The 57,671-nt window shown below is 54.8% G+C and carries 46 protein-coding genes and 3 pseudogenes (1 of these 49 cut by a window edge); 30 read left to right on the top strand and 19 right to left on the bottom strand.

Translation table 11 applies throughout. The annotated features are described in order from the left end of the window. Positions 1–206 precede the first annotated feature (206 nt). A pseudogene (locus tag B145_RS29275) lies at positions 207–902 on the bottom strand (helix-turn-helix domain-containing protein); the annotation flags it as partial. Between the two features lie 466 nt (positions 903–1,368). Between B145_RS29275 and B145_RS29465 the strand changes: the two are divergent. The 4 genes and pseudogenes from B145_RS29465 to B145_RS24745 all read left to right on the top strand — a co-directional run bounded on the left by B145_RS29465 (position 1,369) and on the right by B145_RS24745 (position 3,072). Further along, positions 1,369–1,607 (top strand): annotated as a pseudogene (locus tag B145_RS29465) (Arm DNA-binding domain-containing protein). Then, positions 1,591–1,773 carry a hypothetical protein gene (locus B145_RS29260; RefSeq protein WP_026258921.1) on the top strand — a complete coding sequence of 61 codons (183 nt, stop codon included), beginning with the start codon at positions 1,591–1,593 and terminating at the stop codon, positions 1,771–1,773. The pseudogene B145_RS29465 and the gene B145_RS29260 overlap by 17 nt, the downstream one beginning before the upstream one ends. A 12-nt stretch (positions 1,774–1,785) precedes the next feature. Continuing rightward, a complete protein-coding gene (locus tag B145_RS29610) occupies positions 1,786–2,091 on the top strand; it encodes a phage integrase central domain-containing protein (RefSeq protein WP_425425562.1) in 306 nt (101 codons plus the stop codon). 153 nt (positions 2,092–2,244) lie between these two features. Then, the gene (locus tag B145_RS24745) at positions 2,245–3,072 is read left to right on the top strand and encodes a DeoR/GlpR family DNA-binding transcription regulator (protein ID WP_018606293.1); all 828 of its coding nucleotides are present in this window, start codon (positions 2,245–2,247) and stop codon (positions 3,070–3,072) included. An 82-nt stretch (positions 3,073–3,154) separates the two neighbouring features. Here the strand turns inward: B145_RS24745 and B145_RS0107295 are convergent, their stop codons facing one another. Then, positions 3,155–4,570 (bottom strand): sodium:solute symporter family protein, encoded by a 1,416-nt coding sequence (locus tag B145_RS0107295; protein WP_018606292.1) that lies wholly within the window; start codon positions 4,568–4,570, stop codon positions 3,155–3,157. Positions 4,571–4,929: 359 nt separating this feature from the next. On the opposite strand from B145_RS0107295, the gene B145_RS0107290 reads away from it, so the two are divergent. Genes B145_RS0107290 through B145_RS0107265 form a run of 6 tightly spaced genes read left to right on the top strand, consistent with a single transcriptional unit; the run spans position 4,930 to position 11,266 of the window. Beyond that, the gene (locus tag B145_RS0107290) at positions 4,930–5,772 is read left to right on the top strand and encodes a DeoR/GlpR family DNA-binding transcription regulator (protein ID WP_018606291.1); all 843 of its coding nucleotides are present in this window, start codon (positions 4,930–4,932) and stop codon (positions 5,770–5,772) included. Then, the gene (locus B145_RS0107285; RefSeq protein ID WP_018606290.1) at positions 5,769–6,914 is read left to right on the top strand and encodes a four-carbon acid sugar kinase family protein; all 1,146 of its coding nucleotides are present in this window, start codon (positions 5,769–5,771) and stop codon (positions 6,912–6,914) included. The genes B145_RS0107290 and B145_RS0107285 overlap by 4 nt, the downstream gene beginning before the upstream one ends. 3 nt (positions 6,915–6,917) lie before the next feature. Continuing rightward, entirely contained in the window at positions 6,918–7,943 is a 1,026-nt protein-coding gene (gene pdxA / locus B145_RS0107280; protein ID WP_018606289.1) for a 4-hydroxythreonine-4-phosphate dehydrogenase PdxA, read from the top strand. Positions 7,944–7,983: 40 nt separating this feature from the next. Then, a complete protein-coding gene (locus tag B145_RS0107275) occupies positions 7,984–9,156 on the top strand; it encodes a sialidase family protein (protein ID WP_018606288.1) in 1,173 nt (390 codons plus the stop codon). 27 nt (positions 9,157–9,183) lie between these two features. Continuing rightward, positions 9,184–10,341 carry an iron-containing alcohol dehydrogenase gene (locus B145_RS0107270; protein ID WP_018606287.1) on the top strand — a complete coding sequence of 386 codons (1,158 nt, stop codon included), beginning with the start codon at positions 9,184–9,186 and terminating at the stop codon, positions 10,339–10,341. 28 nt (positions 10,342–10,369) lie between these two features. Further along, positions 10,370–11,266, top strand: coding sequence for a dihydrodipicolinate synthase family protein (locus tag B145_RS0107265; protein WP_018606286.1), 897 nt, complete (start codon positions 10,370–10,372; stop codon positions 11,264–11,266). Between the two features lie 326 nt (positions 11,267–11,592). Here the strand turns inward: B145_RS0107265 and B145_RS29605 are convergent, their stop codons facing one another. From B145_RS29605 to B145_RS28565, 3 genes and pseudogenes are all read right to left on the bottom strand, one after another. After that, the gene (locus B145_RS29605; protein ID WP_425425561.1) at positions 11,593–11,847 is read right to left on the bottom strand and encodes a DUF1109 domain-containing protein; all 255 of its coding nucleotides are present in this window, start codon (positions 11,845–11,847) and stop codon (positions 11,593–11,595) included. A gap of 3 nt (positions 11,848–11,850) precedes the next feature. Beyond that, positions 11,851–11,985: a hypothetical protein gene (locus tag B145_RS29460; protein ID WP_018606284.1), complete on the bottom strand. Its 135-nt coding sequence runs from the start codon at positions 11,983–11,985 to the stop codon at positions 11,851–11,853. 67 nt (positions 11,986–12,052) lie between these two features. Next, a pseudogene (locus B145_RS28565) lies at positions 12,053–12,157 on the bottom strand (IS5/IS1182 family transposase); the annotation flags it as partial. 575 nt (positions 12,158–12,732) lie between these two features. On the opposite strand from B145_RS28565, the gene pelN reads away from it, so the two are divergent. From pelN to B145_RS0107240, 4 genes are read left to right on the top strand one after another with little or no spacing between them, the layout of a single operon-like run. Further along, positions 12,733–14,046 (top strand): pectate lyase PelN, encoded by a 1,314-nt coding sequence (gene pelN, locus B145_RS0107255; protein WP_026258919.1) that lies wholly within the window; start codon positions 12,733–12,735, stop codon positions 14,044–14,046. A gap of 9 nt (positions 14,047–14,055) precedes the next feature. Continuing rightward, positions 14,056–14,847 carry a DUF6250 domain-containing protein gene (locus tag B145_RS24735; RefSeq protein WP_157288310.1) on the top strand — a complete coding sequence of 264 codons (792 nt, stop codon included), beginning with the start codon at positions 14,056–14,058 and terminating at the stop codon, positions 14,845–14,847. Positions 14,848–14,879: 32 nt separating this feature from the next. Then, positions 14,880–17,360 (top strand): TonB-dependent receptor, encoded by a 2,481-nt coding sequence (locus tag B145_RS24730; protein WP_157288309.1) that lies wholly within the window; start codon positions 14,880–14,882, stop codon positions 17,358–17,360. 4 nt (positions 17,361–17,364) lie between these two features. Further along, positions 17,365–20,067 (top strand): exo-rhamnogalacturonan lyase family protein, encoded by a 2,703-nt coding sequence (locus tag B145_RS0107240; protein ID WP_026258918.1) that lies wholly within the window; start codon positions 17,365–17,367, stop codon positions 20,065–20,067. Positions 20,068–20,308: 241 nt separating this feature from the next. Here B145_RS0107240 and B145_RS0107235 read toward each other — a convergent pair whose 3' ends face one another. The 4 genes from B145_RS0107235 to dapA form a co-directional block, all read right to left on the bottom strand. After that, positions 20,309–21,610: an ABC transporter ATP-binding protein gene (locus B145_RS0107235; RefSeq protein WP_018606275.1), complete on the bottom strand. Its 1,302-nt coding sequence runs from the start codon at positions 21,608–21,610 to the stop codon at positions 20,309–20,311. A gap of 9 nt (positions 21,611–21,619) precedes the next feature. Continuing rightward, complete coding sequence (locus B145_RS0107230; protein ID WP_018606273.1) at positions 21,620–23,350, bottom strand: ABC transporter permease; 1,731 nt, start codon at positions 23,348–23,350, stop codon at positions 21,620–21,622. 225 nt (positions 23,351–23,575) lie between these two features. Next, complete coding sequence (gene cimA / locus B145_RS0107225; protein ID WP_018606271.1) at positions 23,576–25,147, bottom strand: citramalate synthase; 1,572 nt, start codon at positions 25,145–25,147, stop codon at positions 23,576–23,578. Positions 25,148–25,223: 76 nt separating this feature from the next. Beyond that, positions 25,224–26,099, bottom strand: a complete 876-nt coding sequence (dapA, locus tag B145_RS0107220) for a 4-hydroxy-tetrahydrodipicolinate synthase (RefSeq protein ID WP_018606269.1) — start codon at positions 26,097–26,099, stop codon at positions 25,224–25,226. A gap of 480 nt (positions 26,100–26,579) precedes the next feature. On the opposite strand from dapA, the gene B145_RS0107215 reads away from it, so the two are divergent. Beyond that, the gene (locus tag B145_RS0107215) at positions 26,580–27,185 is read left to right on the top strand and encodes an energy transducer TonB (RefSeq protein ID WP_157288308.1); all 606 of its coding nucleotides are present in this window, start codon (positions 26,580–26,582) and stop codon (positions 27,183–27,185) included. On the opposite strand, the gene B145_RS0107210 is transcribed toward B145_RS0107215, so the two are convergent. Together B145_RS0107210 and B145_RS0107205 are read right to left on the bottom strand one after the other, a co-directional pair. Then, a complete protein-coding gene (locus tag B145_RS0107210; RefSeq protein WP_018606265.1) occupies positions 27,182–28,417 on the bottom strand; it encodes a hypothetical protein in 1,236 nt (411 codons plus the stop codon). The genes B145_RS0107215 and B145_RS0107210 overlap by 4 nt on opposite strands. After that, the gene (locus tag B145_RS0107205; RefSeq protein WP_018606263.1) at positions 28,414–28,989 is read right to left on the bottom strand and encodes a sigma-70 family RNA polymerase sigma factor; all 576 of its coding nucleotides are present in this window, start codon (positions 28,987–28,989) and stop codon (positions 28,414–28,416) included. The genes B145_RS0107210 and B145_RS0107205 overlap by 4 nt, the downstream gene beginning before the upstream one ends. 290 nt (positions 28,990–29,279) lie before the next feature. On the opposite strand from B145_RS0107205, the gene B145_RS24725 reads away from it, so the two are divergent. Beyond that, the gene (locus B145_RS24725) at positions 29,280–30,590 is read left to right on the top strand and encodes a GH39 family glycosyl hydrolase (protein ID WP_018606260.1); all 1,311 of its coding nucleotides are present in this window, start codon (positions 29,280–29,282) and stop codon (positions 30,588–30,590) included. Between the two features lie 117 nt (positions 30,591–30,707). Beyond that, complete coding sequence (locus tag B145_RS0107195) at positions 30,708–30,998, top strand: hypothetical protein (RefSeq protein ID WP_026258917.1); 291 nt, start codon at positions 30,708–30,710, stop codon at positions 30,996–30,998. 28 nt (positions 30,999–31,026) lie between these two features. Here the strand turns inward: B145_RS0107195 and B145_RS0107190 are convergent, their stop codons facing one another. Both B145_RS0107190 and B145_RS0107185 read right to left on the bottom strand, forming a co-directional pair. After that, on the bottom strand, positions 31,027–31,533 hold the full coding sequence (locus B145_RS0107190) for a DUF5680 domain-containing protein (protein ID WP_018606257.1): 507 nt from the start codon (positions 31,531–31,533) through the stop codon (positions 31,027–31,029). 52 nt (positions 31,534–31,585) lie between these two features. Continuing rightward, positions 31,586–32,191, bottom strand: coding sequence for an arylesterase (locus tag B145_RS0107185; RefSeq protein ID WP_018606255.1), 606 nt, complete (start codon positions 32,189–32,191; stop codon positions 31,586–31,588). A 10-nt stretch (positions 32,192–32,201) separates the two neighbouring features. On the opposite strand from B145_RS0107185, the gene B145_RS0107180 reads away from it, so the two are divergent. The 3 genes from B145_RS0107180 to B145_RS0107170 all read left to right on the top strand — a co-directional run bounded on the left by B145_RS0107180 (position 32,202) and on the right by B145_RS0107170 (position 39,106). Continuing rightward, a complete protein-coding gene (locus B145_RS0107180; RefSeq protein ID WP_245541835.1) occupies positions 32,202–32,873 on the top strand; it encodes an ABC transporter ATP-binding protein in 672 nt (223 codons plus the stop codon). Positions 32,874–32,982: 109 nt separating this feature from the next. Then, positions 32,983–36,573, top strand: a complete 3,591-nt coding sequence (locus tag B145_RS0107175) for a DUF748 domain-containing protein (RefSeq protein WP_018606252.1) — start codon at positions 32,983–32,985, stop codon at positions 36,571–36,573. Positions 36,574–36,844: 271 nt separating this feature from the next. Next, the gene (locus B145_RS0107170) at positions 36,845–39,106 is read left to right on the top strand and encodes a putative bifunctional diguanylate cyclase/phosphodiesterase (protein ID WP_157288306.1); all 2,262 of its coding nucleotides are present in this window, start codon (positions 36,845–36,847) and stop codon (positions 39,104–39,106) included. Here B145_RS0107170 and B145_RS24720 read toward each other — a convergent pair whose 3' ends face one another. Continuing rightward, on the bottom strand, positions 39,107–39,325 hold the full coding sequence (locus tag B145_RS24720) for a hypothetical protein (protein ID WP_018606247.1): 219 nt from the start codon (positions 39,323–39,325) through the stop codon (positions 39,107–39,109). 526 nt (positions 39,326–39,851) lie between these two features. Here B145_RS24720 and B145_RS0107160 point away from each other — a divergent pair. The 8 genes from B145_RS0107160 (at position 39,852) to B145_RS0107120 (ending at position 47,392) form a co-directional block, all read left to right on the top strand. Further along, positions 39,852–41,051, top strand: coding sequence for an ABC transporter substrate-binding protein (locus tag B145_RS0107160; protein ID WP_018606245.1), 1,200 nt, complete (start codon positions 39,852–39,854; stop codon positions 41,049–41,051). Positions 41,052–41,776: 725 nt separating this feature from the next. Continuing rightward, a complete protein-coding gene (locus tag B145_RS0107150; RefSeq protein ID WP_018606242.1) occupies positions 41,777–42,790 on the top strand; it encodes a methionine ABC transporter ATP-binding protein in 1,014 nt (337 codons plus the stop codon). Then, positions 42,787–43,452 carry a methionine ABC transporter permease gene (locus B145_RS0107145; RefSeq protein WP_018606241.1) on the top strand — a complete coding sequence of 222 codons (666 nt, stop codon included), beginning with the start codon at positions 42,787–42,789 and terminating at the stop codon, positions 43,450–43,452. Before B145_RS0107150 ends, B145_RS0107145 begins: the two co-directional genes overlap by 4 nt. A gap of 58 nt (positions 43,453–43,510) precedes the next feature. Further along, positions 43,511–44,284 (top strand): MetQ/NlpA family ABC transporter substrate-binding protein, encoded by a 774-nt coding sequence (locus B145_RS0107140; protein WP_018606240.1) that lies wholly within the window; start codon positions 43,511–43,513, stop codon positions 44,282–44,284. Between the two features lie 292 nt (positions 44,285–44,576). Next, complete coding sequence (locus B145_RS0107135; RefSeq protein ID WP_018606239.1) at positions 44,577–45,392, top strand: ABC transporter substrate-binding protein; 816 nt, start codon at positions 44,577–44,579, stop codon at positions 45,390–45,392. Between the two features lie 82 nt (positions 45,393–45,474). Beyond that, complete coding sequence (locus B145_RS0107130) at positions 45,475–46,218, top strand: amino acid ABC transporter permease (protein ID WP_018606238.1); 744 nt, start codon at positions 45,475–45,477, stop codon at positions 46,216–46,218. A gap of 1 nt (position 46,219) precedes the next feature. Continuing rightward, the gene (locus tag B145_RS24715) at positions 46,220–46,906 is read left to right on the top strand and encodes an amino acid ABC transporter permease (RefSeq protein ID WP_018606237.1); all 687 of its coding nucleotides are present in this window, start codon (positions 46,220–46,222) and stop codon (positions 46,904–46,906) included. Between the two features lie 114 nt (positions 46,907–47,020). Continuing rightward, on the top strand, positions 47,021–47,392 hold the full coding sequence (locus B145_RS0107120) for a hypothetical protein (RefSeq protein WP_018606236.1): 372 nt from the start codon (positions 47,021–47,023) through the stop codon (positions 47,390–47,392). Between the two features lie 66 nt (positions 47,393–47,458). Here B145_RS0107120 and B145_RS24710 read toward each other — a convergent pair whose 3' ends face one another. Beyond that, positions 47,459–49,543, bottom strand: coding sequence for a DEAD/DEAH box helicase (locus B145_RS24710; protein WP_018606235.1), 2,085 nt, complete (start codon positions 49,541–49,543; stop codon positions 47,459–47,461). Positions 49,544–49,589: 46 nt separating this feature from the next. Next, positions 49,590–51,764 carry a YccS family putative transporter gene (gene yccS, locus B145_RS24705; protein ID WP_018606234.1) on the bottom strand — a complete coding sequence of 725 codons (2,175 nt, stop codon included), beginning with the start codon at positions 51,762–51,764 and terminating at the stop codon, positions 49,590–49,592. A gap of 301 nt (positions 51,765–52,065) precedes the next feature. On the opposite strand from yccS, the gene B145_RS0107105 reads away from it, so the two are divergent. Continuing rightward, positions 52,066–53,364 carry a GGDEF domain-containing protein gene (locus tag B145_RS0107105; RefSeq protein WP_018606233.1) on the top strand — a complete coding sequence of 433 codons (1,299 nt, stop codon included), beginning with the start codon at positions 52,066–52,068 and terminating at the stop codon, positions 53,362–53,364. Here the strand turns inward: B145_RS0107105 and B145_RS24700 are convergent. Further along, positions 53,346–54,227 (bottom strand): LysR substrate-binding domain-containing protein, encoded by an 882-nt coding sequence (locus B145_RS24700; protein ID WP_018606232.1) that lies wholly within the window; start codon positions 54,225–54,227, stop codon positions 53,346–53,348. The genes B145_RS0107105 and B145_RS24700 overlap by 19 nt on opposite strands. A gap of 94 nt (positions 54,228–54,321) precedes the next feature. Here B145_RS24700 and B145_RS0107095 point away from each other — a divergent pair, with 94 nt between their 5' ends. Then, a complete protein-coding gene (locus tag B145_RS0107095) occupies positions 54,322–55,326 on the top strand; it encodes a YeiH family protein (RefSeq protein WP_157288305.1) in 1,005 nt (334 codons plus the stop codon). Positions 55,327–55,411: 85 nt separating this feature from the next. On the opposite strand, the gene B145_RS0107090 is transcribed toward B145_RS0107095, so the two are convergent. Together B145_RS0107090 and B145_RS0107085 are read right to left on the bottom strand one after the other, a co-directional pair. Continuing rightward, entirely contained in the window at positions 55,412–57,205 is a 1,794-nt protein-coding gene (locus B145_RS0107090; RefSeq protein WP_018606230.1) for a glutamine--tRNA ligase/YqeY domain fusion protein, read from the bottom strand. A gap of 91 nt (positions 57,206–57,296) precedes the next feature. Beyond that, positions 57,297–57,671: the 3' portion of an LrgB family protein gene (locus tag B145_RS0107085; protein WP_018606229.1), read on the bottom strand. Its footprint extends 324 nt past the window's final position; 375 of the gene's 699 nt are visible here — the last part of the coding sequence; its start codon lies beyond the right edge, outside the window; it ends in the stop codon at positions 57,297–57,299.

The raw sequence follows: 57,671 nt of genomic DNA, 5'->3' as shown, positions 1-57,671 counted from the left end.
CGCATTGGCAAGCCAATACTGAATCACAAACGCGCTTACAGGAAACAGGTCATCAGATACAGCCTACCCACACCTGGCGACCGTGTACAGATGGACGTTTGCAAGATCGCGCCTGGATTTACCAGTACACGGCCATTGATGACTGCACACGCTACAATGTGCTACACCTCTACCACCATAGAACGGCATGGCGTTCAGGTTTGCCAATACTCTGTGCCACGGTCGGTCAGCATATGGATTATGCCCATGCCGTGCTCCTTACGTGCCCCTCAAAGAATGGCAAGACGCGGTCATTGAGTAAATCGGCCGCAGTGATCGGCGTCTTGGTCATATAGAGCTTGGCTATGGCGACCTTGCTGTAGAGGTATAGACGAAGGTCTGCTGATAGATCCGGCCAACGCCTTTGAGGGTGTCGTCATAAAAGGTGTCCTGTGACTCGAGATCGCCTGGATGGACGGTTTCGATCTCACCATGAGCCACGTCATCGTTCTGCTTGCGCTCCAGCGCTGCCACCTGAGCATCGGTCAGCAGGATGGCTTGCTCAGCCACCTGCTTTTCTAAAGCAGCCGGGCGCTGCTTGTGAAGGAGGCCAGATCATTGCGTAGCCAGATGGAGCGAACACCAGATGGCGAAACGAGAATGCCCCGCTGACGCGGTTCATTGCTGGTGCGCACTTGCCCGTGAGCGGGTTGCTTGATGGCGTAGGCGAGAACCGCCGTTTCTGTGGCTTCCTCCACCCGATTCTTTGGGTTCGGCTTACGCCGGTTGCTATCGAACAGAGCCTCGACGCTGCCTTCGGCAACTGAATTCTGGTAGCGAGAGAAGGTGTCCAGGGACAAGCCCATCAAATTGCACGCCTTTGATACGTTGCTACGCGCAAAGCGGGTTCCCAGAAGGCGCATAGCATGCGATAATAATCGACTATGCGCCCATGGTGAAATAGGTAGACACAAGGGACTTAAAACAATTTGAGCACCAGGAGGCGAAAGTGCCTGTGTGAATGGCGTCAAATTCAGCGAACCCCCTGCCGTTAGGCGAGGCAACGCTGAGCGAAGCCCAGCAATGGGAACGTGCAGAGACTTGACGGCGCCGGCCTGTAGCCCCCTTGGGGCCATGGCCAAGACAAAGTCCAGACCACGAACATGCCTTGGCATGGCGGCAAAAGCCGAAGTGGTAAGAAAATCCCTCGACCTTTGGTCATGCCGGTTCGATTCCGGCTGGGCGCATTAAGAACACTTCCAAAGCAGTCCAGAGAAGGCCGTAACACCTATATAAATCAAGGGTTGCGGCTTTTTTACGCCCAGAGTGTTCCGAGTAAAACCGTTGCAATCCGACAGTAAGTCGTCCACTGTCACAGGAGTTACTGTCATGGCACTTACTGACACGGCTATTCGTAACGCAAAGCCTACCGATAAGCCGCAAAGGCTGTTGGATGAGAAAGGGCTTTATCTCTTGTTGAACCCCAATGGGTCGAAATGGTGGTGGCTAGATTATCGGTTTACGGTACGTGCAAAACGCTCTCCCTTGGAGTTTATCCAGAGGTGGGGCTGAAAAATGCCCGAGAGCGGCGCGATCAGGCCCGCAAGTTAATTGCACAAGGGGGGTGATCCGGGCGAGCAACGCAAAGCCCAAAAGCGGGCCATAGAAGGGCGTGCAGCCAATTCTTTTGAAGTCATCTGCCTGGAGTGGCTGGAGCACAAAGGAAGTACCGTAGTGGAAGGCCAATACCTCAAGGCTTTTGCCCGGATGAATAAGGACGCGATCCCTTGGTAGAGACCTCGCCCGATGACTGAAATCACGGCGCCAGAGATTTTTGAGGTTTTGCGGCGTGTTGATGGGCGAGGGGCGCGATATACAGCCCATATCTTGCGTAGCGAAATCAGCCAGTGCCCCCGATACGCAATTGCCACGGGCCGCGTTGAGCGCGATCTTTGCCCTGATCAATGCCAGACGCCTGAGTTGCCTCATCCCATTCGTTCCGGCCGCATCCAGACATCGAACTGTTCCGCACTGACTAGGGCCTGTTCACAGTTGCTAATTTGTGTTTTCATCCTGGAATTTGGATGTTGCGCATGGACAGACGATTGTTGAGTGATGAACAGGGGAGACTGTATGTCGCATGTTCTGCAAAGCCAATTTTCCGGCATCTAGTCGCCTTGCCCAGGTACAGGCTCAATGCTTCTGGGCATTCCGGATGCACGGGATAGGCGGTATTCTTCGTCTTTTACATCCCGTACAGTTGGTATGTCCCTCGAATCTGGTGAGCAGCAGGTCCCTTTGGGCGCGGTACTCCTGCCTGCGCAACGGCGGCAGCGCATTGTCGAGCTGCTGCATCGTTATGGCGCCGTGACTCTGCAACAACTCGAACAGGTCTTGCAGGTCTCAATCTCCACGCTGCGTCGTGACCTAGATGGTTTGGCCGATGAAGGCATGATTGACCGTACCCATGGCGGTGCCCTGTTGCGCCAGCAGCAGTACTCCACATTCGAGCCGGATATTGTGGCGGCTTCTGAACTCTCCCACGCAGAAAAACGGCTGGTTGGCACGTGTGCAGCTGAGGCGTTGCAAGCGGGGCAAAGTGTGATTTTTGATAGCGGCAGTACCGTGATGGAAGCTGCCAAGGTTGTTGCGGCCCGAAACATTGAGCTGTTTGCGGTGACGAACGATCTGGCGATTGCCCAGATATTGGGGACGAGCAAACAGATCCAGATTTATGTGCTGGGCGGTCATTTGCGTCCAGGGAGCAACACTTTGCTTGGCCCCAGCGTGTTGAGCGCCTTGCAAAGCATCAAGGCTGATGTGTTGCTGCTGGGCGCCCATGCCGTCACCGCCGGGGTGATCTCGGAAACCTCGCCAGAGGTGGCAGCCGTCAAACGTGCTTTGCTCAATGCTGCCAGTTCCCGGCGCCTGCTGGTGGATTCCTCGAAATTCCGGCCTCGTGTCTTCATGTCCGTCTGTGAGGCAGCGGATGTAGATGAGCTGATCACCGATCAGGCTGCGCCTGAAGACGAGCTGGCGTGGTTCAACCGAGCGGGCAAGACGGTATGCATCGCACCGGGCAACGGTTTTTGAGCTTCGCCTACAAGTAAAAAACAGGCCCGTTAAGGGCCTGTGGAGTCATGCAAACGCATGGAGGGAGGTATTCGGATCGTCTTTATGCGGCAGGGGCGTTCTGTTTCTGCTCAGCTTTCCCCAGGCCCAGTACATTGCGCACCAGCGTTTCCACCACCATCACCACCATGGGTACGGCCAGCGCAACGTACATGTTGTCGATGCCGTACGGGTCACCCCAGTAGTACCACAGGCTGGTCAGCACGGTGGATCCCAGCAGGCTGATGATGGCGCCCGCATTGCTGCGGAAGAAGGGCAGGTAGAAGCCGATCAGGGCAACAATGGAGATCGATAGGCGGATTGCACGGGTAAAGAACGAGAGCTTCAAGATTTCCGGTAGGAACAGGCAGAACACCAGCGGAGACAAGCCAATGACGACCGACAGGATGTGGGTCATGCGCATTTGGCGTTCCGGCGTCGGCTTGGCGTAAGGCACGTAGAAGTCCTTGATCAGCAAGGAGGCCATGGCCAGCGCAACCGTAGCAACCGAAACGAACACGGACGCGACCAGCGAGGTGGCCACCAGTGAGGCCCAGCCCACGTTCATGTATTGCAGGAAGACCGGCAGCGCGTAGATGCTCTTCATATCCGGGAAGAGGAACTTGGCACACACGCCGATGATGCCCAGACCCAGACCGACAGGAATGCACAGGCCAGCGGCGAACAGGCAGGACTTGCGCGCATCATCGGCCGACTTGTTGGAGGAGATGGCTTGAATCACGAACTGGGTGGAGAAAATTGCACCCACTGTACCGATGATCCATGCGATGACGGTAGATGCGCTCACTTTACCGGTGGCGGTAAAGTATTCTGCTGGCATTTTCTCGATCATCGGGGCGAAACCGCCCGTCATATTCAGCGCAACCCATGCCAAGACGCCAATCCCGACCAGCTTGATGGCACTGTGCAGCAAGGTAACGTAGGCAACCCCTTTCAAGCCACCCAGCGTGAAGTAAAAGGTGCTGATCACCCCGATGATGATCATGGCCACGGGGATATTGATTTTCAGGATGGTCGATAGTGCGGCGGCCCCGGAAATGTAGTTCCCCACATTGACGAGAAATAGCGCATAAACCATGACCAGCGAAACAACTGTCATAGTGGCGCGGCCATATTTCTGCGCCATCACCCCTGAAATGGTGAATTCACCCGAGCCATAAATTTTGCGCACGAAGAACAGGCCGAAGAGCAAATAACCAATCCCGGCCGCCAGTACCGACCAGGAGGCGGCGATCCCTTGCCCGAAGGCGGCTTGGGCCGTACCCACCGTGGATTTGGCGCCAATGAACTCCGACATCAGCAAGACACCGACCACTGCAACCGGCATGGCGCGGGAAGCCACCATGAACTGATCATTGGTTTTGGAACGTAGCTTCAGGGTGAGCCATCCTGTACCCAGGATATAAGCAATGATGACACCGATGATGATCAAGGTGTCCGCCGAACTGAACTCTTTCATGTGTGTCTCCTCCGCATACGGGTCTTGGTGCAAGACCTGTGATTGCCTGGTATTGGTTTGTTGGGACTCGCCCAGTCATACCGGTATCGATTGAATCTGTTTATTTCAAAATCGATCACGCTAATTCATATTGAACAATGATTCACAAAACGTCAATACCAATCAAACAGCGTCACAAAAAATGGAAGGTTAAGAAAGTATAAATGGCCGTAAATCGCTTGAGGCTGCTAGATTTCGCGCTTTTATAGTGGTTTACGCCTAGCTGTTTGCGGTGTGGAAAAGTTTGCAATCCCTCAATCTGCGTGCCAGAATCTTTCATAACAAATCAAATTCTTTCAAATGTACAAAGGTCGTTTGTAATGGGAACCCCCGCTGAAGCCCTTGTCGATCATCCTGCGGTCATCGTTCCACCTGCGCAGGCATTGCTGCCCGTACAGCGGCGTCAGCATATTCTGGAGTTCCTGCAGCGGCACGGTGCGGCAACCTTGCAACAACTGGCGTATGCATTAGGTGTATCCGTGTCGACCTTGCGTCGTGATCTGGATGCCTTGGCAGAAGAACGGGTACTGGATCGCACCCACGGTGGCGCCATTCTGCGTCACCCCCAATACAGCACGTTTGAGCCTGATGCCCATGCGGCAGCGGAATTATCGATGCGTGAGAAACGAGCCATTGCCCATGCCGCAGCGGCCATGATCAAGCCCAATCAAAGTGTGATCTTTGATAGTGGCAGCACCACGCTTGAAGCCGCACGTGCCGTGCTTGCCCGCAACATACCGCTGGTGTGCGTGACCAATGATGTTGAGATTGCCAAAGTGCTGGGCAGCAGCTCGCTTATGCAAGTGCATGTGTTGGGTGGACGCATGCGCTGCAATACCAATACCCTGTTGGGCGACGCCGTGATTCAGGCCTCGCGCGCCCTGCGTGCCGATGTGCTGCTGATGGGGGTGCATGCGGTGACTGAAGATGTTTTGTCCGAAACCTCCCCTGAATTGGCCAGCGTGAAACAAGCGTTGATTCAGGCCGCCAACCGCCGTTGCCTGCTGGTGGATTCCTCCAAATTCCGCCCGCGTGCATTTGCCAGTGTGTGCACCTTGGCAGATATTGACGAAGTTTTTACTGATGATGGAATTTCCCACGAGGATCTGGAGCGTTTGCGTGCAGCCTCACCCAGACTCACCCTGGCGGAGCATCTGGCATGAAACCCATTCACCTTCTGGCCGATGATTTGACTGGCGCACTGGATAGCGCAGCTGCTTTTGGTAGGGGCGTCTCCGTATGGATGGAGCGCCCAGATCAGACCGCCCCTCGGGCACCGGTGGAATGCGTGGCGACCGAGAGCCGTGATATTCCCGCCTCGTGCCTGCTGGATGTATTGCAGCCCAGTATCGACTGGTTCAAGCAGAACTGTCTGGCCTTCAAGAAGGTCGATAGCCTGCTGCGTGGCAATACCTTTGCAGAAGTCGCGTTGCTGGCACGCGAAGGCGGATTTCCTGGCGTGGTCTTTGCGCCAGCTTTCCCGGCGCAGGGGCGTGTGAGCTATGGCAACCGGCATTGGCGCCAGACGGCAGCGGATCAGTTTGAACAGATCGGCACCCAGACTTTGAGCGAAGCCTTTGCCGCACACGGGCTGTACAACGTCGGTACATCGGATGAAACTGCAATGGCGGGGCAGGGGTCACGTGTATGGATTCCGGAAATCCGTACCGAAGCTGATCTGCTCGCGCTTGCCGCACAGGTAGATAAGCTCTCCTCATGGATGTGGTGCGGCAGTGCTGGTTTGGCGTTTGCCTTGGCGCAAAAGTATTCACTGCAGCAGACCGCCGTAGCACAAAACCTGGCTGATCATGCGCCGGGCATTCTGATCAGCGCCAGTTTTCAGCCCAGTTTCAAACGCCAATGGCAAATCCTCAAAGCGGCGCTAACTGCTCCTGTGTTTGCAGAAGCCGGACAGTACGAAGCTGTGGCAGCAGCGATGAAGAAGTTTCAGGCTCAGCCCGGCTTTGCAATGTTTGATCTCTCGGCCACGGAATGGCTCGCGCCTGCCGAGGCTGCCCAGCGCTTGCAGCAGCAAGTTGAACAACTTGTCAGTGGCTTGCCACGCCCGGGTACGCTGGTCGCCATTGGTGGCGATACCCTCCTGGCATTGTGCAAAGCCACCGGTGCCAAAGGTTTTCTGGCAGATACCCCACTGCGTAGCGGCTGGGGCTGCTCATGGCTCAATGGCGGGACCTGGGATGGCGTGCGTTGCCACTCCCGGTCTGGCGCATTTGGCAAGGACGATGACTTATTAACCATGGTGCAGATGATCAAAGTCGGCGCCCTATTTCACAAGGACTCATAAGCGATGAGCAAAGCTATTCGTTTGGCAATCACGATGGGAGATCCGGCAGGAATCGGCCCGGAAATCATCGTCAAGGCAGCGCAATTGATGCGCGAAGAGACAAGCACAAAGCGCATGGAACTGCTGGTACTGGGGAGTGCCGCTGCACTGGACCGCGCCGGCAGCCTGTTGGGTGTAAGCGTCAAGGATTTGCCTTTGCGCATGATTGACGTGGGCCCGGTGGCAGGGGATATCAAGGTAGGCGAGATCAGCGCCGTGGGCGGCGAGTGGGCTTATCAGGCCGTCAAGCGTGCTACGGAAATGGTACAGGCCGGAGAGGCTGATGCCATCGTGACCGCGCCTCTGTCCAAAGAAGCCCTGCATATGGCAGGCCACCACTTTGAAGGGCATACCGAGTTGCTCGCCCACCTGACCGGGCAACGGGATGCCGTGATGATGCTTGCCCACGGGCCGATGCGCGTCAGCCACGTCACCACCCACTGCGCGATTGCAGATGTGCCCGCACGCCTCACCCCGACTCGCCTGCGCCGGGTGATCGACGTGACCCTGAATGCACTGGAATGTCTGGGGATTGAAAAGCCCCGGCTGGCGATTGCAGGCCTTAACCCGCATGCGGGCGAGGGCGGTATTCTGGGCAAGGAAGAAAATGAAATCATCACCCCGGTGATCAATGAATATGTGGCCCAAGGGCATCAGGTCATCGGCCCGGTTCCGGGGGACACCGTGTTCATCAAGCTGCGTGCCGAGCAATTTGATGCCGTGGTCGCCATGTTCCATGACCAAGGCCATATCCCGGTGAAGCTGCTGGGCTTCAATGTGGACCCGGTCACTGGCAAATGGCAGGCCATCAGTGGAGTGAATATTACCTTGGGATTGCCGATCCTGCGTACCTCGGTGGATCACGGCACGGCGTTTGATATTGCCGGCAAGGGGATTGCCAATGCCGACAGTCTGGTGGATGCCGCCCTGTACGCAATGAAACTTCTGGCCGGGCAAAAGCGTCAGGCCGAACAAAAAGCGCTGGCCTGATTCCGGCGGATTTTAAACACGATTTCGGGTGGAGACCAAGGTGGAAAAAGCGCTTGCAGGAAAACTCATAACGGTCCCTGATGATGCGCAGCGCATCGATGCCAACATTCCTTCGGCATGTATACAGAATCACGCGGCCAATGTGATGCCCTTGCCCAATGGCGATCTGGGCTGCGTCTGGTTCGGTGGCACGCAGGAAGGGATTGCCGATATCTCGATTTATTTCTCGCGCCTGCCTGCTGGGCAGGATTGCTGGACCGAGGCGGTCAAGCTTTCGGAAGACCCGACCCGCTCGGAACAGAACCCGATTCTGTTCCCCACGCCGGACGGGCAACTGTGGCTGATCTACACCGCGCAGAAATTCGGCAATCAGGATACCGCCATTGTGCGTTACCGTGTCTCGCCCGATAATGGCCAGACTTGGGGGCCGATTGGGGTATTGTTCAATCAGGAAGGCACCTTCGTGCGCCAGCCGGTGGTCGTCCTCGACAATGGCGAATGGCTGATTCCGGTGTTCCATTGCCATACCTGCGAAGGCGAAAAATGGGTTGGCAATTACGACACCAGTGCGGTGATGATCAGTGCAGACCATGGCAAGAACTGGCAAGAGTTCGCAGTACCGGCCAGTTTGGGCTGTGTGCACATGAATGTGGAAAAAATGCCGGATGGGTCTTTGCTGGCGCTGTTCCGCAGCCGCTGGGCCGACTTCATCTACACGAGCCATTCCACCGATAATGGCCGCCATTGGACCAAGCCGGTGCCGACCGAGTTGCCCAACAACAACTCCTCCATTCAGTTTGTGCGTCTGCGCAATAACCATCTGGCCATTGTGTTCAACAACATCAGCTCCAAGCAGGCCACCGAACGCCGCGCATCGCTGTATGACGAAATTGAAGACGATACCCCTGAAGGCGCCGCCAAGGTCGAGGCCAAGCCCGTCGAAGGTACACGTACGGCATTCTGGGGCACGCCGCGTGCGCCCATGACGGTCGCCATTTCGGAAGACGGTGGCAAAACCTGGCCCTACAAGCGCAATCTGGAGGTGGGCGACGGGTACTGCATGAGCAATAACTCGGAAAAACAGCTGAACCGCGAGTTTTCCTACCCCTCTATCAAGCAGGGTGAAGACGGCGCGATTCATATTGCCTACACCTATTACCGGCAGTACATCAAGTACGTACGCATTGAAGAAGACTGGATCAAGGCGAACTGAGCCCGCCACCTTCTGGAGAAAAGAAAGATGAATACTTATTCCCTGTTGAACGTAGGTCGCGTGGTGGCCGGGCCGGGCAGTGTCGAAAGCCTGAAGGAACTGGTGGCCGATTTTGGCGCCACTCAGGTGCTGATCATCAGCGACAAAGGGGTGGCTGGTGCAGGTTTGCTGCAGCAGCCCAAAGCGGTACTGGAAGCCGCAGGCGTCAAAGTGCAGGTGCTCGACGACACCCCGCCGGAACCTACCGTGGAGCAGGTCGAAACCATTCTCGCCGCTGCCCGCCAATATGCTACCGACCTGATCGTCGGGATCGGCGGTGGCAGCGCCATGGATGTGGCCAAGATTGTTGCTGTGCTGCTGAGCAACCCTGACTTGTCTTTGCGTGCCCTGCTGGCCAAGGCGCCGATTCCCAAGCGTGGTGTGCCGACCCTGATGGTGCCCACCACCGCTGGGACAGGCTCTGAAGCGACGCCAAACAGCATCGTACTGGTGCCTGAGGATGAGCTGAAAGTCGGGATCGTCAGCGCCCGCCTGATGCCGGACTGTGTGATTCTTGACCCCAAGATGACCATCAGCTTGCCCCCGGCCATTACGGCTTCCACGGGTATGGATGCACTGTGCCACGCCATTGAATGCTTCACCTCGAAAAAAGCCAATCCTTTCAGCGAGTTGTTCTCACTCAAAGCCATCGCGCTGATTGCAGGCAGCATCCGCCGTGCGTGGAGCAATGGGCAGGATCTGGAGGCTCGGCACGACATGCTGCTGGGGGCCATGTATGGCGGCATCTGTATTGCCACCTCCAGCACGACTGCCGTGCATGCGCTAGCCTATCCCTTGGGTGGCAAGTACCGCATGCCCCACGGCATCTCTAATGCCATTTTGCTGCCCTATGTGATGCGTTTCAACGCTGTGGGTAATGAAGCGCAGTTTTGCCAGATCGCCCAAGCGATGGGGTTGGAGATTGCCGGACTGAGCCCGCAGCAGGCGGCCGAAGCCGTGGTGGAAGCCTTGTTTGCGCTCAACCGTGATTTGCAGATTCCCGCTGACCTGAAGCGCTGGAACATTACTGAAGCGGATCTGGAAGGGCTGGTTGAGGGCGCAGCAAAAGTCACCCGCCTGCTGGATAACAATCCCCGCTGCATGAACAAAGATGATATTCGCACAATCTACAAGCACTTAATCTAAGTAGAGACTGCGACAGGAGACAGACTACATGAGCAAGAAAGTCCAGGGCGTGCTGACCGCTATCGTCACCCCTTTCAATCCGCAAGGCGAAGTCTGTGAGCAACGCTTGCGCAAACAGATCCAGCGCCAGCTGGCCCACGACAATGGCATTTTCTGCAATGGCACGAATGGTGAATTCTTCGTGCTGGATATGGCCGAAAAGATTCGCGTTACGGGCATTTGTGTGGACGAAGTCGCTGGCCGCGTGCCGGTGGTGGCACATATCGGTGAAATCTCAACGGCCGCGACCATCCGCCTGGGCAAGGAAGCGGCACGCCTGGGGGTGGATGCGGTGTCAGCCATTACCCCTTATTTTGTGCCGCTCAAGCAAAGCGAAGTGATTGCACATTACACCGCTGTAGCGGATGCCGTGCCGGTTCCCGTTTATCTGTATAACATACCGGGCCGCACCGGCAACACGATTGAACCGGAGACGGCCCGCAAGCTGGCCGAGCACCCGAACATCATCGGGATTAAGGACAGCGCAGGCAGCTACGAAAGCCTGCAAGGCTTCCTTGCTGCCGTCAAAGGGATTGAAGGCTTTGATGTGCTGAGCGGCCCGGATCATCTGGCCTACCGTGGTTTTGTGGAAGGCTGCTGCGCCTGCATCTCCGGTCTGGCGAACGTCCAGCCCGAAGGCGTCAGCCGCATCTGGAAGAACTTCCATGCGGGTGATCTGGCCAAGGCCGAAGCCGCACAGGAATTCATTGCCGGGCTGCGCAAGGAGCTCTACGCCGTGGCCTTTTCGCCCGCAGCGGTGAAAAAGGCTGTCGTGCTGCTGGGGGATGATGTGGGTGAGAGCCGTTACCCGATTCATTTTTCGGCGCAGGATCTGGCCACCATTCAGGCCATTGCCGAGAAATACCGCCACTGCCCGGTACCGTAAACGCGCATCGCTTAGGGATCGTCACAAGCCTGTGGCGATCCTCCTTCCTGTCAGGAGCTTTCCATGATTCTCGGCCACCTGCGCGATCTGGCGCAACACCCCCCGTTCTGCCTGCTGCCGTATTCAAGGCACTGCAAGCCGCAGGTGTCGTTATGAGATCGACGGGGCACAACTGTTTTAGATTCTGAATGCCGCAGTATCGGCCATTCCAGTTGTTCGCGTACGGGCCCTCCTAGGTTAGCAATGCCCAAGGAGTTGCCGCTCACTGCACAACCACCGGTGTTCCTCTCTCGGCCTATCTGCACTGCTACGCGAGGCAAGCATCACTAGCGCAACAGTACGCCCCCCAACAAGGCTCCGACACCAACAGGAATCAGCATCCCAAGCACATACCAAAATGCGATGAAGGGAGCTTCGATCTCTGGGCAGTGCAAGCAATAAACTAGAGCCGCAGTTGCCCCCGCGAGCAAGCCTGCGACGGCACCTGCGATCCGCGGGCGGGTCGGTGCAAGCCCCTTCATTGCCCACATTACCCCCGCGAAAATAGGCGTCGACAGCATTGCGATCAGGAAGGGGCACACTTTCTACGTATCACCCAGAAACATACGCATCCGCTGCTCAGGATCTGCGGCGATCAACATCCAGGCCGCTACAGCCCACATCAACAGCACTGCAACACCAATGCCTATGGTCAGCGCTGTGGTGTAGCGATTGCTCAAGGGGCGGACTTTCGTAGTCTCCAGACCGGTCGCCAGCACTTGGTCTATGTTGGTTCTAAGAGGCTGTTCACGATCTTTTTAACAGTAAGTTCAGAAATGCCAAGTGTATGAACTGCAGGTTGGTATTGATTTGACGTTCTGTGTTCTTCAAAAGTCGCCGAGACTGTTCAATCTGACAAAGACGAAAAATCTATTATCTAATTCGCAGAAAGACAGATGAGATCAAAATATTTTTCTTGCCTCGGTCATGCAAATAGAATTTTTGCTGATTGCATGGCGATAATGTCGAACAGGATAGTATTGTGAGCGTGGTGGTCTGAAATAATTCAATCCAACGTTGTCAAAGTGAGGGGCGTTGTTTTCCTCCCATCCATCTGTGTGATTGCAGAACTCTGGGACAAACAGCCAGTAACGGCACTGCGTATAGATGCGTGGATTCACACATCACGCTGTTTGTCACAATCGTCTGCATGGTGTCGTAGATACCCCCTGCGAGCTACACCACTGCTTCGAGTGGTGAGACCCGTGCATCTTTAACTGTGAATTCGGTCGACTAGTTTTATCTCTTCCCGCCCGCCCACTCTGATGCATTCAGGGTCAAGTTCCTATCAGAATGAATATCAATATTTAGATTCATTTGTTGTGTCTGGACAGAAATACTTCAGAATCTGATCAATCCATACAGTGTTTCCCTAATTGAGAAACGCCTTATTTGGGCTAATCACTATGCCAAGCATAAAATTTTACATGACAAATAGACTACTGAATTTATTCCTTCACGTTCTTTTGGCTTGCTCGGTTACCCCTTGTTTTGCAAGCACCTATTACATTGCACCCAATGGTGACGATAGTTCGGCTGGAACCTTGGCTGCTCCATGGAAAACCATCACGCGCGCCCAATCGTCTCTTCAAGAAGGAGATCTGCTGCTGATTCGTGGTGGCACGTACACCATAACCTCTGGCCTGAACACATGTGCAAGCAAGACGGACATCGTCAACGCGATCACTCTATACAAGAGTGGCTCGCCTTCTAACCCCATAAAATATTGGGCTTATGATGGTGAAACTCCCGTATTTGATTTCAGCAAGATGACGGATAATTGTCGAGTAAAGGGCTTCAACGTAGTAGCCGACTGGATCTACTTGAAAGGCATTGAAGTCACGGGGGTACCGCAGCAACCCGGCAACACGCTTAATCACGAATCGTGGGGAATTTGGGTAAAAGGCAGCTATAACGTGTTCGAACGGTTGAACCTGCACCACAACATGGGCCCAGGCTTTTACCTGAACAACGGCGGTTACAACCTGGTTCTCAATTCGGACTCTCACCACAATTATGACCCATACACGTCAAACGGTGCGGGGCAAAGTGGCGATGGTTTCGGGGCACACGTCGGGTCCAATCACCCAGGTAACGTGTTTCGTGGTTGCCGTGCGTGGTCGAACTCAGACGACGGATTTGATTTAATTAACGCAAACTCGTCTGTAACCATCGAGAACTCTTGGGCATGGCTGTCAGGCTACTTGCCGGGCACCACTACAGCGCTGCCTTATGGCAATGGGAATGGGTTCAAAGCGGGCGGTTATAGTGGCGTCTATGTGGCGGATGGTGCCAAGCATACCATACGATTTTCCGTTGCCTTCTTGAATAAGGCATCAGGTTTCTATGCCAATCATCACACGATTGCAAACGATTACTTCAATAACATCGGTTTTCAGAATCACCCTAACTTTAATATGCTGGGAATTAATTCAGCAGGCCAAGCTGTCAACCTGGGTGTTCTGCGTAACAACGTTTCTTATGGTGGCGTATTGCTTTCGAACATAACTGGTACAGACGCAGCCTACAACTCATGGAATCTGAATCTGACCGTCACCAATGCAGATTTTGAGGGTGTCTCCACCACGGGTTGGGATGCACCGCGTCAGGCTGATGGTAGTCTGCCTGTAATCGCCAGCCTGCATCTAGCTGCGGGTAGCCAACTCATTAACAAAGGCATCAATGTTGGCCTGAGCTACCTGGGATCAGCGCCTGACCTGGGAGCCTTTGAACGTCAATAAGCATCTGTATTGAATAAGACAAGAAAAATGGTCTACTGGCGTTATGCTGTTACCTTAGCAGGCTTTACAGTTGGATTGCTATCGCCTCTGCAAAGTGAGGCCACGGATATTGCCAGCGACGACTTCCGTCACGGTCTTGATCAGTGGAAAGTCGAGCAACAAGATGTTTCTGGCTCCGTTATTGCCAAAGATGGCGTACTCGACATCATCTCTCCTGCGGGCGTCACAATATGGTTTCGCCAGAAATTGCAGGGCGACTACGAGATTCACTTTACCGCAACGCCAGTCCCCGTATCTTTCCCAAATCTCCCAGAGCGTATTTCTGATCTCAACCTGTTTTGGAACGCGACAACGGCAGAGGGTTCGGACCCTACTACTTTGAACTTAGATGGGGCTTTGAATTCGTATAACCCGCTCCACCTGTACTACGTTGGTTTTGGAGCTAATGGAAATAAAACCACTCGTTTGCGCCGCTACGACGGCAGCTCGGCCCGCCCTCAGATTCAGGGCTACGCAGATAAAGGTGAGGCTACTCCTGCTGACGCGCTGGGGGCGCCACCCCCCTTTGCGCGTCTCACGGCAAATGCCCCAGTCGAAATCAAGGTTATCTCGCGCACGGCGACCCCGGAAGACGAATCTACGCTAAAGTTCTATGCAAATAAAATACTAGTATTTTCAGGCTGTGATCCGGCTGCGTATCTGGAGGGGTGGTTTGCACTACGCACCACGACCAGCCATTTCAAAATTTCAGATTTTAGGGTTATTCCATATTCTGCATCTGAGTTGCTTTTAAATAATTGAAATTAACAAATTTGTTTCAGGGAGTCCAGAAATTGAAGCACGATGTTTTCAGAAAGAAGCTCCGAGCACTACCTCAATTGCTTTTTGCAACGAGCCTGCTGGTTACTACCACATTTGCACTCGCGAGCGCTAATGAGAAGATTGCCTATCAGTTACCCAAGGGACCACTTGATGCAACGCTACAATTAATCAGCAAACAGGCGGGCGTCACTGTCGATTATGATGTAACCGTAGTCTCCAAGCTGACTGCGCCAGAGATCAATGGCATATTGACCGCTAATGAAGCTTTAAAACAAGCATTGGCGGGAAGCGGTCTAGAGGCTGTTGTTGGCGAGGGTGCCATTACAATCTTTCATGCCGCGCCCAAAGTTGCATCTGCCGAAGCGACGAGCTTGGATTCTGTAACTGTTACTGGCGAACGCAAGACCAAGGGCAACCCGCAGCAACCACCCACGGCTGTCTTACGTCGTGGTGGAAAAGAACTTGAAGCCCTACACATAGAAGATATTCAGGATCTGCAATACGTAGTGCCGGGCCTATTTGTCCAGAGTACGGAATCGAATGATACGCAAATCTCGATACGCGGCATTGGAGACGGAGGAGGACAAACCAGTGGCGATCAGAACATTGGCATGCCAAGCAGTGTCTCAGTCTTCGTCGACAACGTCTATTATCCCCGCCCCGGCATTATTCGGGCATTGACCGATATTGACTACGTTGACGTTTTCAAGGGGGCCTCCGGCACTACCTTTGGGCTTAATACCACTGGTGGCGCAATCGACATCCATACCCGGGCACCGTCCTCTACACCTGAAGCTGCAGTTGGTCTTTCCGCTGCGCAGCGCGATACCTTCAAAACCACAGCGATGTTGTCGGCCCCTGTTAATGATGTCGTTTCCTATCGTCTCAACGTGCTACGCGCCGAGAGCCATGGTAATGTGAAAAACCTCACCGACAACAACTGGGTCAATGGCTATCAGCGTAACGGCGCTCGTGCCCAAATCCAGGTTAAACCGGACGAAAAGTTCCAGCTCAATCTAAGTGTTGATTACGCGAATGAATACGCTACGCCAACCAGCATCTTGAACTCTGTGGACAGCACATCATCCTTCGCAACGATATCCAAGAGTATCGGCAACCAGTATGTTACTGGCAAGCGTCAGGTGATACTGGATGACGTCACCAAGACGCACACAGAACAAGGTGGGGCCTCCGCAGTGGCGCTATGGACGTTTGATAATGGCAATACGATCCGCTCGATCAGCTCGTATCGCCAGTATCGCTACTCGCCCAGTCTAGACGATAACTTGAGTGTGCGTATTTACACCAACAGCGGGACTAGGGTAACTGACAAGGATCTGTCACAGGACGTGCGTTTAGAGTCTGCTCGCGGCAAGTGGTTCGACTACGTTGCGGGTATAGGCTACTTCCACCAAAAACAGAATACTGAAGCCCATACCCGATATGCGAAGGGATCAATCGTCAATACATATGCGGGAAGCGGGTCAAGCGGCCTGGATATCATCCGCTTTGGCAGTCTCAATGACGAAATGTATTCTACATACTTTAACAGTACCTTCCATGTTACTGATCGGCTGGACTTTCTAGCTGGTTTTCGCGAAACCTACGAAGAAAAGCAAGGGCGTTTCATCCGCTACAATAAGGCAAATTTCGACTCTGGCAATCTGCGAGAATACCATCTGTTGCCATCCTTCAGCGCCAGCCTCAAATATCGGTTGACCGAGAATTGGAAGCCCTATGTCGCCTACGGTAATGGTCGTAAATCCGGTGGCATTAACACATCGGCTGGGGCAGCTAAGAAAGCGGGCTACGACTCGTTGATGCTCCGACCGGAAAGTACCACCGGCATTGAAGCGGGCGTGCAAGGGATTCTGATTCCAAATCTTGTAACACTGACCGCCGATGTGTTTCGTTCAAAGGTCAAGAATTTTCAGACCCAGGGCTATGACGAAGCCAATCAACAAACCTATCTCATGAATGCGGGTAGCTTCCGCTCACAAGGCATCGAAGCAGGGCTGGGGTTCACCCCGCTTAAAGATTTGAAGATAAATTTGTCTATGGTCATCAACGATGCGCGCTATGTGAATTACAAAAGTGCTATTTGTCCACCTGAAGTCACCGGGCAAACGTCATGCGACCTGACTGGTTATCGGGTTTTCAATGCCCCCAAACGGATATTTGTGTTCGATGGCAGTTATGATTGGAACATATTCAATGACTACAAGGAGTACGTTAGCGCACGTTACTCCTATCGTAGCTGGACTTTTGGCACAGTGGACGACTCTGTCAGTGACCGTATCCCCGGTTACGGCATTGCCTCCTTTTCCACGGGTATCAGCAGGCAGAGTTTTAGCGGCACTTGGGATGTTTCGCTTTGGGTCAACAACGCCTTCAACAAGCTCTACTATACGCGTCTCGTGGGTAGCGGTGCCGTTGTCGGCTATGTAGGTGATCCGCGCACGGTAGGTGCAACGTTCAAATATACCTACTAAATAGATGATGGATAGACGTAATTTTCTGAAGGCTTCGTTTCTTGCATCGCCTGCATCGGCGATCTTTGCAAGGCAAGCTCTCGCAATGATTACCCCGTCGGCAGCACCCCTCACTACACCCTTACTGTGGTTGGGGGGTGTGGTGCCGAGGAGCTTCCAGGGTACGACCTGGGGGATTCCCTGGCCCCAGGGTGCATTACGGGCTGGAGCAGATCAAACCTTTGCAATCGACACAGATCACCCCCTGCAATCCTGGCCCCTAGCTTTTTGGCCAGATGGCTCTATTAAATGGTCGGCGCACGCACTAGCGCCTATCGATGATAAAAGCATAGGTGCAGTATTTGAACTTAAGTCCATAGGCGCCCCCAAAAAAACTCCCACTTTCGTCGTAGAATCGCATGATGAAATCCGCGTCGACACGGGAAAATTGTGTTGCACACTTAAACGTCGTGGCAAGCATTTGTTTGAATCTCTTCAGAGGCCGGGGTCCTCGCAAGCCACTAATGCCACACTGATCGCCTTGGTTGATGAAGGCAAGGAAAATGAGCAAGGCGAGGGCGACACCCCGGTACGCTGTCGCTACACATCTGAATTCGAAAGCGTGGTGATCGAAAACGCGGGTCCTGCCCGGGTACTCATCAAAGCCTGCGGCACCCACCAGCATCCTGATGGCCGCGCTATTCTGCCCTTCACAATTCGCATCTATTTTTACCGAAATTCTGACTCGGTACGCATTATCCATAATTTTATCTACGACCTGGATGAGCAGCGCGAATGTGTGCGTGGCATTGGATTGCGATTTGATGTGCCGCTCGAAGGGCCGCTACACGAACGGTATGTGCGCTTTGTGGGGGACAACGGTGGCGTCTTCGCAGAAGCCGTGCGGGGGCTCTCCGGTCTGCGACGCGACTCTGGCAAGGTCGTTATGGAAGCACAATTGCGCGGCGAACACCTGACTGCCATCAAGCATCAGATAGAGAAAAACCTCGGCTACGTCCCTTCGTTTGGCGATTATTCACTATTGCAACCCCATCCGGACGGCTTTTCCATCAGCAAACGTACGGGTACCAACGCAGGCTGGATTCATGCCGCCACCGGCAGCCGTTCGGCTGGTACTGGTTACCTAGGCACTGCCAAGGGTGGGGTATTCTTCGGCGTGCGCAATTTCTGGCAAAGCTATCCTGGCCAACTCGATATTCAAGGTGCTGCAACTGAGTTGGGAAGGGTTACGCTATGGTTATGGGCGCCAAATGCTCCGGGCATGGATTTGCGTTTTTACCACGATGGAATGGGCGAAACGGACTATGCCAAGCAACTCGAAGGCCTGGACATTACCTATGAGGACTACGAACCAGGTTTTGGCCGCCCCTACGGTATTGCCCGAACCAGCGAGCTTGAGCTACAGCTTACGGCACAAACACCGTCGGCAGAACAACTGGTCATCCTGAGCCAGCGCGTCCAGAATCCGCCGCAACTCATCACCTCGTCCAAACGGCTTTTCCAAGGCCAAGCCTTTAGTGAGATGTGGTCGCCAGCCACTGCCACCCCGACAAACAGCGAGCTAGAACGCCAACTGGCATGGAGCTTTGATTATTACCGCGAACAGGTCGAGCAGCGCAAATGGTATGGCTTCTGGGATTACGGCGATGTCATGCACACTTACGACACCACGCGGCACGTCTGGCGCTACGATGTGGGCGGTTTCGCTTGGGACAATTCCGAGTTGAGCACTGAAATCTGGCTCTGGCACTACTTTCTGCACTCTGGACGTGCCGATGTGTTCCGCTTGGCCGAGGCTATGACGCGACATGTTGGCGAAGTCGATGTCCACCACATTGGCCCATTCAGTCCCTTGGGCTCGCGTCACAACGTGCAGCACTGGGGTGACAGTGCCAAACAACTCCGCATCTCTACAGCAATCAATCGACGCTTCCTCTACTATCTGAGTGCGGATGAACGGGTTGGCGACCTACTGCATGAGCAGGCCGATGCAGTTAATCGCCTGGTACAGATCGTGCCCGGCCGCAAGCTCGGGCCAAAAATAACCGAGGAGCATAGCGCTGAAGTGGGCTTTGGTACCGACTGGGGCGCCACTGCCGCAGCCTGGTTGACCGAATGGGAACGCACCGGCAACACCGCGTACCGTGACAAGCTCATCACCAGCATGGCGACGATTGCTGCCCAGCCTCATGGTTTTTTCACCGGTGCTGGTTATATGGATTTGCGTAACGGTGCTTTCATTATCAACGAAGATGGCCGTATTGCCGTATCGCATTTAAGTGCCGCTTTTGGCCTTCCGGAAATATGCAGCGAATTGATCCGAGCCATTCCAGACCAAGCTTTTCGTAAAGTTTGGCTTGACTACTGCGTACTCTACAATGCTGATGCAGACACTCAAATAGAAGCCCTTGGCAAGGCGCTGGGGTCACTTAATCTCGGGCAGGGGCACTCAAAGCTACTGGGTTATGCGGGCAAATTGCTAGAGGATGAAACAATGAAACAGCAGGCATGGCGGCTATTTTTTCAAGGGAATGCGGGCTTGGTGGGATCGGATTTTGTGCATACCCGCATCGATGTACCACAAGTTCTGAGCCCTGTGGATGAAGCGCCTGCGATTTCAACAAACGCTGTAGCACAGTGGGGGCTGGCGGCTATTAGCTTACTGGCTCATGCTCCAGAGATACAATCAGCTGTCGGTGCCAAGTGATATTTGGTTTTAGTATTTATAGTGTTGCCATAGCACTCCGCCTAGATTGCTGTAGATTATGGTCAGATCTATAGAAACGACGGAACCTTGCAGCTGTCGCTGATCGGGGGCGTGTCCAACCTTCATGTTCAGTCGCGTGGCTAACATCCACAAGCCTTAGAACCCGCTTTCGGATCTCGTCATTCATGACGCCATTTTAATTGAAATGATGTCTATGAATCACACAATTTAGGATGATGGTCTATTGACCGTCTGTACTGCCGTCGGGTAAGTGGATGGTGCCGGTATGATAGTTGTATTCAAAGGCTTCGCCGTAGCGTCCCCATTCAATGGCGACATTCAGCACCCGTTCAGCCTCTTCGGTGTTCATGCTCTCGCGCAGCAGTTTGAGGAAAGCCTCTTCAGGCAACTCCCCTGATTCCTCCTGTTCCAGACTGTGTCGGATGTGGGCAGCCAGTGGAACGTGCGTCAAGAGCTGCTGACCAAACAGCTCGTGGCGTAGCGCGTTGTTGCCGTCAACATAGTGCTGCCCCAGCGAGGAGAGTTGAATATCCCCGTGGGCAACAATGGCGAATTCCAGCATGTGTAGTGCATTGACGATGGGAAGCAGTTCTTCGTCGGTCAGCTCTGATTCTTCCACCAGTTGTGGCAAGTCGGCACGGCCTGAGAATGGATGGGCGGCAAGGAGTTCCAATACCCCTTCCATGCTGCTGACACCGGCTTCGGGCAGGCGGGCTGCGTAAGGACTGTAAGCCGGTTCTTCGGTAGGAAGCCCGGCACGGCTTGCGGTCATCAATGCATAGACTTCGTCGATTAGGCTACGAATGGCCGGGCTGTTCGGGTCACGTGGGCGTGGCAGATTGATGGCCAGTTCGGAGCGCACTCGCCCAGGGTCACTGGCAAATACCAGTACCCGGTCTGCCATTACCACGGCTTCTTCAATGTTATGGGAGACGACCAGGATAGCCTTGGTCGGCATCTGTCCACCTTGCCACAGTTCAAGGATGTCTTCCCGCAGTCGTTCGCCAGTGAGTACATCAAGAGCGGAAAAAGCTTCATCCATCAGTAGGACTTCGGGCTCGACAACCAGTGCACGCGCAATCCCGACCCGCTGGCGCATCCCGCCGGAAAGCTCACGGGGCAGGGCGCCCTCGAAGCCTGATAGTCCAATCAGTTCGATGGCTTTTTCTGCACGCACTGCGCGCTCTTCAGGAGAAATGCCACGGGCTTCGAGCCCTAACTCCACATTTTGTTGTACCGTCAGCCAAGGGAAGAGCGCAAAGGATTGGAATACCATGGCGATACCGCGGGCAGGCCCATACAAGGGTTGGTTGCGGTAGCGAACGTCGCCATCATCGGCAGGAATCAGCCCGGCCATGATCCGTAGCAGCGTAGATTTGCCTGAGCCAGACTGCCCGAGCAGCGCCACAATTTCACCTTCGCGCAAGGTGAAGTCAACATCTTCCAGCACGGAGCGTGCGGTGCCATCGGCGGAGCGGAAGGACTTGCCTACGCGCTTGAGTTCCACGATTGGTGAAGTCACATCAACCTCTCAAAAATGCATCCGGTTTTCGGCAAGTTCATAGAGCTTGCGCCAAACGAAGTTATTCAATCCCATCACAAAAATGCACATCACGCCAATGCCTAGAGCGATGCGTGGGAAATCACCTTGTGCCGTCATTTGTGCGATATAGCTGCCGATCCCATGAGCCTGCAAGGTCGTGTCACCCCAAGTGACATATTCAGCCACGATGCTGGCGTTCCAGGAGCCGCCACTTGCTGTAATGGCGCCTGTGACAAAGCTTGGAAATACCGCTGGCAGCAGATAGCGACGCCATTTGAGCCAGCCCGACAGCCCCAGGTTTTGCGCGGCGTATCGCAGTTCAGTGGGAATGCTGGAAGCCCCGGCAATGACATTGAACAGGATGTACCACTGGGTGCCAAGAACCATCAGGGGAGAGAGCCAGATCTCGGTGTTCAGATGCCAGTGATGGATCAGAATCACGGCTATCGGGAACATCAGGTTGGCAGGGAAGGCCGCCATGAATTGGGCAATGGCCTGCAAACGGCCTGCCCAGCGAGGATTCATGCCCACCCACACGCCAATAGGAACCCAGAGCAAGGCTGATAACGCGATCAGGACCATGACCCGGATCAGGGTGTAGCTGCCGAGAAGCAGCACGTTACCTACTTCGTGCCAGCCCACTTCACCATGGATGAATGTTAGCAGGCGCCATGCGGCAAACAGAACCAGTGCGGCAATGACGGCATCCCAGATGCGCATGGCGTTGGCCGAAGGCGGGCTGGGGCGGGCGCGAATCGATGTGCCATCATATTCGCGCCGGAAAACGGTAAACGACCGCTCCAGCAAGGCGATTGCTTTAAGGCCAACTGCCTGGATGCGATCTGTGCGGCGCAACCACGTCAGCAGCCAGGAGGGTTGCGCAGTATCGCCGCCCGAGGTTTCGAAACGGAATTTGTCAGCCCACGCCAGCAGGGGGCGGAAAAACAGTTGATCGTAAAGCAGGATACCGACAAGCATGCCGCCAATGGCCCAGGCAATGGCACCGAGGTTGCGTGCCTCAATCGCCATGGCGATGTAGGAGCCCATGCCGGGGAGCTTGATGTTCTGGTTGGAAACCGAAATTGCTTCAGAGGCCACCACAAAGAACCAGCCCCCGGACATTGACATCATCATGTTCCACAACAGACCTGGCATGGCGTAGGGTAGCTCCAGCCGCCAGAACCGTTGCCAGCTGGAAAGCTGAAAAACGTGTGCTGCCTCAACGAGTTCTCCGGGAACCGTTTTGATCGACTGGTACAGGCTGAATGCCATGTTCCAGGCTTGGGAAGTGAAAATCGCAAAGATCGCGGCACATTCCACGCCAAGTAGATTGCCTGGAAACAAGGCGATGAAGCCTGTTACGGTAATTGAGAGGAATCCCAGGATCGGGATGGATTGAAGAATATCCAGCAGAGGCAGCATGATTTTTTCTGCTGCCTTGTTCTTGGCTGCTAGCGCTGCAAAGGCGCAGCTGAAAAGCAAAGAGGCGCCCAGCGCAATGAACATCCGCAGGGTGGTGCGCAAGAGGTAATAGGGCAGCATCCATGCGTCAAGCGACAGTGGAATGGTCTCACCAACATGGTAAGGGCGCGCCATCTGCTTAGCACCGAAAGCCAGCAGGATGATCACTGCCAGTACCAGGGGCAGGAGCAGCAGGTCCCAGCGGTTACCCCCCGAATCTACAATTTGGCGGGGAAGATATTGTTTGAAGTTGGCCATCAACAGGGTCGCAAAGGCGTGTTGCAGGCAGCACAGGCTGTTACCGCAGCACAAGGTCCAAAAGGTAGATCCGTCAGAATCCGCCTGCGGAGTCTAAACAACAAAGCTGACAAGCAGTTTGCAATACTCGGGATTTGTGCAAACCGCGTGTGCTTGTGGGACCAAATCAAGCAAGACGACTACCATGGGGCTTCCCAGGTGGTCATCTTGCTATACAGGCGTGCGTCAGTGGCGCCTGGTTTTGGCAAGTTTGTACTCGATGGCGTCGACCAGGGCGCGCCATGAGGCGTCGATGATGTCGGAAGACACCCCGATGGTGGTCCAGGAATTTTCTGCGTCCGACGTTTCAATCAGAACTCTGACCTTGGCGGCAGAAGCCAGGTTGGAATCCAGCACGCGCACCTTGTAGTCGGTAAGGCGGATTTCACGCAGCTCCGGGTAGAAGCGGTCCAATGCACGGCGCAAGGCTCGGTCCAGCGCGTTGACGGGCCCATCCCCTTCTGCCGCGGTGATTTCGTCTTCGCCATCTACATGAATCTTGACCATGGCCGAAGAGTTGCTGCCGCCAGGGGCAGGCTCATTGACGATGACTTTGAAGTCCTTGAGTATGAACGAGGGCGAGAACTTGCCCAGCATCTTGCGCACGAGTAGCTCAAAGCTGCTCTCCGCGCTTTCAAACTGGTAGCCATCATGCTCCAGGGCCTTGAGGCGGTCGATGATGGCGTGGGTCTGGGGCGAATCCTTGTCCAGACTGGCGTCGACTTCCTTGATCTTGCCCAGAATGGTGGAGCGTCCGGCGACCTCACTCATCAGCACCTTGCGGGCGTTACCGACAGATTCCGGTGTAACGTGTTCGTAGGAAACGGGGTTTTTGTTGACTGCGTCGATGTGCATGCCACCTTTGTGGGTGAAGGCGTCTGCCCCAACATAGGCAGCCTTATCGTTATGCACGACATTGGCCGTTTCCGATACAAAGCGGGCAATGGGGGTGAGTTGCTGCATCGCCTGGGTGGGGATGAGCTTGTAGCCCAGCTTGAATTGCAGGTTGGGGATGATGGCGCATAGATTGGCGTTGCCACAGCGCTCGCCAATGCCGTTGATGGTCCCTTGTACCTGGGTTGCCCCCGCCTGCACGGCACGAACCGAATTGGCCACGGCGAGTTCGCAGTCGTTATGGCAGTGGATGCCAACCGCCGTGCCGGGGAAGCTTTCAACCACCTTGTGGGTGATTTCGAAGATTTCGTCCGGGAAGCGCCCCCCGTTTGTGTCGCACAATACCAAGCTGTCTGCACCGCCTTCCACCGCAGCGGAGAGTGCCAGCATGGCGTAGTCTGGATTGGCTTTGAATCCATCGAAGAAGTGTTCGGCATCGAACACCACCTCTTTGCCTTGGCCCTTCAGGAAAGCCAGGGTATCCCGGATCATGCGCAGGTTCTCATCCAGGGTTGTGCGCAGGATGTCGGTAACGTGGTAATCCCAGGTTTTGCCAAAAATCGCCACGGCAGAGGTCTCGGCCGAAAGCAAGGATGCCAGTTGATGGTCTTCCTCTGGTTTGGCGCCGACCTTGCATGTGCTGCCAAAAGCAATGATTTTGGCGTGCTTCAGGCGCAATTCACTCAGACGGTGGAAGAACTCAAGGTCTTTCGGGTTGGAACCTGGGTTTCCCGCTTCAATATAAGCAATGCCCAGCTCATCGAGCTTACGCACGATCTTGAGCTTGTCTTCCACTGAGAATGAGATTCCCTGAGCCTGCGCGCCGTCGCGCAGGGTCGTGTCGTAGGCAAATACCTTTTTCATGGCTGGGCAAATAATAAAGTGGCAAAAAATCCGCCACTTGCGTGCGCATGAGGCGGGATCTAGAAAGTTACCACAATTAAAGCTCGTTCAGGCGGTTGGCAATGCTCAGAATGCGGGCCAGGGTTTTTGCGCTGGCCGGCACGAAGGGCAGGCGCAACTCGTTGTCCAGCATTCCAACGTTGGCGAGCCAGGCCTTGATGGGGGCCGGGTTGGGTTCCGCGAATAAGGCGCGGATCATCGATTGCAGGGGTACGGCCAGCTCGCGTGCTGCCTTCAGCTCTTCGTGCTGGATCAGTTCGTGGATGCGTACCCAGAGTTCCGGGCGGTAATGAGCCGATGCGGCAATGGCCCCATGTGCGCCAATGGCAAGTGCTGCAAAGAACTGGGTGTCTTCACCAATGAGCACACGCAGCGGGGTTTCGTGAACCAGGCGCATCAAGCGGTCAACGGTGGCGCCACAGCTCTTGATGCCGACGATACGCGGATCGGCCGCTAACTCTTGCAGGGTTTCGATGGCAATATCGACCCCCGTGCGATAGGGGATATCGTAGATGATCAGTGGAAGGTCGGCGGCTTCAACAATCGCCTCAAAGTGGCGCTTCAAGCCATCCTGGGCCGGGCGTACATAGGGTGGGGCGGTGATCAGCAAGCCTGCCGGATTGACTGCCTTCAGGGTCTTGGCCTGGGCTGCCGTGCTTGCGGTATCCATGCCATTGAGGCCGATGACCAGAGGGACGCCTTTCGGGAGCGCGCTGCGTAGGCTCTCTGTCATCTGCAGGCGTTCATCAAGCGACAGAAAGGCGCCTTCTCCCGTGGTGGCTGCAAGGATCAGGCCACGAACGCCCTTGCTGACAAGGTGCTGGGCCAGCTTGCCCAACGCTTCGTGATTGATCTTCCCCTGGCTGAACGGGGTGACGATGGGAACCCAGATACCTTCGAATTGTTGATCCATAGTGTGTCTCGCTGAAACGTGGAAAGGAACGATTCCGTCGGCAAACAGGCCAGCGAGTCACAGGAAGATAGATCAAGCATTTGGCATTTCCTCCCGTCTGGCTGACAAGCCCGACGGGATGCGACATGCCCGTCAGGTGAGCAGTCGTTTTTTGGCTTTATTGCTGGTAACCGGCGTATTCGGCATGGCCGGACGCATCCCTTCCACCACAGTTTGGGCTGGGTGGATATTAAGCGAAATGGATGCGGTTGGTAACATGACGAAGAAGGTCCCCACTTCTAGAAGCCCAGCTATTGTCCTGCCAGAAGGTAGTCATCGTCAATGCCTCAGGCGACGTACAATGACGAATGGGCGCGAATCATCTTGGGCCCTAATGTATAGATGACACGCGCAGACCACTTACCATACGACAATCAAGCCAGCATGGCAGATCGCTACAACGCCCGAGATGCCCTCGGGCACGCGTTGTGGCCTTGTTTGATGGCATCAATAATGTGTCATGTCTTTATTGTTGCGATCACCAGTGACTATGGTGATCGGCTGCGTGGAAAGGGCCTTGCCACCGAGCGCGTGAATGCCCGCCTGGAAGCGCCTGTAGAACACCCCAAGGAGGCGCCTGCCCACATCCTCTTGCCCCGGGCGCCGGAGCCAGCCAAGTCCGCAAAGCCCGCTGATAGATCGATGTCTGCTGACTATCCAAAAGTTGCACACGGGATGCTTTCCTCCCCGGCTCAAAGTCGTGCTACGGCGGATACCGAGGCAGTCTCCGCCTATGTTCCTGCGGAGCTTTTGAGTGTGAAGCCGCGAATCCTGGACGAGCCAGAGACCATTCTCCCTGCTGACCTGGCAACGGACGAGCATGGCAGCGTAATCGTGCAGTTGCTGGTGAATACAGAGGGTGGGGTGGATAGCGTACTCGTGCAGAGCAGCGAATTGAGTACAGTAGGCACACGTCAATTCATTCAGCGCCTGAGCAGCTTACACCTGGAACCGGGCCAACTGAACGGTGTTGCAAGCAAAGCGCTGTACCGTTTGGAATTTACCGTGCAGGCCGCAGTCCCTGAGCGACGCACCATGCCGCGCTAATCACTCTGGGCTGGCAAGGCTTCAATGCTGATCAGGTTGAAGGGGACTTGGCTGTCTTTTTCCAGTGGCAATGTGGCCGGACGCCTGTTCTCTGGCAAGGCAAGGCGAAAGCGTTCTGCCCACTCCTGAGTTTCAGGCGCATCCGGGATCGCCGTTTTAAGCGCAATGATCTGCCCGCAATGGGTCATTTCCAGGTGTTGGGCGATCAGGCGTGGATCGTATTTGAGCGCCACCACCAGACAGCTTTGTGCCACTCCCCCATTGTCGTGCAAAGAAGTGAGTGCCTTGCTTCGTTTGGCTTTGTTGACCGCGCCAGCCAGATCAGCTTTTTCTGGAGCAGGCGCCACTGCGAGGGCTGCAGGAGGTGTTACCTTGCTGCCCCCTTCGGCAGCGTTGTCTGCTGCGCGGGGCGGAGGAGCCATCGCCAGGCTGGGTTTGACTGCAACGGGCGGAGGGGAAGCGGGGGCTTCCGCTTCAGCGATTTGAACAGCACGGCGGTTCTCTACTTGTGGAGCCGGGGCGGGGCTTGCAAGTGGGAGGGGGGCGGTATCCTGTTGTGCAGGTTGGGCGTTTATGGCGCTGTGTCCGTTTAAGGCGGATGCCTTACCGTGTTTTTTTTCATCTGTTGCCGACGCTACGGGAGCGGCTTCTCTGGACAGGTTTTTTTCGGCAAAAGTAGCAGTGGCCAAGTCATTTGGCGGTGTATCGCTTGCAACAGGCTGAGGTTCAGTTGCTGGCGCCGGTGCTAGGGCCACCTGGGTCGTAACAGTAGGCTTGCCTAGGTGAAGATAAAGGCTGGTTGCAATGGTGGCGACCAACGCGGTGGCCGCCACCAGCCCAAAATCGTGCCAAAACGTTTTTTGCTTTTTGGCCGGTTTGTGGGCAGGCGTGGGCTCATCCTTGGTGGTGAGTTGTGTCTTCAGCCACGCCTCCGACGCATCGGAAAGTGGGCTGCCCAGTACATCCTGGCTGCGTTGTCCGTCTGCCAGCGCAGCCAGTACCGCATTACGGCGTACCTCCTGGGCTGCATCAATCTTGCTGGCTTCCTGCAGGAATGAACTCTCCAGGCTTGCCGGAGGCTCAAAACTTGGCAGGTCGGTATTGCGTTGTGCGCGGATTGCCTCAAATACGGCGTGTTCAAACCCCGCCGGTGCTTCATGCACAGGTAGCTTGTTCAGCAAGGCCGACAAACGATCCTTGCCGGTCAGGAAATGTTCGAAGGCTGCGCTCATCCAAGCGCCTCCAGCTCACGCCGCAGGCGTGTAAAGGCATAGCGCAGGCGGCTTTTGACGGTTTCAAAGCCTTCTCCAACCGTATGGGCGATTTCCTCCAGAGACATCTCGCTGAAAAAACGTAGTACCACCACCTCACGCTGGGCTTGCGGCAAACTTAGCAAGGCTTGCCGAACCAAGTTGAGATTTTGCCGCAGGCGTAGTTCCTGTTCGGGCGACATGTCCTCGGCGGGAATTTCCAGGTGGCTTTCATCCAGATCTTCCCTGCGCTGCTCGGCAGCACTTTTTCTTTGGTCGATGAGCGTGTTGCGCGCAATTTGGAACAAATAGGTACGGAAGGCCGCCTCAGGGCGATAGTCCGCGCACCGGGTCATGAGTTTGACCCAGGTTTTCTGGGTGATGTCTTCCGCCTCATGAGTATTGCCCTGGCACTGCCAGGCAATGAAGTTGAACAGTGCACGGTTGTGACGACGGAACAATTCCGTGGCAGGTTGTTCGACGATGCCGTTGGCGACAAGCACCATCAAGTCTTCGTCAGGCAGTTCAGTCAATGTTCTGGTGGCGGGTGTCATGAGGCATCAGTATAGACTGCCAGGGGCGTGATCGTGGCGTCAGAAGGATCAGGGAAAACGACGACATCTGCACTTGTATTCAATCGTTTACGTGGGGCTTATCGTTTGAACGAGCGTCTCGTAGCAATTGGGTCAGGGTCTTCCCTTGTTTGGGAATTCGCGGTGGGTTTTCTGGATAGCAGGGCAAATCCAGATCGGCTCAGGGCATGGAGCGCTAACATTGAGCGGATGAAAATGTGACGCTGGTGCATCTTGTGCCTACAACAAAACCAACGAAGGAGACTTTTACCGTGTTGATCTGCAAACAGTTGGCAAGCTGCCTGGGGTTTGCCTTGCTATGTGTTGGCCCTTGGGCGCATGCAGAGGCGCCTAAGAGTGTAAATTTTCAGGTCGACACCCTCCATCCTGGGGTAGAGGTGAATCGGCAGGTGACTGCGGGATTCAACTTCGGCAACTGGATGAACATGGCGGAGTTTGGGCAGGTAATGAGTGCGAATGTGCCGCCTGCCACCTTGCGCTTCCCCGGCGGAAACGTGGGTGATGACCAGGACATGAATGAACCTGTGCTGGATCTTTTTGCCACCAATCTTAAACTGCTTCATGCCGAGAACATTCCTGTCATTATCCAGACAAGAACTTTCCCCGGACGGGGGAGTTCGGTGCCCAAGAATCGTCCCGAAGACGCCGCTACGGCAGCCCGCTTGGCGGCAGAGCGCAAGATCAACGTTGCATATTGGCAGGTTGGCAATGAGCCGGACCTGTATCCGGTGACCCGGGGCGACCCAAGCTGGACGGCAGAGCATTACTGTGAGGTATTTCGTGCCCAAGCAATGGCGATCAAGGCAGTTGATCCGAGCGCGAAATTCGCCGGGCCTGGAGTTTCAGGGGCCGTGCCAGCAGCCTCCGATTACCTGAAGACATTTGTCAAGCACTGCGGAGATGTGGTGGATATGCTGACTTGGCATATCTACCCAACGGACGGTACGGGGGCAGAAGAATCGGCTTTGGCAAAAATTTCAGAACCTGAGTACTGGTTGGCAGAGTACCGGAAAAACTGGGAGGACCCAGCTAAAAACCCCCTGGGTTATCAGCGCAAGATCGAATTCGGAATGACCGAATATGGTCTGTCGTGGAGCACGAACAAGTCCAATTTACTGGCTGATATGCCAGCAGCCATGTTCGCTGTTGAAACCGCCTTGCGCATGGCTCGCGCGGGAATGCATGCAGCTTACTATTTTGCCTATCAAGGCGTGGGCTTTCATGGCCTGCTGGATCAAGACGGGTTCCCTCGACCCAGTTATTACGGTTTTCGTATGATTCATGATTTGAAGGGGCATTTTGTTGAGCTTGCTTGCAATGACAAAGAAGTTTGGGCAAATGCTGTGCAGGATGGAAATAAGCTTAACCTTATTGTCATGAATACCAGCAAGGAGGAGCGTAGTTTGTCTTTGATGATGCCGGGATGGATATTTGTGAAGGGACAGTGGTTTGACGTCGGGGTGGTGGAAAATGAATCGCCTGTTGTTGCGCTTGAATCCGCCACAAGTGCCCGTATTCCAGGCCGCTCAATGGCACGGCTGGAGTTTGTTGCCACCCCGTAGATGAATTCCATGGTTCAAGTTCGCAAACTCGGGTAAAGGCTGGCAAAATAACTTGGAAGAGGGGCTCTGCCCAAGGCAGGATTGGCCTATCACACTTGGATAGATTAGGAGTTGTGTATGACAAGATTGCATTGGATGCTTGTGTCAGCCTTTTGTGTGGCAAGCACATTGGCTGGCGCGGAAAATGGCCCTCCGCCGGCCAATGGTGCCAATCCCCCAGGCCCGCCCGCCGAGGCATTTACGGCTTGCAATGGCAAGAAGGCGGGGGACAAGGTGACAGTCAAGATGGGAGATCACAGCATGCAGGCCACTTGCGAGGTCTTTCCTGGTAATGGCAAGCTTGCTGCACGGCCCGACGGGCCACCTCCCGGGGCTTCAAACAGCGCTCCGCCCCCCAAGCCAAAATGAGGTGCTGACATCTCCAATGGCCTGCTGTCTATGCGCGGAGCAGGCCACCGTGGTAGTGCAGTTCATACACACGCTGTCCGCTGCACACAATCCATTCGATACCGGCAAAACCGCAGAAGTCCCCGCTGCTGGTATCGACGTATTGCATTCCCTGCGTTTGATGCCTGAAACCGCCCAAAAAGCGGTTTTCCGCATACATGGCAGCAAGGCTTTCCTTGATGATCGAACCTGCCTGAGCAGAACTGATCAGTTCTGGCTTGAGAATGCATCCGTAGTAATTCATGCCCCAGACGGGTTTGCTGTCCGCATAGACAATCTCCTGCCCGATAAAATCTCTTTCGGCCAAGTAGCTGTCGTGATAGACCCAGGGGCCTTCCGCATACTGTAGGTCATGTGAGGCCAGCCGGTATGGCAACAACTTATGGCCATCGCCCACGTAACAGGCCCGTTTGGCCTGGACAATAAAGACATGCAGCGCTGTGAGATGTTGTTCGGTCATGATGTCGGTGTTTGGGGAACGCGCAGGAGACATCATGCCTAGAGGCTGCTGACAGCGTCATGTCAGTAGCCTTGCACATGTTGGTGGGCTATTTCTTTAGAAAGGGTTTGATACCCGGCCAGATCGTATCCAGGATGATGGGCTGCGCCTGCGCAATCGGGTGAATGGTGTCAGCCTGGAACATCTCAGGTTGGGCTGCGATTTTTTCCAGAAAAAAGGGCACAAGCCCAGTTTTGTACTCGCTTGCCAACTCGCTGTAAGTGGATTGGAACTTTTGCGTATAGACAGGGCCGAAGTTGGGCGGCAGACGCATACCCAGTAGCAGCACCTTGGCATGGTTTGTCTGGGCACTGGTGATCATCTTGGCGAGGTTTTCCTTCATTTGGGTCAGCGCCTGGCCTCTGAGGCCATCATTGGCACCAAGCTCAATGATGATGACAGCAGGCTTGTGGCGGCCCAACGCTTCTGGCAACCTTGCCAACCCACCAGCGGTGGTTTCGCCGCTGATGCTGGCATTGACCATCTGATAGCGGTAGCCTTCGCGCTGCAAGCGCTGCTCCAGCAGGGTCGGCCATGCTGTACCCTGGGGAAGACCGTAACCGGCGGACAAGCTGTCACCCCACACCAGGATGGTGGCCGCAAAACTTAAGCCAGGCAGCATCAAAAGCAGAAGAAAGGTCAGGAAACGTTTCATGGTAAATGGCATGGATGCAGTGATAAAAGTTGAGCGTTTGGAGAAGACGGTCAATCTTGCAGATGGCGGCAGGCTCACCATTTTGCAAGATATCTCCTTTTCTGTGGCGCCTGCAGAAACAGTTGCGATTGTAGGGGCTTCGGGGTCGGGAAAGTCGACGCTCCTGGGACTGCTGGCCGGGCTGGATGTTCCCACCTCGGGTCAGGTTTCTGTACAGGGGAAGGACTTGTCTATCCTGAGCGAAGACGCACGTGCCCAGGTGCGGGGGGCCTATATTGGCTTTGTCTTCCAGTCTTTCCAGCTTCTGCCTGCGCTGACCGCGCTTGAGAACGTGATGATGCCCTTGGAACTGGCAGGGCGTGAGCAGGCACGCGATATTGCCCGGCAATGCCTCGTGCGGGTGGGGTTGGAGCAACGCCTTTCGCACTACCCCAAGCATCTGTCTGGTGGGGAACAGCAACGCGTAGCCCTGGCCCGGGCATTTGCGACCAGCCCCTCGTTGCTCCTGGCGGATGAGCCAACGGGAAACCTGGATAGCGATACTGGGCATCAGATCATCGAGTTGATGTTTGAACTCAACCGGGAAACCCGTACTACCATGATTTTGGTAACACATGATGAATCCTTGGCTGCGCGTTGCGGGCGGAGTATCCGGCTGCGTGCTGGCCATTTGGATACTTAGGGTGGTGTGCCACGCGGAAAGGGGTGCTAGGATTCTCTCAAGGGTCAGCTTTTTCCGGCATTGCGGTAATGCCTTGCTATTGCTTGGCGCGTTTGCAAATTATGGATAGGTGTTTGCCTTGATCAAGACTGTGTTTCGGCTCCCTTTGGCAGCACATCCCCGGCTGAGGAAATGGGGTGTGGGCCTGCTCGCGGCAAGCATTGTCTGCGTCTTGGCAATGTGGTTGGGTGTGCCCATGCTGGTGCGTTGGGCGTTGGAGAGCAAGGCCAGCGAGGCATTGGGGCGCACTGTCAGGGTTGAGCAGGTACGCTTTAATCCCTTCACGCTCAATACCCGCATCAATGGGTTGCGGGTGGCGACTGCCGATGGCAAGGGCGCCTTGCTGTTGGTCGATGAGCTTGGCTTGAATCTGTCTTTGCAATCAATCTGGTATCGCAGCCCCGTGCTGGATGGCTTGCTGATTAGGCATCCACAAGTGAATTTTGCGCGGACTGGCAAGGACCAATACAATTTTACCGACATCATTGAGCGCCTGAACGCGCAGCCCAAATCGACATCAGACGGCAAACCGTTTCTGTTTTCGGTCAACAACATCCAGATCAGTGAAGGCAGTGTCAGCTTCGACGATCAGCCGGTTTCCAAGCAACACCATATAGAGCATATCAAGCTGGGCATTCCCTTTGTTTCCAACCTGCCCGCCAAGCTTGATCTGGCGGTTGCCCCTTATCTTGAGGCTTGGGTCAATGGTAGCAAGCTGCAATTGGCAGGGCAGGTGAAGCCGTTTGGTTCTCATCATGAGGCCATGCTGGATATCAATCTTGCTCCTTTTGATGTGACCCAGTACCTGGGGTACGCGCCGACCAAGTTGCCCGTTGTATTCAAACAGGGTCTGTTCGGCTGCGATCTCAAACTGGTATGGAACCAAGGCGGGCCAGGGGGGCAGAGGCTCTTTCTGGCGGGGCAGCTCGGGGTACAAAAACTTGCCGTACAGGATTCCAATGGGGCACACCTCATCAGCATCCAGGATCTTAGCGTTGGATTGGACTCTCTTGAGCCTTTGGCTAGCCCAATCAAGGCCCAAATAGGGCTGCTGAAGATTGATGCACCCGATGTGGATGTGGTTCGCAATGCTGATGGCAAGATCAATTTCGCTTTGGCAGAGGATGCGCATCCGTCAGGCGCCGCTGCGGAACAGACCGCCTTGCCTGCTATTTCGGTTCGACGCCTGGAGGTGAATCGCGGCGTGGTTCATTGGCAGGACCGAGCTGTGCCAGGGACATATGCCTTGGTGCTGGACCCCGTCAATATTGCTGTTCAAGACTTCAATCTGCTCGCGGACAAGCCTGCCAAAGTAAATCTGAATGCACAGGGAAAGGGAGGAGAAAACTTCAGCTTTGAGGGGGATTTGAATCTTAAACGTGGAGTCCATCAAGGCTTGTTGGCGTTAAAGGACATCAAACTCGAAGATTTGCGCCCGTACTACCAGACAGCCATGGGTTCCGGCTTGCTCAGTGGTCGCCTTGAGACAGAAGCCAAGCTTAGGATCGAGACTTCTCCGTCTGTGCAGATGAGCCTTTCTGACGCGAAACTGGGATTGTCACAACTGGCGCTGGCCGACCCCAAGACGCATAAGACGCTGGTGGAAGTGTCTGATGTTCAGTTGGAAGGTATCGATGTAGACATCGCCAAGCGAGAGGCCCGTTTGGCAAAACTTGCACTAGGTAGCGCCCATTGGAACATTGCTAAAGACAAACAAGGGCAGTTGGATTTGCTGGACTTGCTCAAACCCGCTCCTGCAAAGACATCGCATGTACAGCAGAGTACGCCAGCCTCTGAGGAAGCCTGGAAGCTGAGTCTTGCCCAAGCACAACTGACCGGCTGGAATGTGAAATTTGAAGACCGTTCCGGTGCGAATCCTGTGAGCGTCGAACTGCGGGATCTTGGCATCCATGTCGTGGATTGGAGCAACCAAGACGCCCATTCGGCCAGCTTTGAGATCACGTCCAAGGCCAACCGGGCCGGTAAAATCGATTTGGCAGGTAAAATCGTCACCATGCCGTTGCAGGGTAATGTGAAGCTGGATATCCGCGATGTGGATATGCTGGCGATCCAGCCCTATGTCGACCAATACTTCAGGATTCTGGTTACGCGCGGGCGCTTAAGTACCAAAGGAACGCTGGATTTCAGCTTTGCCAAGCCTGACCGGCCTGTAATGAATTTTGCAGGCAACGTGGCTGTAGATGAGTTTAGCTCACTGGATCAGCTCAACGATGCGGATTTCCTGCAGTGGAGACACTTTGGGATTGAAGGCTTCAACTTTCAGCTCGCGCCGTTGGCCTTGAATGCCAGAGAAGTGCGACTGGACAATTTCTACTCCCGCCTCATTTTGGATGCGGAAGGGCGCTTCAATTTGCGCGAATTGACTGCTGGGGAAAGTTCCTCGGTTAGCAGTGCGGCATCTATTCCAAGCGCTTCGCCCTCTGGCAGCACACTACCCAAGATCCGTATCGACAAGGTCCTGTTTAGTGGCGGCAGCATCAATTACAGTGATCGCTTCGTCAAGCCCAATTACGATGCCAAGATTGCTGCACTGACAGGTAGTCTGACAGGCTTGTCTTCGGAGCAGAACTCTGTTGCCCAGCTTGATTTGAAAGGCGCTGTTGATGGTACTGCGCCCCTGCAGATCACTGGGCAGCTCAATCCACTGCGACAGGATAAGTTCCTGGATATCCAGGCACAGGTCAAAGGCGTGGATCTGACAGGTGTGTCCTCATACTCAGGCAAATATGTTGGCTACGGCATTGACAAGGGCAAGTTGTCGATGAACCTGAAATACCAGATTCGGGATCGTAAGCTCACCGCAGAGAATCAGATATTTCTTGATCAACTCACTTTTGGCAAACGTGTCGACAGCCCGGATGCCACCAAGCTTCCTGTTCTGTTCGCCGTTGCCTTGCTTAAGAACAGCCAAGGGGAGATCAACGTCAATCTGCCCGTCAGTGGTTCGTTGGACGATCCGCAATTCAGCGTAGGTGGCATTGTGGTGAGGCTGCTGGTCAACATGGTCACCAAAGCGATTTCAGCGCCGTTTACATTGATCGGCTCAATGTTTGGGCACAGCAGTGGGGAGGAACTCTCCTACCTGGATTTTGCACCAGGCAAGGCAGAGCTGACGCCAGCGGCAGTCGAGAAGCTCAAAACCCTGGCAAAAGCGCTGACCGAGAGACCCGCACTGCGGCTTGAAATCCGAGGTCAGGCTGATCCTGTTGCCGATCTGGATGGTGTGAATCGCGCTCGACTGGCTGAGCGGATGCGCGCCGTTAAAGCGGAGCGTATGGTTAAAGCAGGGGAGTCCGTGGCTGATGTTGACGCAGTGAGTATTGATGCAGCCGAATACCCTAAGCTCTTGGCGGAAGTCTATGCGAGCGAGAAGGTTGCCGACAAGCCGCGCAATGCATTGGGGCTTGCGAAATCGCTGCCAACGGAGGAAATGGAAAAGTTGTTGCTGCACCACTTTGCCAAGCAGGCGCCAGATTTGCAGTCGCTTGCTGCTCAGCGCGCCAGGGCTGCGAGCGACTGGTTGGTGACCGAAGGTCAGATCGGGGCCGAACGGCTTTTCCTGCTGGGTGACGACGAAGCCCTCGAGAAGGGAGAGACGCATCAGGCGCCAGCGCCTCGCGCTTTGTTTTCCTTAAGGTAGTGATCTGGAGTGGCCGACCGTTCGTCGGCCATTGATTTGTTGGTTCAAGCTTTGAACCGGCGCTGCCGATAAGCGAAGAGATCAGGTTGATCGTCTCGGCTTGGCCCATTTCGCTTATTTGGAATGGTAAGAATATCTGTATTGAACAGCCCCGTTATGACTCTTGCCGCAAAAGCAGAGCATGGATGATGAGAGACCGGAACAGATCACCAAACGGTTTGCGATGATTTTGTAGTCGAAGACAACTGCATCTGGCGGAGGGCGCGTTGTGGTGACAGACACCATCGATCCTGATAACACCTTGGTATCAGATCGTAATGACGAGATTTTGTCATTTATAGATGAGCAGCCACGGATTGATGAGATATCCTCTGACAAAAAGGCTTGGTATGTTCTGATCGCAGACGACGATGAAGAAGTTCACCACGCGACTGCCTTTGCGCTTCGCGGCGTCATGATTGATACACGGCCCATACGTTTGCTGCGTGCGTATAGTGCGACAGAGGCCGAATCTATGCTTAAAGCCCATCCCAACGTTGCCGTTGCAATGCTGGATGTGGTGATGGAAACCCCGGATGCAGGGCTCAAGCTGGTGGATGTGATCCGCACCAAACTGGGGCTGCGGAATTTGCGGATCGTTTTGCGAACCGGGCAACCCGGCTATGCGCCTGAACTTGATGTCATCAAGGCGTATGACATCAACGATTACCGGACCAAGTCCGAACTCACCCAGACCCGCATGGTGACTACGCTGACCTCAGCGGTGCGTGCCTATCAGCAATTGGAGGAGATCCAGGCCGTCAACCGGGGGATGGACTCTATTTCCAGAGCCGCCAACAAGCTCTTCCGGCTGCATCGGATGCAGGACTTTGCCCAAGGTTTGTTTGCCCATATGGCAGAAATCCTGGGTACATCGGTTTCTGGCTTGTTGTGCATCGAGCGCCCAGATTTCAATGGTGATGACGATGACTCCGGGCTCAAAATACATTACGGTACAGGTCAGTATGCGCCCTTGATGGGATGCACCGTTACCCAGAGGCTGAATGCAGATATGCTGCGCTCCATTCGGCGGTGTATCGCAGCGCGTACCCACATTTTTGAGGCTGATCGCTTTCTACTGTGGCTTGGCGCATCCAAAACAGATGCAATCGCTGTCTTTAACCCGGGGGAGGCTTTATCCCCGACCGTGCGCAAGCTGGTTGAGATGTTTGCCGCCAACTTGACGGTGGGTTTTGAGAACGTTGATCTGATTGAGCGCTTGAATTTCTTCGCCCATTACGATCCTCTTACGCGCTTGCCAAACCGTGGCCGTTTTCTGGATCAGGTCAATGAAGATCTGTTGGCGCATCGAGAAAACCCCAGGGTGCTGGCTGTGGCCGATTTGGTGCGTTTTTCCGAAGTCAATGATGCACTTGGATACCGATGCGGTGATTCGCTCTTGGTGCTGGTTGCCAAGCGCCTGCGCACGGCGCTTGGGCCAGGAACGCTTCTGGCGCGCTTGTCTGGAGATTCCTTCGGTATCTTTGGCCAAGAAGCGTGGATTGATTTCAATGTTCTGCGCCATGCGTTTGAGGCCCCATTTTTTGTCCATGGGCATTCTCTGCAGATGCAGATTCGCCTGGGCATGGCCAGTGTTGACGATGGCAAGGGCAACGCTCTGGAATTGCTCCGTAACGCCAATATGGCATTGGGGGAGGCCCATCTTTCGATTGGAAGCGCGTGTGCCCACTACACCACTGAGTTGTCTGAAGATGCGCAGCTGCGGATTGGCATTTTGCATAGCCTGCGTGCCGCAATCGATTTTCAGCGTGGTTTGTCGCTACAGTTCCAACCCTTGGTTGAGATCCCTGGCAACACAATACGGGGGGTAGAGGCCCTGCTGCGCTGGCGGAATGAGAGTGGGCAGATGGTCGTGCCTGCACGCTTCATCCCCCTGGCAGAGCGAACCGGCATGATCTGCGAACTGGGGCGCTGGGTGCTGGAATCTGCCCTATCGCGGCTGGCTTTGTGGCAGAGCCTGGGGCACAAGGGGTTCTATATTTCTGTGAACGTCTCATCAGTACAGTTTCGTGAAGATGACTTGGTCGACAAAGTCAGGCATGCCCTTGAGGATAACGATGTGGCGCCCAGTTCTTTGGTACTGGAAGTCAATGGATCGATCTACGTGGAGGATCGCCCCAAGGTGCTTAAACACCTGCAGCGCTTGAGGCATATCGGAGTGAAAATTGCCCTGGATGACTTCGGTACAGGGGGCGTTTCGCTTGATCAGTTGATGGAGTTGCCGCTGGATATCATCAAAATTGATCAATCTTTTGTGCAGAGAATCGGAGCCTCCCGAATGAATCTGGCCATTGTTCGTTCGATGGTTGAACTTGCATGCGAGAGTGGTATTGAGGTCGTAGCCGAAGGGGTTGAAACTGCCGAGCAGATGCAAGCCCTGATTGGTATTGAATGTCATACCATGCAGGGCTTCCACCTATGCCGCCCCTTGAGTGCAGAGCAGCTCGATAGTTGGCTACAGCCGAGAATCTGACTATAGGCTGGTGGGAATGCCGGCGTTTTGCTTGATCTGGGTGATTGTTATGCGGACCTGGTGCAAAAGCTCGTTAAGTTCCTGCACTTGGCAATAGTCATCTCCATGGGTTTCGTAGGCCAGGCGATGACCCATTTCCTGAACCACGACGATAAGGTCGGCTAGTTCCTCAATGGTTTCAGTCCGCTCTTCCATTTCCAATGTATTCATGCTGCTCATGGCTACTCTCCTTCGACTTGGGGGGTTAGTCGTTACTGCACAAACAGGCGGCGATAGATGTCCAGCCAAACCTTGGGCTGCCGCTCTTTTTTCTATCCGGGCTCTGGTATGGATACAAGGTTTCACAAGCCCACAACGGATAACTTTATCTAAGTGTATGTGCTGTAGCCAGATTTTTTTAGCCAAACTCCCTTTTGTCCCAGTACGCGTTTCTGTTTGTGGTTTCCGTCAATCGGGGAGCCCCCCCATGCGATAGTTGGTATTGATGCTGATGCCATAATCATGTAATGTGGCTGGTGGTCAGGCCAAATTGCGCGGGCTTGACTTGCATATGTTCTAGAGCATGTCAGTTTGAAAAGCCGATAAACGGCATTGCATTGAGTTGGAAAACCGCAACATCATTAAATGCCCACACAGGGAGACAGGGTTTTGATTCAGGCTGGCCCTGTTCATGTCTCATACAAAGATAAGGGACAAGAATAACAAGAAAGTTTAAGAGAAATGCGTAACTCTGGAGGAGGTCGTGATGATAAAGAAAACAATCCTGGCGTTGGCTGTATGTTCCGTGGGCGCTGTGCATGCGCAGGAACCCACTATTCGGATCGGGGTAATTGGCCCTTTTACCGGTCAATCTTCCGCCGACATGGGCGAGAGTATCCGGGGCGGGGCACGCGTTTTTCTTGAAGAAGTCAACCGTTTGGGGGGCGTTTTAGGCCACAAAATCGAATTGGTGGAAAAAGACGACCAGGCCAAGGCTGATGTGGGTGTGCAGCAGGCTACGGATTTGATCAGCAAAGATAAGGTGGTTGCTGCCGTTGGGTTTGCCAACATTGGCGTGGCAAGCAAGGCGGCGCCTCTGTTCCAACAGGCAAAAATTCCACTGGTGGTATCCGCAGCCGCAGGCGGAGAGATTACCAAACAGCCCAATCTGCCACTAGGCAAGGAAAATTATATCTTCCGGGTGGCGGGGCGTGATTGGCTGCAAACGCAGGCGATGTTCAAGGATTTGGTAGATCGACGCAAGATCACAGAAATTGCAGTCTTGCACGACGAAACCTTGTATGGAACATCTGGTCGGGATAATGCGCTGACTGAAATGAAGTCACGCAATCTGAAGCCTCTCGTGGTTGAGAGTTTCAAGATCGGCGATCAGGACATGACTGCCCAGTTGGGCCGTGCCCGGGCTGCAGGCGCCAAAGCAATTGCCCTATACGGGTTGGCGGCAGAGGACGCCATGGTAGCCAAGAGCCTTGCCAAAATGGGTTGGAAAGTTCCTCTCGTGGGGACATGGACGATGTCCCAGGCCTCCTTTGCGGATCTGGCTGGCCCTGCGGGTGACGGCGCACGAACTGCTGTTACTTTTATTGAAGATGACTGGCGCGGGGCGCGACACGATTTTGCTGTTGCTTATCGCCGTGTGAACAAAGTGGATCGCATTCCATCGGGGGTTGCTGCAGCGCAAACCTATGATGCGCTACGTCTGGTGTATCTGGCAATGTACCAGTGCAACTGTACGGATGGCGACCGTATCCGTTCTGCATTGGAAAATCTGCAGTATTCGGTGCGGTCTACCGTGGTGACGCGTTACGACCAGCCTTTTTCTGCAGCAGATCACGAGGCGATCAGTGGAAACATGGTTGTAATGGGGGAAATTCGCGGTCACAAATTGACATATGCATACAAGGAAGATGAGAATTCCTCCCTGATTATGCGGAACAAACAATAGTTATCTCTATATAAAGGGATGTGAAATACGGCTAGATTCAGTGTGAATTCCATTTACCGCCAAAATATGCTTTTAGCATATTTTGGCGGCGTTTTGGTCATAGGATTTTCTTAGAAGCTCAGAATAAATGCTTGGTAGGGCCTTGTGTGCTCATCGGTTAGAGTGGGTGCCAGACGCTGATTGATGATTGGGCAAAACGGAGCTACGAAAAACTGCTGAGGTGTCGGAAGGGGTGATGCCTCTGATCTCCTCACAAATAGAGCCTAGCGTGGATAGGGGGCGCAGCGTAGAGGCGAAAGCCAAGCGGCCTTTGAGGCAGCGTGGTCAATAGGTCTGATTTCATCTTCAAGGCCAAGAACGTTGACAAGCTTTGCCAGTGGCTGGCAACATCGGTAGACGTCCACTTTGCGCAGTAACCTGACTCCGTATGGCTGACCTTGCTTGGTGGTCATGCGCCAGTGCTGTCGGGCATGCTGTAACCCATGTTGTTGATGTTGAGTTTGTCACCCTGATTTGGTCGCTGGCTGTGAGCCGTTTTTTGGGCTTTAGGCTGGCGCACGTCCAGCGCAAGCGGAACATAGATGAATCTTGCAAGTTCACCCGTGTGCAAATCTCGCTCCACCACAATTTTTGAACAGGCACTCTGTGGCAAAGCGGACGCTTTGGTATGAGGGAGCAGAAGGCTCCGTCTTGTCTGTAACAAGTATTCGGTACATGAATTCGAAATGATTCGCCTGGAGCATGTTTATAAAACGTACCACATTGCAGATCGTCAGGTAGCCGCTGTGCGCGATGTGAGCTTGCATATCAAGGCAGGCGAGGTGTTTGGGGTGGTGGGGCATTCGGGCGCGGGGAAGTCGACCCTGGTTCGGCTCATCAATCGGCTGGAGTCAGCTGAATCCGGTAACGTAGTGGTAGATGGCGAGCAGGTGGGCTCGCTTGATGCTGAGGGCTTGCGCGCCCTACGCATGCGGGTCGGCATGATCTTCCAGCACTTCAATCTGTTGGGCTCACGTACCGTTGCGCAGAATGTGGCGATCCCGCTGCGGGTGGCAGGCTGGAAGGATGCCGCCAAGATCAATGCACGGATCGATGAACTGCTGGAGCTTGTGGGTTTGGCTGACCAGCGTAACAAATATCCGGGGCAACTCTCCGGTGGGCAAAAGCAGCGGGTAGGGATTGCCAGAGCGCTCGCCAACAGCCCCAAGGTTCTGCTGTGCGATGAGGCAACCAGTGCATTGGACCCGCAGACCACGCGGTCGGTGCTGGAACTGCTTTTGCAGATCAATCAGAAGCTGGGGCTGACGATTGTTCTGATTACCCACGAAATGGATGTGGTACGCACGATCTGTGACCGGGTTGCGGTGATGGACAGTGGCGAGGTGGTGGAGTCTGGTGAGGTGGCGCAAGTATTCCTGCATCCCAAGCATCCGACAACGCGTATGTTTGTGCAGGAAGCCGAGCACTTTGAAGGCTTGGATGAGGTGCTTGCGACGGCGCGTACTTCAGGGCGTATCGTGCGGCTGACCTTTGTGGGTAACGACGCCTATGCCCCTCATTTGGCGCGCGCTGTGCGTGATCATGGGCTGGATTTCACCATCCTGGCTGGCCGTATTGAGCGCATCAAGAACACGCCCTGTGGGCAGCTGACGCTTGCCGTGCAGGGAGATGAAGCCACGCAACAACAGGCGCTGGCGCATCTGGAGAAAAATGGCGTGACTGTGGAGTGGCTGCAATGAACGATTTTTTCAGCAACCTAGATTGGAATGATATCGGCATGGCTGGGCTGGATACTCTATCCATGCTCGGAGCATCCTTGCTGTTTACCGTATTGCTGGGCTTGCCGCTGGGCGTGCTTTTGTTCCTGACCAGCAAGCGTCAGTTGCTGGAGCACTCGGTTTTCTATGGGGTGCTGTCGGTTGTCGTCAATGTGCTGCGCTCTTTGCCCTTTATCATTTTGCTGATCGTGATGATTCCGCTGACGGTCCGCCTGATCGGCACTTCGCTTGGTGTGGCAGGGGCGATTCCGCCCTTGGTGGTTGCCGCAACTCCGTTCTTCGCCCGATTGGTGGAAACGGCCTTGCGCGAGGTGGACCGGGGCGTGGTGGAAGCCATGCAGGCCAGTGGTGCAACGATTCGCCAGATTGTGATGTGGGCGCTGTTGCCAGAAGCCCTGCCGGGCATCATTGCGGCGGTGACGGTAACGGCGATCACGCTGGTTTCCTGTACGGCCATGTCCGGCGTGGTTGGTGGGGGTGGGCTGGGTGATCTGGCAGTGAGGTTCGGGTATCAGCGTTTCCGCACCGATGTGATGATCGTCACTGTCACACTCCTGCTGATCCTTGTTCAGCTTTTGCAGATGGTTGGAGATAAATTGGTCCACCGTTTCAGTCGGGCCTGATTTAAGTGATCTTCACAACCCTTGCAGGCTATTCCAAATAATTGAAAGGTTATGAGATATGAAAAAAATTATTGCGTTTGTTGCTGCCGCCTTTGCGTTCTCAGCCCAGGCTGCCACCACGCTGAATGTGGGTGCTACCCCAGTGCCGCATGCTGAAATCCTGGAGTTCGTTAAACCCGAGTTGGCCAAGCAAGGGATTAACCTGAACATCAAGGTGTTCACCGATTACGTGCAACCCAATACGCAATTGGAAGAAAAGGGTTTGGATGCCAACTTTTTCCAGCACAAACCGTATCTGGATAGTTTCAACAAGGAAAAGGGCACCCACCTTGTGCCCGTGGCTGGCGTGCACGTTGAGCCTTTTGGTGTCTATAGCCAGAAGATCAAGTCGTTGAAGGAACTTAAGTTTGGTGCGGTCGTAGCGATTCCTAACGATCCTACCAACGGCGGGCGGGCACTGCTGTTGTTGGACAAGGCGGGCATCATCAAGCTTAAAGACAACACCAATATCCAGGCGACAGTGAAGGACATCACCAGCAACCCCAAGAAGCTGGATTTCAAGGAACTGGAAGCCGCCACGCTGCCGCGCGTGCTCAACCAAGTGGATCTGGCTGCCATCAATTCCAACTATGCACTGGAAGCCAAACTGGTTCCGACCAAGGATGCTTTGGCTATCGAGGGGGCAAAGTCTCCGTATGTCAATGTGCTGGTGACGCGTGCTGACAACAAGGATTCCGCAGCCATCAAGAAATTGGCCGCTGCGTTGAATTCCCCGGCAGTAAAGAAATTCATTGAGGAAAAGTACAAAGGCGCGGTTGTACCGGCGTTCTAATCGCAAGCTCGCTTTTGTGTGTTGGCCAGATTGAATTACAACTCTTCTGGCTGATGTAGCTATAGCGCATATATTGATCCCCTTGCCGCCCGTGGTGGGCGGCAAGGGGATTTTATTTTGCGCGTAGGTTCTTGCAAAGCAATATCAACCTGCGGTTTCTATGAAACCTTGCGATTTTCATGCATAAGTAATTCAGGAATGCGTATTTCCCTTCTCAAAACGAAGCGGGTAATCTGGTTTCATTGATCTTCCTGTAGATCACTTTCATTACATACACCGCGAAGAATACATCATGAAATTACGCTCACTTGCATTGTTGGGATTGCTTTTGGTATCGGGGCTTGCTCACGCAGATCGCTTGGACGACATCAAGAAAGCTGGGGTATTGCGTGTGGCTGCCTTTGATGGCAACCCACCGTTTGGCTATATCGACGAACAAAGCAAGAAGATTGTCGGCCTGGATGTCGATTATGCCGAAGCCTTTGCCAAGAAACTCGGCGTTAAATTGGAGTTAGTGCCGACCAACCCCGCCAACCGGATTCCGTTGCTGACCTCCAACAAGGTTGATCTGGTGTTTGCCAATTTCACGATTACCGAAGAACGTGCCAAGGTCGTCGATTTTTCGATTCCCTATATCGCATCCGGCCAGCAATTCCTGGCTCGCAAGGGTTTCCTCAAAAGCCCGGACCAGATTGGTGGCCTGAAAGTGGGGGCCGACAAGGGTACGACCATGGAAAGCACACTGCGCGAGAAGTATCCTAGCGCCAAAGTGATTTCCTATGATGATACGCCGTTTGCATTGGCCGCCCTGCGTAATGGCAACGTACAGGCGATCACCCAAGACGGCACCAAGCTGGTGGCCCTGCTGGCCAATCTGCCGGACAAGAGCAAGTATGAGGTGTCGCCATTTGCCATTTCTGAAGAACTTGAAGGGGTGGGGATTCCGAAGGGTGAAACCCGTCTGGTGAGCTACATCAATGATTGGCTGCGAGAGGCGGAGAAAGATGGCACTGCGCAAAAAATCTACGATAAATATTTTGGCCCGAAGAGTAAATCACCGCTGCCTCGCCTGTTCAAGATAGGTGAATCGCATATTCGTGAGAAGTAAATCGTCCCTGCATCGTTGATTCTCCTCCTACTTATGCTGGCACCGCATTGCGGTTGCCAGCTTTTTCCTATTCTGGCAAGGCATGAATCCTCAATCTATTTTTGGTGATCTGTTGCAGACGCAATATCAGATCTGGTTGCTCAAGGGGTTTTTGGTAACCTTGGAAGTGACTGTACTGGTGATCCCCGCAGCAAGCTTTTTAGGGTTTCTCACCGCTATTGCCCGTAACAGCCGCTGGCGAGCGTTGGCCTGGGGCACTGCGAGTCTGGTATCCCTGCTTCGTAATTCCCCACTGTTGGTGCAGTTGTTCTTTTGGTACTTTGGTGCCTCAGCCGTATTGCCCGATGGCGTGCGCGATTGGTTGAATGACACACATGTAGCTGTTTTGTTTGGGGTGCCGATCGAATGGCCCTCTTACGAATTCGTATGCGGCGTTTTTGGCCTTGTGCTGTATTCCGCTGCTTATGTGTCTGAGGAAATCCGTGCGGGGATGCGAGGGGTGCCGAAGTCTCAGCGCTACGCAGCGCAAGCGCTGGGATTGCGGCCTGTGCAGGTATTTCGCTATGTCATTTTGCCCCAGGCATTCCGGATTTCTTTGCCAACGCTGATGGGGCAGTACATGAACATCGTCAAGAACTCCTCACTGACCATGGCAATAGGCGTGATGGAGATATCTTATGCATCACGACAAGTTGAGAGCGTGACGTTCAAGACGTTTCAGGCGTTTGGTATGGCGACACTGTTTTATATCATGATTATTGCGGTGATAGAGGTGTTGGCGCAATTTCTCCAGCGTCATTTCCCGGTGGCAGGAGCAAGGCGCTGACATGGACTTTACAATTATCCGTAGCAATCTGGCCTACCTGTTGTGGGGCACCTGGCCGGATGGCCCGATTGGCGGTGCCGCACTCACGCTGATATTAAGCGTCGGTTCCGCCTTGGTTTCTGGCGTGTTGGGCTTGGGGTTGGGCGTGGCTTTGGCGATGAGCAGTCAGCGCTTGCGTATTGTACTGACCGCCGTGCTCGGTTTTTTTCGGGCAATCCCTGTGTTGATGCTGATTTTCTGGACCTACTTTTTGTTGCCGCTGGCGTTTGGGATTGATGTGCCGGGTGTGCTATCGGTGATGTTCTCGTTATCGCTTATTGGTGGTGCGTATCTATCCCATTCGGTCTATGCGGGGATTCGCGGCATTGCCAAAGGGCAGTGGGAGGCTGGGTTGTCTGTCGGGCTCACGAGGGGTGCTGTGCTGCGACATGTAGTGTTGCCGCAGGCGTTGCGAATGATGTTGCCTTCCTTCATTAATCAATGGGTATCTTTGATCAAGGATACATCTTTGGCATATATCGTTGGGGTGGGGGAGTTGTCTTTTCTGGCTGCACAGGTCAATAGTCGGACAATGGTCTATCCGGCTGAGGTTTTCCTGTTTGTTGGTATGATCTACTTTACCATTTGTTGTGGGCTGGATCTTCTGGCGAGACAGACCTTGCGTCGTCATGAAGGCCGCGCACGCTGATCAAAAATAGAGCGGATAATTGTTCCATTTTCAGCGCGGCAAGCCCAGACTTCCTGCCAGATGGCGGTGTTTTGGCAGGCGTGGCGTGATATCCATTAAGGTAGGGGAGACATAATGAAGAATGAGCCCATGATGATTCTGGTTGCCGGGCCTTACCGCAGTGGTACGGATGGTGATCCGGTGCGTATCGCCGCCAATGTACAGGCCATGACCGATGCAGCATTGGCTGTCTACCGCCTGGGACACGTCCCTATGTTGGGCGAATGGCTGGCGCTGCCTTTGATTGAAGCTGCGGGTTCAGAGGTGGTAGGGGATGCTGTATTCGAGGAAATCTTCCATCCAAGCGCTGAGCGCCTGCTGGCCATGTGTGATGCGTGTTTGCGTATCGGTGGGCCATCCGCAGGTGCGGATCGCATGGTGTCCACCGCCCGACAATTAGGCAAGCAGGTGTTCCATTCACTGGAGAAAATAGCCGGCATGTCGTGAACGGCATAAAAGCACAACCCGCCCTGGGCGGGCGGGTGCAGTAAAGTGTGCTTCTCAAGTGTTTGTTCAGTGCCCTCGTTTGCCAGTCTTGGCAGGCTTGCTTCCAGCGAAGCGAGATGGGCCGGTAGAGGCAGGGCGGGGTGGGGCTTTGCGATCGGCAAAGCCGCGTTTCAGCGGGGCGTCACCGTGGCGTGGGGTGTCCCGTTCGGTGCGGGTTTCATCCTTGTGCCAACTGGGCCGGTCCTGGGTGCTGCGTTCACGCTCACTTGAATAAGGTGGTTTGGTGCTGGCGCGTGGGGGTGTTGGCGCATCCTCCCTACGGTTACGCGATTCATACGGCTTCTTGTAGGGGCGATCAGAGAAGCCGTTACCTGTAGAGCGTTCACGTTCGTGTCTGTCATTGCGGTCTGCATGTGCAGGTTTGGCAAAACGTCCGTCACGATCACCGCCACGCCCGCGTGCTTCATCGCCTTCCCCTGTAAGGGCCAGGCGGATATTGATAGGGATTTGCCGTACCCGGGTGGATTTGAGGAAGTTGAGCAATTCAGCAGGTAGCTCCGGCAATTCCACCGTACTATACGTATCAAAGAGGTTGATCTGCCCGATGTTGCGACCTTCTATGCCGCCTTCATTAGCAATGGCGCCTACGATTTCCTTTGGTGTGGCGCCATGCTCACGGCCTACTTCAATGCGATAGCGTTGCATGCCGCTGTTGACGAAGTCTCGCCGCTTGGTGAGGATCTCATCGCGGTTTTCACGGCGGGGGCGTTCGTGGGCGGGTGGAGAAACGGGGGCGGTTGCCAGATCCCAACCCTTGCCACCTTCCTCCAGTTGGAGCGGGCGTTCGCGTTGTAACAGGTAAGCCAGCGCTGCGGCAATCTCTGCGGTATCCAAGCTCTTTTCGGTGGCCAGTTGATCAACGACTTCGGCAAAAAAGTCGAGTTGGTTGTCTTCCAGTGCTTCGATGGCTTCTGCAACTTGCTGCTTGAATTGGGTGATGCGCCGGTCGGCTACGGCTTCCTTGCTGGGCAGTGAAATCTGTTCAATGGGTTGGCGTGTGGCACGCTCAATGGCTCTGAGCATGCCTGTTTCGCGGGGAGCTACGAACAGGATGGCCGTGCCCTGGCGACCTGCGCGACCGGTGCGGCCGATACGGTGCACATAGGCCTCGGTGTCATACGGAATGTCATAGTTGATGACGTGACTGACGCGGGCAACGTCGATACCACGGGCGGCAACATCGGTGGCGACCACAATGTCGAGGGAGCCTGTTTTGAGTTGCTCAATTACCCGTTCGCGCAATGCCTGGTTCATATCTCCGTTCAGTGCAGCAACTGCATAGCCACGGGCTTCCAGTTTGTCTGCCAACTCGGTGGTGGCAGTCTTGGTGCGCACGAAGATGAGGGCGGCATCAAAGTCTTCTTCTACTTCCAGGATACGGGTGAGCGCATCCAGTTTATGGACGCCTCGCACGGCCCAGTAACGCTGGCGGATGGTGGCGACCGTAGTGGTGGCGGCTTTGATCTTGATTTCCTGCGGTTCGCGCATGTGTTGCCGCGCAACGCGACGGATGGGCTCTGGCATGGTTGCCGAGAAGAGCGCGGTCTGGCGTTCGGCCGGGATGTGCTCAAGAATCCAGTCCACATCATCGATAAAGCCCATGCGCAGCATTTCGTCGGCTTCATCCAGTACCAGGGCCTGGAGCCCGTCAAGTTGCAGGCTTTCGCGCTCAATGTGATCCATCACGCGGCCCGGTGTGCCGACAATGACCTGTGCGCCACGGTTGAGCTGGCGCAACTGCACGACCATGCTTTGCCCACCGTACAGGGGCAGCACATGGAAATCGCGCAGGTATTTGGCATAGCGCTGGAAGGCTTCTGCAACCTGGATGGCCAGCTCACGCGTGGGGGTCAGCACCAATACCTGCGGTTTGCGCAAGTTGGGATTCAGGCGTTCGAGCAAAGGCAGCGCGAAGGCGGCCGTTTTGCCGGTCCCCGTTTGTGCTTCGCCCAGAAGATCGTGCCCGGCAAGCAAAAGCGGAATACAAGCGGCCTGGATGGGGGAGGGGGTTTCGTAGCCTACATCTGCCAGTGCGGTCAGCAGCGGGGCAGAGAGGTTAAGAGATGCGAAATTGTCGACTGTGTCGGTCATGGTATAGGGGGCTAAAGAATAGCGTTATGGGATGAGCTTGTCAGGCTCAGTCCTGGTGTTTTGGGGTTGCTTCCCGAGCGAAGGCAGAAGCGAGTTCGGCCAGCTCTGGCAAGAGTTGTTCGATGACACGGAGTTGGCGCATCAAACGTCTTTCTACGGGGTTTGCAGATGCTTGCGCGGACCTCGCTTCGGGTATCGGCTCGAAGTCGGTGATCTGCGTGCAGGCATGGGAATCCAGTGCGTTGGCAATCCCTTGGAGACTAGCACGAATATGGCGCTCGGTCGCAGTGATTTGTGCATCCTGTTGCCAATTCTCAATGCGTTCTCTGTGTGCGCCCAGCGCAGAGATGTAGCCAAGCAGAGAGTGGCCGGCGTGGAGGAAGCGTAGCGTGGCCTCCGGGGCCATGCGGTATCGCCCAGGCTCTGCAAGCATGGTGGAGAGTGTGGTGGAAAGTTCTGCATCGGCATTGTGTGCATCCCGTCGCGCTACGCGGTAAGGAAGATCATCACGCTTGCCTTCGCGGTATTGGCAGAGAACTTCGCCAAGGTAGATGTCTGCCAGCTTGATGGAGCGCGCCATGGCATGATGGATGTGCTTGCCTTGCCAGTCGGGCAGAATGAACGCAGCCGCTGCGGCCGCCAGTGCGCTACCAATCAGCGTATCGACGAGTCGCGGCAGGATGAGCGCATAGCTGCTGCCAAACTGGTTGAAGCAGATCATTACCAACACAGTGATGCAGGCCGTGGCAAGCATGTAGCGATTGGCCCGGAAGACAAAGAACGCCACACCGCTGACCAACAGTAGCGCAAGCTGGGCAAGGTGGTGAGGGAAAGCCGATATGAAAAGACTGGCGGCACAGAGCCCCAATAGTGTTCCGCCGATGCGCTGCCCCAGGCGTTGCCAGGTGGTGCTGAAGTTGGGCTGGCAGACAAACACGGTGGTCAGGATCACCCAGTAGCCTTGTGGCAGTGAGAAGGCATGCAAAAGTCCATAACCGGCTGCCAGGGCAACTGCCAAGCGTACACCGTGGCGGAAACGTTTGGACGGTGGAGAAACCTGTTCGCGCAGTCGTTGCCAGATTTCCGCCAGTGTTTTCGGGTTGTAGTCACGCAGCGTATTGTCCTGCACGATATCTATGTTGCTTGACATAGCGGCTTTGGCAAGCAGGGTGCCAATCGTGCTGATGTTCCGGCACAAATCCGCCAGGGAGTCGAGCAGGCCAGTATCGCAGGGGGCGTTTTGGGTTTGGAGATAGGTGAGTGCCAGTCCCAACTCCTGGCGTGCTGCGTTTTCATACTGGCTGCCTGCATAGGGGCTGCTGCTCAGGATTGCTTCTGCAAGGCGCTTGCAGCATTCCGCCTGGGCGCGCATCAAATGCTGGCAGCGAAACAGGATGTCACTGCGGGCAAAGGCTTTGGCCAAGGCATCATACGGATAGTGAGCGGAACTCGTTCGCTCATGAATTTCTTGTGCCAGAAAATACCAATGCAGCAGTGATTGGCTGCCACGCGCGGGATGCTTTCCTTGCGCCCAGAGCAAGAGGATTTCGCGCGCACGATTCATTAGCCCTACCAGGCGCCCATTTTGTGCGGCCAAAGCCAGCCGCTGGGTGTTGATGTCTCGCCCCGCGATAGGTTCCAGCAGATCGGCCTTCAGTTCTAGATAGATGGCAAGCGAATCAAACACTTGGGCGATGACCTGGCGTGCAGGACGCAAACCAAATATCGCAGAAGCCAGCAGGGAGATGCAGCCATACCAACTGGCTCCAGCCAACAGTACGAGAGGATCTTGCCAGAATTGCGTTGGGAACGACCCATGTTGGCTTAGGCCAAGCATGGTGTAGACAGCCAGGATGATCGCCGCGACGGAAATCGTTGCATAGCGTTCCCCCAGCGCACCAAGCATCACAAACCCCAGCGTAGAGATGCCCAGGCCCAGTACGAATAACCAGGGATGGGGAAAGAGCAGGCGTACAGAAAAGGCGGCAATGGCAAAACATGCCAGTGTGACCAGCAGCGCCTGCAAGCGTCCAACAAAGCGATCAGGGGTTTCTGCTAATGCGCAGGCGATGACCCCCAGCAAGAGACCCACCAACCACTGCTCCAAATCAGTGACGAAGTAAAAGACAAGAACCCCTGCGAAAGCCAATGCGACTTTCAGGCTGTCGAGCGCTTTATCGTGCAACCAGGCACGGCGGAGAAACCCAGGTTCTGTATTCATGGCTTGGGGCACTGGGCAATTACCGGGGAGAAATCAGGCGGGAAAGCTGGGTAGATCGGGAACATTGTCCAATTATAGGGGCTTTGTGATGATTTACCCGATCCATAGGTCGATTTCCACGATTTTCAAGCCATAGGAGGTGGTTATTCCCTTTGGTCAGCTTGTTTTTACCTGCCGCAGGGCTATGACATATTGATAGACGCTATTTTTTGTTGATGGCGATGCGGGCTGAAACCCGGGTCCGCAAATGAAGAGTTGGCAATTTTGAGGAAGACCACGATTCGTTCCTGACTGAGCCCCTATGCCCATTACCGTTGATGCGCGTACTATTTTGCTGGTTCACGGGCTTTTGCTGATGTCAGCCTGCCCCGCATTCATTATTGCCTCACGAATGATGCGTCAATTTGGCGCTTTGTCGCTGTGGGCCATTTCATGTGCAATCCAGGGGTTGGGGCTGTTGCTGATTGCAATGCGGGGGCATTGGGACCCTTTGTTGAGCGTTGTATTGGCAAACATATTGTTGCTGGCGGGTTCTGCCATGCTGCCTCATGCCATTGCACTGGATTTGGGGGTGAGGCTGCGGCGGGGCGTGCTTGCCGGGGTGGTTTGTCTTGGCATGGCGCTGTTTGTGTTTGCATATTACTGGCACGATACGTCGTTACGCATTTTCATCAGCTCCGGTGTGATTGCGTTCATGTTGTTGTGGGGCGGGCACATCGTCTGGTTGTATCTTCAGCGTTCAGACGCGTTGCCCATGGTGTGGGGCATTCTCCTGCCGTTTGTTTTGCTCGGCACAGCGTTGGCAGTCGCTGCGCTGCGGAGCTTGTTTCAATGGGTCTTCATGCCGCCAGTGATTGAATCGTATCTGGGCGCCTCGTTCTTGCAGGACTTTTCGCCCCATAGTGTGGTGCACCTGCTATGCATGCTCTCCACTACCTGCATCTATTTCAGTGTGATCATTACGATTGCGATGCGTCTGCATCGTGACCTTGAACATTTGGCGCACCATGATCCGCTCACGGGCCTGCTCAACCGCTACATGTTTTTTGATGTAGCCTCCCAAATGGTGGCCTTGCAGGCGCGTTCCCAGCAAAGTTCGGTTCTGCTGTTCCTGGATCTGGACTATTTCAAGCAGGTCAATGATGTGCATGGACATGCGGCCGGGGATGCGGTACTGCGGAATTTCTCAGATGTCTTGCGTGATCAGTTGAGGCTATCGGATGTGGTGGGACGGTATGGTGGTGAGGAGTTTTGCGTGTTGTTGCCCAACTCGTCTTTGTCACACGGTATCCAGACCGCAGACCGCCTGGGGGCGATGACGCGTGCCATCAACATGGCTTGGCAAGATACAACGATTGCGGTGACCGTCAGTATTGGTGTCGCGTTCAGTGAGCATTCAGAAGAAGGCCTGGAATCGATGATCATGCGGGCGGATGCGGCCTTGTATCAGGCCAAGCGCAGCGGACGCAACAAGGTCATTGTTGCACCAGCAGAAATTGCGATGCCTGCGCCGGAGTCAGCACAAGCGCCTGTGGAAAAACCGATGCGCTTGATGCCGGAAGGCGCTTTTAAAGTGGGGCGTCACTTTTCATCAAGCTGAACGCCACAGGTTTCGAAAATGGCCCGAATACCTTTGCCAGGGTATTTCTCGCAATGCATACCGATTTGTAATTCCCTGGGCATGGACATGCCCCTGACCTGGATCGGTGCGAGTTCGCCGCGATGAAAGGATTCCTCCAACTCCAATTCCGATAGGCATCCAATGCCCAGGCCCGCACGCACACATTGGCGGATGGCTTCGGGCTGCTCTAGTTCCAGGCTGATGTTCGGATGCACGCCATGTTGAAGGCAGGCCCATTCTAGGACTTCACGCGTACCGGAACCATGTTCGCGCACAATCCAGGGAACAGTTTCCAGCTCACAGGGCGAAATCTCACCTTGGGTGAGGGGATGCCCTGGGGGGGCGAACAGCAGGAGATGGTCTTGCCGCCAGGTAAAGCGCTGGATTGTTTTGCTGTGAACCGGGCCCTCTATAAAACCCAGGTCGATACGAAACGCCAGAAGCTGCTCAATCACCTGCTCTGTATTGAATCGGGAGACGCGAATCCTGCTCTCTGGATAGTCTTGCTTGATCTTTGCAATGACGGCAGGCAGTAAATGATTGCCAATGGTAACGCTGGCGCCAAGGTGTAGATCGAACCCTGAGTTTTGTGCAATCGTCTCAATCTCGTGTGCCCGGTCCAGCACGTCTTGAGCACGCGCCAGAATCAGGCGCCCCATGTCGTTGAGGATAAGTTGGCGGCCAATCCGGTCAAACAATGTGGTGTTGAGTTGTCGTTCCAGATCCGCAAGTGCCATGCTGGCGGCGGCCTGCGTCATGGCAATGTGTTCGGCTGCGCGCGTCACGCCGCCGTGGTTGGCAATGGCCGTGAAAACCTCAAGTTGCCGCAGGCTTATTTTCATCAGTAGAAGTGATTTAATGTATATGAAATATATGTTTTACTGATTATAGCTCGGCATTTACGCTCGTCCCTATTGTTTTTGTGGGAATTTGATCATGCGTATGTGGCGAGAGACTTATCCGGGGCTGGTTTGGGTTGCTGCGTTTGGCATCTTGGCGACTGTTTTGGCCCAAGCTGGTTTGGCGAAGCACGGTTTGAGTGCGCTGACCTTGGCGATCATCCTGGGGGTTGTATTCGGCAACTGTTTTCCGATGTTTTTTGCGCAGACCAAGTATGAGGTAGGCGTGCAACTGGCGCAAAAACGCTTTTTGCGTATTGGCGTGGCGCTCTACGGCTTTAATCTCAGCGCCCAGCAGATCGTTCAGTTGGGGGTTTCTGGCTTGGGAGTCGACGTATTGATGGTGTGCTCAACGCTAGGATTGGGTTGGGTGGTCGGGCGCTATGTGCTTGGGATGGATCGTGAAACAACACTGCTGACTGCGGCGGGGAGTGCAATCTGTGGTGCAGCGGCGGTGGTTGCCACGGTTCCCGTGCTGGATGACAAAGATAAGCCGGTGGCCGGTAAAGCCGCAGCAGCAGTTGCAACAGTGGTGTTGTTTGGAACGCTTGCCATGTTGGTCTACCCCTTGCTCTATGCATGGTTAGGAGGAAACCGGGTGGATTTCGGGATCTATGTGGGCTCAACCGTGCATGAGGTCGCCCAGGTTGTTGCCATTGGCAGCATCATCGGTGACGATACCGCGCATGCCGCTGTAATTGCCAAGATGATCCGGGTCATGCTGCTGGTGCCTTTTCTGTTGGCAAGCAGTGCGCTTTTCCGTTCTCGGGAGGCCAAGGGGCGGGCGATCAGCATACCTTGGTTTGCGGTGATGTTCGTTGTTTTTGCCGGAATGAATTCGACCTCGTTGATTCCGATGCCTGTTGTGGCCGGGCTGCGGCAATTGGGGACTTGGCTGCTGACCGGGGCAATGGCCGCACTGGGGCTGAAAACCACCCTGGCCCAGATACGCTCAGGCGGCCTGCGGCCATTTCTTCTCGGTTTTTTTCTCTTCTGCCATCTGGTTATCGTTGGGCGTTTGATCAATAACTGGTTGGTCTGATCGCATGGAAACATAACCGCCACACACAAAAAATCCTGCCCGCAGGCAGGATTTTGTGATGTCAGCACCCGCTTACGCGTATGGCCTATTTTCCCCAGCTATCCTTGAGGGTGGTGGTACGGTTGAAGATGATCTTGCCATCCTTGCCGTGATCCTTGCGATCCGCCACGAAGTAGCCATGTCGCTCGAACTGGAAGCTGGTCCCTGGGGCAGCGCTGCCCAGGCTTGGTTCAACCCAGGTCTGGATGACGCGCTTGGAATTGGGGTTCAAGGCATCCAGGAAATTGCGCCCGCCTGCATCGGGGTGTGCTTCGGTAAACAGCCGATCGTACAAGCGGATTTCAGCGGCCACCCCTTCGCTGGCGGAAACCCAGGTGATTACCCCCTTGACCTTGACGCTATCGGCCCCTGGCGTGCCACTCTTGGTGTCTGGCACGATCTCGGCAAGCACGGTTTCGATTTTGCCGGAAGCATCTTTCTCACAGCCCGTACACTTGATGACGTAGCCGTATTTCAGGCGTGACATGTTGCCGGGGTAGAGGCGGTGGTAGCCCTTGGGCGGCACTTCCATGAAATCTTCGCGCTCAATCCAGAGTTCGGGAGTGAGGTTGAACTGACGGCGGCCCATTTCTTCGTGATGCGGATGGACGGGGGCCGAACAGGGTTCAATGTGGCCTGCGCCAAAGAGCGCATCCCAGTTCGTGAGTTTGAGTTTGAGCGGATCAAGCACCGCCATGGCGCGTGCAGCCTTGTTGTCCAGATCGTCGCGCAGCGCACCTTCGAGAACCGAGTAATCGATCCAGGTATCGCCCTTGGAAACTCCAATGCGTTCACAGAACAGTTGGATGGCTTCCGGGGTATAACCACGGCGGCGCATCCCGACAATGGTCGGCATGCGCGGATCATCCCAGCCATCTACATGCTTTTCGGTTACCAATTGCATCAGCTTGCGCTTGCTGGTGATCACATAGGTGAGGTTCAGGCGTGCAAATTCAATCTGGCGGGGCAGCGGGTCGGCAAACATGCCTGCGTCACGCAGTTGCGCCAACAACCAATCGTAGAACGGACGTTGATCTTCAAATTCCAGCGTGCAGATGGAGTGAGTGATGCGCTCCAGCGCGTCTTCAATCGGGTGGGCGAAGGTGTACATCGGGTAGATGCACCACTTGTTGCCCGTATTGTGATGCTCATCGAATTTGATGCGATAGATGGCCGGGTCGCGCAGGTTGATGTTGGGGGAGGCCATGTCGACCTTGGCGCGCAACACCATGCTGCCTTCGGTATGCTTGCCATCGCGCATCTCGCGGAACAGGCGCAGGTTTTCTTCGGCGGAGCGATCACGCCAGGGGGAGTTTTTGCCTGCTTCTGTCAGGGTGCCGCGATTGGCACGCATCTCATCAGCCGTTTGCTGATCCACATAGGCCAGATTGCGCTCAATCAGCAACTCTGCCGCGTGGTACATGAAGTCGAAATAGTTGCTGGCGTGGAACAGGTGCGATGTGCCGTTTGCGTCCCAGGAGAAACCCAGCCACTGGATGGCATCAAGAATGGAGTCGACGTACTCCTGATCCTCTTTCTCCGGGTTGGTGTCGTCAAAGCGCATGTGGCAGACACCACCGAAATCACGCGCCAAGCCAAAATTCAGGCAGATGCTCTTGGCGTGGCCAACGTGCAGGTAGCCGTTCGGTTCCGGTGGAAAACGGGTACGGATCTTTGCCGGGTCTGGCTGGCTAGCCGCATGGAGACTGGCTTCCCCGGCAATCCCAGCCCAACCGCGCCCCACAAATTTGTCGGCAGCCAGGTCGGCTTCAATAATATTCTTAAGAAAATTGGTGGTTTGCGCTGCTCCGGCAGCAGTCTTTTCGTTGTTTGCGCTCACAGGCCACTCGATGAAGGATTCAGAAGATCATCGCATTTTAGCCTTCATGAGCGCTTTTCGGTGAGATCCTTGTACAGATGGTCTTTCTTTATTACACCAAGGGGGCCAAAAATGGCGCCAACAAGACCATCAGCACCCCGGCAATGATCATCGTCAGGCTGGAAATCACCCCCTCTTCGGGGTCGCGCTGGTGCGCTGTTGCAGTGCCTACCGCGTGAGCACCGGCGCCGAAGAGTGCACCTCGCGCCAATACTTCGCTACGCAGGGGAAGCCAGCCAAGAATCCACTCGCCCAGAATCATGCCAACAATGCCCGTGATCACCACGCAGATGGCCGCGATGTCCGCTTGTCCCCCCAGTTGCGGGGCGGCGATGATGGCAAATGGCGTGCTGATTGAGCGCACGGTGAGGCTGCGCTCGATTGCGTCTGGCAAACCAATCATGCGGCAAAGCAGCACCGTGCTGAC

It is taken from the genome of Uliginosibacterium gangwonense DSM 18521 (genome assembly GCF_000373965.1).
Taxonomy (GTDB): Bacteria; Pseudomonadota; Gammaproteobacteria; order Burkholderiales; family Rhodocyclaceae; genus Uliginosibacterium; species Uliginosibacterium gangwonense.
This window is presented reverse-complemented; position numbering and strand designations above follow the sequence as displayed.

Coding starts and splice junctions, on each gene's coding strand:
- B145_RS29610 (WP_425425562.1), top strand. CDS start 1,786: ATGACTGAAATCACGGCGCCAGAGATTTTTGAGGTTTTGCGGCGTGTT.
- B145_RS24745 (WP_018606293.1), top strand. CDS start 2,245: ATGTCCCTCGAATCTGGTGAGCAGCAGGTCCCTTTGGGCGCGGTACTC.
- B145_RS0107295 (WP_018606292.1), bottom strand. CDS start 4,570: ATGAAAGAGTTCAGTTCGGCGGACACCTTGATCATCATCGGTGTCATC.
- B145_RS0107290 (WP_018606291.1), top strand. CDS start 4,930: ATGGGAACCCCCGCTGAAGCCCTTGTCGATCATCCTGCGGTCATCGTT.
- B145_RS0107285 (WP_018606290.1), top strand. CDS start 5,769: ATGAAACCCATTCACCTTCTGGCCGATGATTTGACTGGCGCACTGGAT.
- pdxA (WP_018606289.1), top strand. CDS start 6,918: ATGAGCAAAGCTATTCGTTTGGCAATCACGATGGGAGATCCGGCAGGA.
- B145_RS0107270 (WP_018606287.1), top strand. CDS start 9,184: ATGAATACTTATTCCCTGTTGAACGTAGGTCGCGTGGTGGCCGGGCCG.
- B145_RS0107265 (WP_018606286.1), top strand. CDS start 10,370: ATGAGCAAGAAAGTCCAGGGCGTGCTGACCGCTATCGTCACCCCTTTC.
- pelN (WP_026258919.1), top strand. CDS start 12,733: ATGACAAATAGACTACTGAATTTATTCCTTCACGTTCTTTTGGCTTGC.
- B145_RS0107240 (WP_026258918.1), top strand. CDS start 17,365: ATGATGGATAGACGTAATTTTCTGAAGGCTTCGTTTCTTGCATCGCCT.
- B145_RS0107230 (WP_018606273.1), bottom strand. CDS start 23,350: ATGGCCAACTTCAAACAATATCTTCCCCGCCAAATTGTAGATTCGGGG.
- cimA (WP_018606271.1), bottom strand. CDS start 25,147: ATGAAAAAGGTATTTGCCTACGACACGACCCTGCGCGACGGCGCGCAG.
- dapA (WP_018606269.1), bottom strand. CDS start 26,099: ATGGATCAACAATTCGAAGGTATCTGGGTTCCCATCGTCACCCCGTTC.
- B145_RS0107215 (WP_157288308.1), top strand. CDS start 26,580: ATGGCATCAATAATGTGTCATGTCTTTATTGTTGCGATCACCAGTGAC.
- B145_RS0107210 (WP_018606265.1), bottom strand. CDS start 28,417: ATGAGCGCAGCCTTCGAACATTTCCTGACCGGCAAGGATCGTTTGTCG.
- B145_RS0107205 (WP_018606263.1), bottom strand. CDS start 28,989: ATGACACCCGCCACCAGAACATTGACTGAACTGCCTGACGAAGACTTG.
- B145_RS0107195 (WP_026258917.1), top strand. CDS start 30,708: ATGACAAGATTGCATTGGATGCTTGTGTCAGCCTTTTGTGTGGCAAGC.
- B145_RS0107190 (WP_018606257.1), bottom strand. CDS start 31,533: ATGATGTCTCCTGCGCGTTCCCCAAACACCGACATCATGACCGAACAA.
- B145_RS0107185 (WP_018606255.1), bottom strand. CDS start 32,191: ATGAAACGTTTCCTGACCTTTCTTCTGCTTTTGATGCTGCCTGGCTTA.
- B145_RS0107180 (WP_245541835.1), top strand. CDS start 32,202: ATGGATGCAGTGATAAAAGTTGAGCGTTTGGAGAAGACGGTCAATCTT.
- B145_RS24720 (WP_018606247.1), bottom strand. CDS start 39,325: ATGAGCAGCATGAATACATTGGAAATGGAAGAGCGGACTGAAACCATT.
- B145_RS0107160 (WP_018606245.1), top strand. CDS start 39,852: ATGATAAAGAAAACAATCCTGGCGTTGGCTGTATGTTCCGTGGGCGCT.
- B145_RS0107150 (WP_018606242.1), top strand. CDS start 41,777: ATGATTCGCCTGGAGCATGTTTATAAAACGTACCACATTGCAGATCGT.
- B145_RS0107145 (WP_018606241.1), top strand. CDS start 42,787: ATGAACGATTTTTTCAGCAACCTAGATTGGAATGATATCGGCATGGCT.
- B145_RS0107140 (WP_018606240.1), top strand. CDS start 43,511: ATGAAAAAAATTATTGCGTTTGTTGCTGCCGCCTTTGCGTTCTCAGCC.
- B145_RS0107135 (WP_018606239.1), top strand. CDS start 44,577: ATGAAATTACGCTCACTTGCATTGTTGGGATTGCTTTTGGTATCGGGG.
- B145_RS0107130 (WP_018606238.1), top strand. CDS start 45,475: ATGAATCCTCAATCTATTTTTGGTGATCTGTTGCAGACGCAATATCAG.
- B145_RS24715 (WP_018606237.1), top strand. CDS start 46,220: ATGGACTTTACAATTATCCGTAGCAATCTGGCCTACCTGTTGTGGGGC.
- B145_RS0107120 (WP_018606236.1), top strand. CDS start 47,021: ATGAAGAATGAGCCCATGATGATTCTGGTTGCCGGGCCTTACCGCAGT.
- B145_RS24710 (WP_018606235.1), bottom strand. CDS start 49,543: ATGACCGACACAGTCGACAATTTCGCATCTCTTAACCTCTCTGCCCCG.
- yccS (WP_018606234.1), bottom strand. CDS start 51,764: ATGAATACAGAACCTGGGTTTCTCCGCCGTGCCTGGTTGCACGATAAA.
- B145_RS0107105 (WP_018606233.1), top strand. CDS start 52,066: ATGCCCATTACCGTTGATGCGCGTACTATTTTGCTGGTTCACGGGCTT.
- B145_RS24700 (WP_018606232.1), bottom strand. CDS start 54,227: ATGAAAATAAGCCTGCGGCAACTTGAGGTTTTCACGGCCATTGCCAAC.
- B145_RS0107095 (WP_157288305.1), top strand. CDS start 54,322: ATGCGTATGTGGCGAGAGACTTATCCGGGGCTGGTTTGGGTTGCTGCG.